Origin of the sequence: Streptomyces sp. NPDC090025 (assembly GCF_044748125.1) — a bacterium.
Taxonomy (GTDB): Bacteria; Actinomycetota; Actinomycetes; order Streptomycetales; family Streptomycetaceae; genus Streptomyces.
Window position 1 is genome coordinate 15,868 of record NZ_JBIVFL010000007.1, and the last position, 57,520, is coordinate 73,387.

Annotated in this window: 50 protein-coding genes and 3 tRNA genes; 39 read left to right on the forward strand and 14 right to left on the reverse strand. The window is 72.2% G+C overall.

Translation table 11 applies throughout. The annotated features are described in order from the left end of the window. The 5 genes from ACIPXM_RS17955 to obgE all read left to right on the forward strand — a co-directional run. On the forward strand, positions 1–3,460 hold a 3,460-nt coding region (locus tag ACIPXM_RS17955; protein ID WP_401656252.1), incomplete at its 5' end, for a ribonuclease E/G. A 96-nt stretch (positions 3,461–3,556) separates the two neighbouring features. Then, positions 3,557–4,462: a UTP--glucose-1-phosphate uridylyltransferase GalU gene (gene galU, locus ACIPXM_RS17960; RefSeq protein WP_401656254.1), complete on the forward strand. Its 906-nt coding sequence runs from the start codon at positions 3,557–3,559 to the stop codon at positions 4,460–4,462. A gap of 276 nt (positions 4,463–4,738) precedes the next feature. Continuing rightward, on the forward strand, positions 4,739–5,059 hold the full coding sequence (gene rplU, locus ACIPXM_RS17965; RefSeq protein WP_365340082.1) for a 50S ribosomal protein L21: 321 nt from the start codon (positions 4,739–4,741) through the stop codon (positions 5,057–5,059). A gap of 14 nt (positions 5,060–5,073) precedes the next feature. After that, positions 5,074–5,328, forward strand: a complete 255-nt coding sequence (gene rpmA / locus ACIPXM_RS17970; RefSeq protein WP_030494090.1) for a 50S ribosomal protein L27 — start codon at positions 5,074–5,076, stop codon at positions 5,326–5,328. 108 nt (positions 5,329–5,436) lie between these two features. After that, on the forward strand, positions 5,437–6,876 hold the full coding sequence (obgE, locus tag ACIPXM_RS17975; protein ID WP_401656257.1) for a GTPase ObgE: 1,440 nt from the start codon (positions 5,437–5,439) through the stop codon (positions 6,874–6,876). 448 nt (positions 6,877–7,324) lie between these two features. On the opposite strand, the gene ACIPXM_RS17980 is transcribed toward obgE, so the two are convergent. The 8 genes from ACIPXM_RS17980 to rfbB form a co-directional block, all read right to left on the reverse strand. Then, entirely contained in the window at positions 7,325–8,866 is a 1,542-nt protein-coding gene (locus ACIPXM_RS17980; RefSeq protein WP_401656259.1) for a hypothetical protein, read from the reverse strand. A 99-nt stretch (positions 8,867–8,965) separates the two neighbouring features. After that, the gene (locus ACIPXM_RS17985; protein ID WP_401656261.1) at positions 8,966–11,236 is read right to left on the reverse strand and encodes a CDP-glycerol glycerophosphotransferase family protein; all 2,271 of its coding nucleotides are present in this window, start codon (positions 11,234–11,236) and stop codon (positions 8,966–8,968) included. A 60-nt stretch (positions 11,237–11,296) separates the two neighbouring features. Next, positions 11,297–12,223 carry a glycosyltransferase family 2 protein gene (locus ACIPXM_RS17990; RefSeq protein WP_401656264.1) on the reverse strand — a complete coding sequence of 309 codons (927 nt, stop codon included), beginning with the start codon at positions 12,221–12,223 and terminating at the stop codon, positions 11,297–11,299. Beyond that, positions 12,220–12,954 (reverse strand): glycosyltransferase family 2 protein, encoded by a 735-nt coding sequence (locus ACIPXM_RS17995; protein WP_401656266.1) that lies wholly within the window; start codon positions 12,952–12,954, stop codon positions 12,220–12,222. Before ACIPXM_RS17995 ends, ACIPXM_RS17990 begins: the two co-directional genes overlap by 4 nt. Beyond that, the gene (locus ACIPXM_RS18000; RefSeq protein WP_401656268.1) at positions 12,951–13,367 is read right to left on the reverse strand and encodes a DUF2304 domain-containing protein; all 417 of its coding nucleotides are present in this window, start codon (positions 13,365–13,367) and stop codon (positions 12,951–12,953) included. The genes ACIPXM_RS17995 and ACIPXM_RS18000 overlap by 4 nt, the downstream gene beginning before the upstream one ends. 142 nt (positions 13,368–13,509) lie before the next feature. Next, positions 13,510–14,784, reverse strand: coding sequence for a lipopolysaccharide biosynthesis protein (locus ACIPXM_RS18005; RefSeq protein ID WP_401656270.1), 1,275 nt, complete (start codon positions 14,782–14,784; stop codon positions 13,510–13,512). Next, positions 14,781–15,692 (reverse strand): dTDP-4-dehydrorhamnose reductase, encoded by a 912-nt coding sequence (gene rfbD / locus ACIPXM_RS18010; RefSeq protein ID WP_401656272.1) that lies wholly within the window; start codon positions 15,690–15,692, stop codon positions 14,781–14,783. The genes ACIPXM_RS18005 and rfbD overlap by 4 nt, the downstream gene beginning before the upstream one ends. Beyond that, a complete protein-coding gene (rfbB, locus tag ACIPXM_RS18015) occupies positions 15,692–16,678 on the reverse strand; it encodes a dTDP-glucose 4,6-dehydratase (protein WP_401656274.1) in 987 nt (328 codons plus the stop codon). Before rfbB ends, rfbD begins: the two co-directional genes overlap by 1 nt. Positions 16,679–16,805: 127 nt before the next feature. Here rfbB and rfbA point away from each other — a divergent pair, with 127 nt between their 5' ends. From rfbA to ACIPXM_RS18055, 8 genes are all read left to right on the forward strand, one after another. Next, positions 16,806–17,696, forward strand: coding sequence for a glucose-1-phosphate thymidylyltransferase RfbA (rfbA, locus tag ACIPXM_RS18020; RefSeq protein WP_401656276.1), 891 nt, complete (start codon positions 16,806–16,808; stop codon positions 17,694–17,696). 43 nt (positions 17,697–17,739) lie between these two features. After that, positions 17,740–18,345 (forward strand): dTDP-4-dehydrorhamnose 3,5-epimerase, encoded by a 606-nt coding sequence (gene rfbC, locus ACIPXM_RS18025; RefSeq protein WP_401656278.1) that lies wholly within the window; start codon positions 17,740–17,742, stop codon positions 18,343–18,345. Positions 18,346–18,460: 115 nt separating this feature from the next. Further along, the gene (gene galE, locus ACIPXM_RS18030; protein WP_401656280.1) at positions 18,461–19,450 is read left to right on the forward strand and encodes a UDP-glucose 4-epimerase GalE; all 990 of its coding nucleotides are present in this window, start codon (positions 18,461–18,463) and stop codon (positions 19,448–19,450) included. A gap of 75 nt (positions 19,451–19,525) precedes the next feature. Further along, positions 19,526–20,647, forward strand: coding sequence for a glutamate 5-kinase (proB, locus tag ACIPXM_RS18035; protein ID WP_401656282.1), 1,122 nt, complete (start codon positions 19,526–19,528; stop codon positions 20,645–20,647). 161 nt (positions 20,648–20,808) lie between these two features. Then, positions 20,809–21,285, forward strand: coding sequence for a hypothetical protein (locus ACIPXM_RS18040; RefSeq protein ID WP_401656284.1), 477 nt, complete (start codon positions 20,809–20,811; stop codon positions 21,283–21,285). Between the two features lie 112 nt (positions 21,286–21,397). Further along, positions 21,398–22,681, forward strand: a complete 1,284-nt coding sequence (locus ACIPXM_RS18045) for a glutamate-5-semialdehyde dehydrogenase (protein ID WP_401656286.1) — start codon at positions 21,398–21,400, stop codon at positions 22,679–22,681. Between the two features lie 90 nt (positions 22,682–22,771). Then, positions 22,772–23,344, forward strand: coding sequence for a hypothetical protein (locus ACIPXM_RS18050; protein ID WP_401656288.1), 573 nt, complete (start codon positions 22,772–22,774; stop codon positions 23,342–23,344). A gap of 158 nt (positions 23,345–23,502) precedes the next feature. Beyond that, complete coding sequence (locus tag ACIPXM_RS18055; RefSeq protein ID WP_401656291.1) at positions 23,503–24,579, forward strand: hypothetical protein; 1,077 nt, start codon at positions 23,503–23,505, stop codon at positions 24,577–24,579. Here the strand turns inward: ACIPXM_RS18055 and ACIPXM_RS18060 are convergent. Further along, entirely contained in the window at positions 24,564–25,685 is a 1,122-nt protein-coding gene (locus ACIPXM_RS18060; protein WP_401656294.1) for a M48 family metallopeptidase, read from the reverse strand. The two genes, ACIPXM_RS18055 and ACIPXM_RS18060, sit on opposite strands and share 16 nt — an antisense overlap. Positions 25,686–25,813: 128 nt before the next feature. Between ACIPXM_RS18060 and ACIPXM_RS18065 the strand changes: the two genes are divergently transcribed. From ACIPXM_RS18065 to ACIPXM_RS18100, 8 genes are all read left to right on the forward strand, one after another. Continuing rightward, complete coding sequence (locus ACIPXM_RS18065) at positions 25,814–26,044, forward strand: hypothetical protein (RefSeq protein ID WP_401656946.1); 231 nt, start codon at positions 25,814–25,816, stop codon at positions 26,042–26,044. An 83-nt stretch (positions 26,045–26,127) separates the two neighbouring features. Beyond that, on the forward strand, positions 26,128–26,289 hold the full coding sequence (locus ACIPXM_RS18070; RefSeq protein ID WP_401656296.1) for a hypothetical protein: 162 nt from the start codon (positions 26,128–26,130) through the stop codon (positions 26,287–26,289). A gap of 71 nt (positions 26,290–26,360) precedes the next feature. Beyond that, positions 26,361–26,981 carry a nicotinate-nucleotide adenylyltransferase gene (gene nadD / locus ACIPXM_RS18075; RefSeq protein ID WP_401656298.1) on the forward strand — a complete coding sequence of 207 codons (621 nt, stop codon included), beginning with the start codon at positions 26,361–26,363 and terminating at the stop codon, positions 26,979–26,981. Between the two features lie 19 nt (positions 26,982–27,000). Further along, on the forward strand, positions 27,001–28,764 hold the full coding sequence (locus ACIPXM_RS18080; RefSeq protein WP_401656300.1) for an LCP family protein: 1,764 nt from the start codon (positions 27,001–27,003) through the stop codon (positions 28,762–28,764). A gap of 95 nt (positions 28,765–28,859) precedes the next feature. Next, positions 28,860–29,297 (forward strand): ribosome silencing factor, encoded by a 438-nt coding sequence (rsfS, locus tag ACIPXM_RS18085; protein WP_401656302.1) that lies wholly within the window; start codon positions 28,860–28,862, stop codon positions 29,295–29,297. Further along, positions 29,294–29,947 carry a histidine phosphatase family protein gene (locus ACIPXM_RS18090; protein WP_401656912.1) on the forward strand — a complete coding sequence of 218 codons (654 nt, stop codon included), beginning with the start codon at positions 29,294–29,296 and terminating at the stop codon, positions 29,945–29,947. The genes rsfS and ACIPXM_RS18090 overlap by 4 nt, the downstream gene beginning before the upstream one ends. A 137-nt stretch (positions 29,948–30,084) precedes the next feature. Then, positions 30,085–30,157 (forward strand) — tRNA-Ala (locus ACIPXM_RS18095). Positions 30,158–30,401: 244 nt separating this feature from the next. After that, a complete protein-coding gene (locus tag ACIPXM_RS18100; RefSeq protein ID WP_401656304.1) occupies positions 30,402–30,635 on the forward strand; it encodes a hypothetical protein in 234 nt (77 codons plus the stop codon). Here the strand turns inward: ACIPXM_RS18100 and ACIPXM_RS18105 are convergent. Continuing rightward, complete coding sequence (locus ACIPXM_RS18105; protein WP_401656306.1) at positions 30,614–31,954, reverse strand: glycosyltransferase 87 family protein; 1,341 nt, start codon at positions 31,952–31,954, stop codon at positions 30,614–30,616. The genes ACIPXM_RS18100 and ACIPXM_RS18105 overlap by 22 nt on opposite strands. Before the next feature lie 123 nt (positions 31,955–32,077). On the opposite strand from ACIPXM_RS18105, the gene ACIPXM_RS18110 reads away from it, so the two are divergent. From ACIPXM_RS18110 to ACIPXM_RS18155, 10 genes are all read left to right on the forward strand, one after another. Continuing rightward, a tRNA-Ala gene (locus tag ACIPXM_RS18110) sits at positions 32,078–32,150 on the forward strand. 68 nt (positions 32,151–32,218) lie between these two features. Then, positions 32,219–32,291, forward strand: a tRNA-Ala gene (locus ACIPXM_RS18115). A gap of 274 nt (positions 32,292–32,565) precedes the next feature. Beyond that, on the forward strand, positions 32,566–35,439 hold the full coding sequence (gene leuS, locus ACIPXM_RS18120; RefSeq protein WP_401656308.1) for a leucine--tRNA ligase: 2,874 nt from the start codon (positions 32,566–32,568) through the stop codon (positions 35,437–35,439). 129 nt (positions 35,440–35,568) lie between these two features. After that, on the forward strand, positions 35,569–36,312 hold the full coding sequence (locus ACIPXM_RS18125) for a hypothetical protein (RefSeq protein ID WP_401656310.1): 744 nt from the start codon (positions 35,569–35,571) through the stop codon (positions 36,310–36,312). A 112-nt stretch (positions 36,313–36,424) separates the two neighbouring features. Next, a complete protein-coding gene (locus ACIPXM_RS18130; protein WP_401656312.1) occupies positions 36,425–37,270 on the forward strand; it encodes a DegV family protein in 846 nt (281 codons plus the stop codon). A gap of 376 nt (positions 37,271–37,646) precedes the next feature. Next, positions 37,647–38,432 (forward strand): helix-hairpin-helix domain-containing protein, encoded by a 786-nt coding sequence (locus ACIPXM_RS18135; protein WP_401656314.1) that lies wholly within the window; start codon positions 37,647–37,649, stop codon positions 38,430–38,432. Beyond that, the gene (locus ACIPXM_RS18140) at positions 38,429–40,960 is read left to right on the forward strand and encodes a ComEC/Rec2 family competence protein (RefSeq protein WP_401656316.1); all 2,532 of its coding nucleotides are present in this window, start codon (positions 38,429–38,431) and stop codon (positions 40,958–40,960) included. The genes ACIPXM_RS18135 and ACIPXM_RS18140 overlap by 4 nt, the downstream gene beginning before the upstream one ends. 43 nt (positions 40,961–41,003) lie before the next feature. Then, a complete protein-coding gene (locus ACIPXM_RS18145) occupies positions 41,004–41,618 on the forward strand; it encodes a helix-turn-helix domain-containing protein (RefSeq protein WP_401656318.1) in 615 nt (204 codons plus the stop codon). Between the two features lie 3 nt (positions 41,619–41,621). Beyond that, complete coding sequence (locus ACIPXM_RS18150; protein WP_401656320.1) at positions 41,622–42,908, forward strand: MFS transporter; 1,287 nt, start codon at positions 41,622–41,624, stop codon at positions 42,906–42,908. A 133-nt stretch (positions 42,909–43,041) separates the two neighbouring features. After that, positions 43,042–43,938 carry a YceI family protein gene (locus ACIPXM_RS18155; RefSeq protein ID WP_401656322.1) on the forward strand — a complete coding sequence of 299 codons (897 nt, stop codon included), beginning with the start codon at positions 43,042–43,044 and terminating at the stop codon, positions 43,936–43,938. Between the two features lie 22 nt (positions 43,939–43,960). On the opposite strand, the gene ACIPXM_RS18160 is transcribed toward ACIPXM_RS18155, so the two are convergent. Beyond that, the gene (locus ACIPXM_RS18160) at positions 43,961–44,206 is read right to left on the reverse strand and encodes a hypothetical protein (protein WP_401656326.1); all 246 of its coding nucleotides are present in this window, start codon (positions 44,204–44,206) and stop codon (positions 43,961–43,963) included. A 56-nt stretch (positions 44,207–44,262) separates the two neighbouring features. On the opposite strand from ACIPXM_RS18160, the gene holA reads away from it, so the two are divergent. Next, on the forward strand, positions 44,263–45,252 hold the full coding sequence (gene holA / locus ACIPXM_RS18165; protein ID WP_401656328.1) for a DNA polymerase III subunit delta: 990 nt from the start codon (positions 44,263–44,265) through the stop codon (positions 45,250–45,252). Positions 45,253–45,515: 263 nt separating this feature from the next. Here the strand turns inward: holA and rpsT are convergent, their stop codons facing one another. Further along, positions 45,516–45,782 (reverse strand): 30S ribosomal protein S20, encoded by a 267-nt coding sequence (gene rpsT, locus ACIPXM_RS18170; RefSeq protein WP_401656330.1) that lies wholly within the window; start codon positions 45,780–45,782, stop codon positions 45,516–45,518. 186 nt (positions 45,783–45,968) lie between these two features. On the opposite strand from rpsT, the gene lepA reads away from it, so the two are divergent. From lepA to hemW, 3 genes are all read left to right on the forward strand, one after another. After that, positions 45,969–47,834 carry a translation elongation factor 4 gene (gene lepA / locus ACIPXM_RS18175; RefSeq protein ID WP_401656332.1) on the forward strand — a complete coding sequence of 622 codons (1,866 nt, stop codon included), beginning with the start codon at positions 45,969–45,971 and terminating at the stop codon, positions 47,832–47,834. 234 nt (positions 47,835–48,068) lie between these two features. Beyond that, positions 48,069–49,976 (forward strand): AMP-dependent synthetase/ligase, encoded by a 1,908-nt coding sequence (locus ACIPXM_RS18180; RefSeq protein WP_401656334.1) that lies wholly within the window; start codon positions 48,069–48,071, stop codon positions 49,974–49,976. 136 nt (positions 49,977–50,112) lie between these two features. Next, complete coding sequence (gene hemW, locus ACIPXM_RS18185) at positions 50,113–51,345, forward strand: radical SAM family heme chaperone HemW (protein WP_401656336.1); 1,233 nt, start codon at positions 50,113–50,115, stop codon at positions 51,343–51,345. 34 nt (positions 51,346–51,379) lie between these two features. Here hemW and ACIPXM_RS18190 read toward each other — a convergent pair whose 3' ends face one another. Continuing rightward, positions 51,380–52,183 (reverse strand): DUF3097 domain-containing protein, encoded by an 804-nt coding sequence (locus ACIPXM_RS18190; RefSeq protein WP_401656338.1) that lies wholly within the window; start codon positions 52,181–52,183, stop codon positions 51,380–51,382. A gap of 10 nt (positions 52,184–52,193) precedes the next feature. Then, entirely contained in the window at positions 52,194–53,003 is an 810-nt protein-coding gene (locus tag ACIPXM_RS18195) for an MBL fold metallo-hydrolase (RefSeq protein ID WP_401656340.1), read from the reverse strand. A gap of 167 nt (positions 53,004–53,170) precedes the next feature. Here ACIPXM_RS18195 and hrcA point away from each other — a divergent pair, with 167 nt between their 5' ends. From hrcA to ACIPXM_RS18215, 4 genes are all read left to right on the forward strand, one after another. Next, the gene (hrcA, locus tag ACIPXM_RS18200) at positions 53,171–54,190 is read left to right on the forward strand and encodes a heat-inducible transcriptional repressor HrcA (protein ID WP_401656342.1); all 1,020 of its coding nucleotides are present in this window, start codon (positions 53,171–53,173) and stop codon (positions 54,188–54,190) included. Continuing rightward, positions 54,191–55,330, forward strand: a complete 1,140-nt coding sequence (dnaJ, locus tag ACIPXM_RS18205) for a molecular chaperone DnaJ (protein WP_401656344.1) — start codon at positions 54,191–54,193, stop codon at positions 55,328–55,330. 174 nt (positions 55,331–55,504) lie between these two features. Then, positions 55,505–56,668, forward strand: coding sequence for a nitronate monooxygenase (locus ACIPXM_RS18210; protein ID WP_401656346.1), 1,164 nt, complete (start codon positions 55,505–55,507; stop codon positions 56,666–56,668). Then, entirely contained in the window at positions 56,665–57,408 is a 744-nt protein-coding gene (locus ACIPXM_RS18215; RefSeq protein WP_401656349.1) for a 16S rRNA (uracil(1498)-N(3))-methyltransferase, read from the forward strand. Before ACIPXM_RS18210 ends, ACIPXM_RS18215 begins: the two co-directional genes overlap by 4 nt. The last annotated feature ends 112 nt before the right edge of the window (positions 57,409–57,520 follow it).

The following is a 57,520-nucleotide window of genomic DNA, read 5'->3' on the forward strand; positions in this document are numbered from 1 at the left end:
CGCCGAGGCCGTTGCCGAGGCCGCCCCGGTCGAGGAAGCCGCCGCCCCGGTGGCCGAGCCGGTCGCCGAGGCGCCCGCCGAGGCTCCGGCCCCGCGTACCCGCCGTCGCGCCACCCGCAAGGCCACCGCGCCCGCCGCCGAGGCCGTTGCCGAGGCCGCCCCGGTCGAGGAAGCCGCCGCCCCGGTGGCCGAGCCGGTCGCCGAGGCGCCCGCCGAGGCTCCGGCCCCGCGCACCCGCCGCCGTGCCACCCGCAAGGCCACCGCGCCCGCGCCGGTCGCCGAGGCCGTGACGGCCGACGCCGCCGCCGAGATCGCCGCCGCGACCTCCGGCGAGGCGCTGCCCGAGGACACCGTCGAGGAGATCGCCTCGCACGCCGCCGAGGTCGCCGCCGCCGAGCAGGCCGCCACCCGCGGCCGTGGCCGCCGCCGCGCCGTCTCGTCGCAGTTCACCGCCGGTGACAGCGCCACCGACGCGCCGCGCTCGCGCCGCGCCGCCCGCCCGGCCGTCGCCGTCTTCCAGGCCCCGGTCTTCACCGAGCCGATGTTCCAGACCCCGGAGACCGCCGCCTTCCTGGCCGCCACCGAGGTCGTCGACGAGGAGGCCGAGGAGGAGACCACCGAGGTCACCGAGGCCGCCGAGGTCGCCGAGCCCGCCGCCGAGTCCGGTCCGACCGTGTTCGGGACCGTCGAGGACGAGAGCCCCCGCGCGCGCCGTCGCCGCCGCCGTCGTGGCGAGCAGGTCGCCGTCGAGCCGGTGCCCGCCACCGTCGCCGACGAGCCCGAGGTCGAGTCCACCCCCGAGGCCGAGGCCCAGGTCGACGACGCCGACGCCGAGGCCGACGACACCGACGAGTACGGCGACCGCCCGTCGCGCCGCCGCCGTCGCGGTGGCCGTCGCCGTCGCCGCGGCGAGCTCGCCGAGGCCGACGAGACCGAGGAGTCGGAGGAGTCCGACGAGCCGCACGGCGAGGACACCGAGTCCGACGACGAGGACGAGCACGACGACGCCGCCGAGGCGTCCGGCGGCTCCAGCAGCTCCCGTCGCCGCCGTCGCCGTCGCCGCCGCAGCGGTGACACCGCCGGTGACCACGAGGCCGGTGACGAGGACGGCGTCCGCACGGTCGTCAAGGTCCGCGAGCCGCGCGCCAAGGCCGAGCCGAGCGACGAGGTCCAGTCCATCAAGGGCTCGACCCGTCTTGAGGCGAAGAAGCAGCGCCGCCGCGAGGGCCGCGAGCAGGGCCGCCGCCGCGTCCCGATCATCACCGAGGCCGAGTTCCTGGCCCGCCGCGAGGCCGTCGAGCGCGTCATGGTCGTCCGCCAGAACGGCGAGCGCACCCAGATCGGCGTCCTCGAGGACAACGTGCTCGTCGAGCACTACGTCAACAAGGAGCAGGCCACCTCGTACGTCGGCAACGTCTACCTGGGCAAGGTCCAGAACGTGCTGCCGTCGATGGAGGCCGCCTTCGTCGACATCGGCAAGGGCCGCAACGCCGTCCTGTACGCCGGTGAGGTCAACTTCGAGGCGCTCGGCATGGGCCACGGCCCGCGCCGCATCGAGGCCGCCCTCAAGTCCGGCCAGTCGGTCCTGGTGCAGGTCACCAAGGACCCGATCGGCCACAAGGGCGCCCGGCTGACCTCGCAGGTCTCGCTGCCCGGCCGCTACCTGGTGTACGTGCCCGAGGGCTCGATGACCGGCATCAGCCGCAAGCTGCCCGACACCGAGCGCGCGCGTCTGAAGACCATCCTCAAGAAGATCGTCCCCGAGGACGCGGGCGTCATCGTGCGCACCGCCGCCGAGGGCGCGAGCGAGGACGAGCTGCGCCGTGACGTCGAGCGACTGCAGGCGCAGTGGGAGGACATCCAGAAGAAGGCGAAGAGCGGCAACGCGCCGACGCTGCTCTACGGCGAGCCGGACATGACCGTCCGGGTCGTCCGCGACATCTTCAACGAGGACTTCTCCAAGGTCATCGTGAGCGGTGACGACGCCTGGGAGACCATCCACGGCTATGTCTCGCACGTCGCGCCCGACCTGGCCGACCGGCTGTCGCGGTGGACCAGCGAGGTCGACGTGTTCGCCACGTACCGGATCGACGAGCAGCTGATGAAGGCGCTGGACCGGAAGGTCTGGCTGCCGTCCGGCGGTTCGCTGGTGATCGACAAGACCGAGGCGATGATCGTCGTCGACGTCAACACCGGCAAGTTCACCGGTCAGGGCGGCAACCTTGAGGAGACCGTCACCCGGAACAACCTGGAGGCGGCCGAGGAGATCGTGCGCCAGCTGCGGCTGCGCGACCTCGGCGGCATCGTCGTCATCGACTTCATCGACATGGTCCTTGAGTCCAACCGCGACCTGGTGCTGCGCCGCCTCCTGGAGTGCCTGGGCCGGGACCGGACCAAGCACCAGGTGGCCGAGGTCACCTCGCTCGGCCTGGTGCAGATGACCCGCAAGCGGGTCGGCCAGGGCCTCCTGGAGTCCTTCTCGGAGACCTGCGTCCACTGCAACGGCCGCGGTGTCATCGTCCACATGGAGCAGCCGACCGCCCCCGGCGGCGGTGGCGGCGGCAAGCGCGCCAAGAAGCGCGGCCGTGGCGGCGACGCCCACGAGCACGGCGCTCACGAGCACGGCCACGCGCACGACACCGACGCGCACGACGTCCACGGTGACGCCGAGGCGGAGTCCGCGGCCGAGGTCGCGGCGGAGCTGGCGGCCCCGGTCGCCCTGCCCGAGCCGATCGCCGCGGACGAGGAGCTGTACGGCAGCGTCGCCGAGGCCGAGGCCGCCGCGCGCGGCGGCCGTGGCCGCCGTCGGGCGACCCGCCGGGTGTCCGCGCCCGTCGCCTCGCCGGTGGTGACCGAGACGGAGACCTACGAGGTCGTCGTACCGGAGACCGAGGCGGAGCCGACGCCGGAGCCGGCCGTCGAGTCCGCCCCCGAGCCGGTGGCCGAGGCGCCCGCCCCGCGCGGCCGTCGTCGGGCCACCCGCCGGGTGACGGCCCCCGCGACCACGCAGGCCGCGCCCGCGGCCGAGCCGGTCGTCGCGGAGCCCGTGGCCGAGCCGGTCGCGGAGGCGGCCCCGGCCGTCGTCGCCGAGCCCGTCGCGCCGGTCGAGGAGGCCCCCGTGGCCGCCCCGCCGCGGGCGCGCCGCCGGGTGGTCCGGAAGGCCACCGCTCCGGCCGGTTCGCCGACCGGTGCCGAGGAGGCCGCGGTGGTCGTCGTGACCGCCCCGGCCGCCGAGCAGGCCGAGCAGGCCCCGGTGGAGCCGTCCGAGGCCGTGTCCGAGACGGCGGAGGCCGCTGAGGCCCCGGCCGCCCCGGCCGCGAAGAAGACGGCCCGCAAGACCGCCAAGAAGGCCACCGCGAAGAAGGCGGCGACCAAGAAGACGGCGGCCAAGAAGACCGTGGCGAAGAAGGCGACCGCCAAGAAGGCCGTGAAGAAGACGGCCGCCCCCGCGCAGGACTGACCCCCGTCGGTCCCAGCCGCGACCTCGTGTGGACCGTCCTCCCCGGAGGGCGGTCCACACCGCATTGACCCAGGATCGGAACCAGGAATCCCCTCGATGAACAACGCCCCCGCTCCCCGCGTACGCAAGGCCGTCATCCCCGCCGCCGGGCTCGGCACCCGCTTCCTGCCCGCCACCAAGGCGACGCCGAAGGAGATGCTGCCGGTCGTCGACAAGCCGGCCATCCAGTACGTGGTGGAGGAGGCGGTGTCCGCGGGCCTCTCCGACGTCCTCATGATCACCGGGCGGAACAAGCGTCCTCTTGAGGACCACTTCGACCGGAACTACGAGCTGGAGGAGGCGCTGGTCCGCAAGGGCGACGACGAGCGCCTGGCCCGGGTCCAGGAGTCCAGCGAGCTCGCCACCATGCACTACGTGCGCCAGGGCGACCCGCGCGGCCTCGGCCACGCCGTGCTGTGCGCGCAGCCGCACGTCGGCGACGAGCCCTTCGCCGTCCTCCTCGGCGACGACCTGATCGACCCGCGCGACCCGCTGCTCGCCCGGATGCTGGAGGTCCTCGCCGAGCAGGGCGGCAGCGTCGTCGCCCTCATGGAGGTCGACCCGGCGCAGATCCACCTGTACGGCTGCGCCGCCGTCGAGCCGGCCGCCGACGCCGACGTCGTACGGATCACCGGTCTGGTCGAGAAGCCGGACCCGGCCGACGCGCCCAGCAACTACGCCATCATCGGCCGCTATGTGCTCGACCCGGCCGTCTTCGACGTGCTGAACGGCACCGAGCCGGGCCGCGGCGGCGAGATCCAGCTGACCGACGCGCTGCAGAAGATGGCGGCCGACGAGAACCTGGGCGGCCCCGTGCACGGTGTGGTCTTCAAGGGCCGCCGGTACGACACGGGTGACCGCGGCGACTACCTGCGGGCGATCGTGCGCCTGGCGTGCGAGCGGGAGGACCTGGGCCCGGAGTTCCGCGAGTGGCTCAAGGGCTTCGTCGCCGAGAGCGCCTAGTCCGGCCCGCACCGGCACGGGACCGACCCGGCCCGGCCCGGCCCGGCCCGGCCCGGTCCGGCCCCGTGCCGGTGCGGGCCGAATTTGACCCCTTACGGGCCACGCCCGTAACCTAGACCGTCGGCGTGTCGACTGACATGCCACACCTCTGAGCACCCCCCTCCCGGTTCGGCCGGGAGAGGCCGCTCGCCCGATTCCCGGATCGCCGCAGGCCCCTGGCCCGTGCGTGAGCGGCTGGCGTCAGAGGTCCGAGTTCCGAGTGAGAGAGAGATCCGCGTGTACGCCATCGTGCGCAGCGGTGGTCGCCAGCACAAGGTTGCTGTCGGCGACATCGTTGAGGTTGACAAGATTTCCACCGCCAAGGCTGGCGACACGGTCGAGCTCTCGACCCTGCTCGTCGTCGACGGCGACGCCGTGACCAGCGACCCGTGGGTCCTGGCGGGCATCAAGGTGCTGGCCGAGGTCGTGGACCACACCAAGGGCGCCAAGATCGACATCCTGCGCTACAAGAACAAGACGGGCTACCGCCGTCGCCAGGGTCACCGTCAGCAGTACACGGCGATCAAGGTCACGTCCATCCCGACGGCCGCGAAGTAAAGAGGGACTGAGCAATGGCACACAAGAAGGGCGCATCGTCCACCCGGAACGGTCGCGACTCCAATGCCCAGCGGCTCGGCGTGAAGCGCTTCGGCGGTCAGGTCGTCAACGCTGGTGAGATCCTGGTCCGTCAGCGCGGCACCCACTTCCACCCGGGCTCGGGTGTCGGTCGCGGTGGCGACGACACGCTGTTCGCCCTGCAGGCCGGTTCGGTGCAGTTCGGCACCTTCCGTGGCCGCAAGGTCGTGAACATCGTTCCGGTCGCCTGATCGGAATTCTTGGCGGAGGCGGACCTCACTTCCCGGAAGGGAAGCGGGTCCGCCTTTCGCGTGTTACTAGATAGACATTCCCGTACATAGCTTTCTGGAGGCAGAACCATGACCACCTTCGTGGACCGCGTCGAGCTGCACGTCGCCGCGGGTAACGGAGGCCACGGCTGTGCCTCCGTTCACCGGGAGAAGTTCAAGCCGCTCGGCGGCCCGGACGGCGGCAACGGCGGGCGTGGCGGTGACGTCATCCTCACCGTCGACCAGTCCGTGACCACCCTGCTCGAGTACCACCACTCGCCGCACCGCAAGGCGACGAACGGCAAGCCCGGCGAGGGCGGCAACCGCGCGGGCAAGGACGGCCAGGACCTGGTCCTGACCGTGCCGGACGGCACCGTGATCCTCGACAAGCAGGGCAATGTGCTGGCCGACCTGGTCGGCGAGGGCACCACGTACGTGGCGGCCCAGGGCGGCCGCGGCGGCCTCGGCAACGCGGCGCTGTCCTCCGCGCGGCGCAAGGCGCCGGGCTTCGCGCTGCTCGGCGAGCCGGGCGACCTCCAGGACATCGTCCTGGAGCTGAAGACGGTCGCCGACGTGGCCCTGGTGGGCTACCCGAGCGCGGGCAAGTCCTCGCTGATCTCCGTCCTGTCGGCCGCCAAGCCGAAGATCGCGGACTACCCCTTCACCACCCTGGTGCCGAACCTGGGCGTGGTGACGGCCGGCTCGACCGTCTACACCATCGCCGACGTCCCCGGCCTCATCCCGGGCGCCAGCCAGGGCCGCGGCCTGGGCCTCGAGTTCCTCCGGCACGTCGAGCGCTGCTCGGTGCTGGTGCACGTCCTGGACACGGCGACGCTGGAGTCCGAGCGTGACCCGGTCACCGACCTGGACGTCATCGAGGCGGAGCTGAAGCAGTACGGCGGTCTGGAGGACCGGCCGCGCATCGTCGTCCTCAACAAGATCGACATCCCGGACGGCCAGGACCTCGCGGACATGATCCGCCCGGACCTGGAGCAGCGCGGCTACCGCGTCTTCGAGGTCTCGGCGGTCGCCCGTACGGGCCTGAAGGAGCTGTCCTTCGCGCTGGCCGAGATCGTCTCCCAGGCGCGCGCCGCGAAGCCGAAGGAGGAGGCGACCCGGGTCGTCATCCGCCCGAAGGCCGTCGACGACGCGGGCTTCACCGTCGTGTACGACGAGCAGGAGGACGTGTACCGGGTGCGCGGCGAGAAGCCGGAGCGCTGGGTCCGTCAGACCGACTTCAACAACGACGAGGCCGTGGGTTACCTCGCCGACCGTCTCAACCGCCTGGGCGTCGAGGACGCCCTGATGAAGGCGGGCGCCCGCGCGGGCGACGGCGTCGCGATCGGCACCGAGGAGAACGCGGTCGTCTTCGACTGGGAGCCCTCGATGGTCGCGGGCGCCGAAATGCTCGGCCGCCGCGGTGAGGACCACCGCCTGGAGGCCCCGCGCCCGGCGGCGCAGCGCCGTCGTGACCGGGACGCGGAGCGGGACGACGCGCAGCGGGAGTTCGACGAGTTCAACCCGTTCTAGGCTGCGGGTTGGTGTGTGTGGCGGGCCTTCGGCCGGGCGTGGGTGTCCGGTCGGGGGCCCGTTTCGTCGGTGGTGGCACGGGCCACCTCGTGCCCCTCGGCGGACGGAGTCCGGCGCAGCCGTCCGATGCCCAGGAGGCCCGCTGGGGCCGAGTGGTGCGAGGGGGGCGTGGTGAGGGTCAGCCCACCGCCTGGAGGCCCCGCGTCCGGCGGCGCAGCGCCGTCGTGACCGGGACGCGGAGCGGGACGACGCGCAGCGGGAGTTCGACGAGTTCAACCCGTTCTAGGCTGCGGGCTGGTGTGGGTGGCGGGCCTTCGGCCGGGCGTTGGTGTCCGGTCGGGGGCCCGTTTCGTCGGTGGTGGCGCGGGCCTCGGGCCCCGGCCCCGACCGTACGGGAAAGGGCCCCGCCTCCAGATGGAGGCGGGGCCCTTTCCCGTGGTGATGTCGGTCAGGCTGCCGGCGCCGCGCCCGGCTCCTTCACCGGCTCCGGCGTCGGCTCGGGCTTCGGCTCCGGCTCGGGGTCCGGGGTCGGGCCGAAGCGGGGCTTCGCCCAGAGCAGCGGCAGCAGCATGATGCCGATGAAGATCGGGCCGATCATGTAGCGCCACAGCGGCGCCGGGTTCGCCGCCAGGACGGTCAGCTGGAGGCCGAGCGTCACCGAGAGCAGCGCCATCGTGCCCTTGAGCTTGGTGCGGCGGCGGTACAGCAGCACGATCGCGTACGACGCGTAGCACCAGATCGCACCGCGGAACAGCAGCCACTGCAGCTGCGGCACCTTGAACGCGCGCCACGAGAAGTCCGCCGCCTTGTGCAGCGGCTCCGACAGCGGGCGGATCTTCAGCTTCGAGCGGTACTCGCTGTGCTTGATCTGGTCGTTCCACTTGAGGTAGCTGAACAGCGTCTTCGACGTCTGCGGATCGCTCAGCAGCGTGTTCGCCCGCAGCTCCTTCGGGCCCGGGAACACCGCCCACGCGATGTGCGCCCGGCACACCCGCGCCCCGATGACCAGGTCCGGCGTCCGCTTCATGACCCGCTGCCACAGGGCCATCAGCTCGTCGTTGCGCTCGGCCGCCAGCGGCCGGTTCATCGGCGGGGACTCCATCGCCCAGTCCGCGTTGTAGCAGTTCGCGGCCCGGCCCTTCCAGTGGGACAGCGGCGCGATGGAGGACATCAGCGCCTTGTCCTCCTTGGTGAAGAAGCCGGGACGCTGCCCGTACGCGACGGCGATGTCCGCGTAGAAGAACGCGTAGACGGCGTCCTTCGGCGGGCTCTTCACCCCGGCCGCCGGGTAGATCACGCTGGTCAGCAGACCGAAGATGAGCACCGGCACGGCGGTCGCCGCGAGCACCCAGCGCCGCATCGACGGCAGCGCGATCAGCAGGATCGGCGCGGCGATGATGGCGACCAGCATCCCGTTGTTGCGGAACAGCGCGAGCATCAGGAAGCCCAGGAAGAGCAGCCCGACGGTGCGGTAGAAGGCACGGTCGCGGACGGCCTGGCGGCCCCGGGCGCGGCGCGCGGCCAGGCGCCCGGCGGCGCCGAAGGCGAGGATCGCGCCGATGACGAACGGCACGTCCTTCCACACGAAGATGACGAAGACGGCCGTCGGCGGCAGCAGCGCCGGGACCGTGGCGGCGACGGCCGCCCACCGCTTCCGTACACCCCACTTGTGCAGGGTGACGGAGCAGTAGGACAGCACGGCCGACATCGCGACGATCTGTGCCAGCGTCAGGATCCACAGATCACCGGTGGTCTTGAGCGACAGCCACACCAGGGCGTCGTAGACCACGGAGTGGTTCGACATCCAGTTGTCGGTGGTGACGTGCCAGACGTAGGTGATCGAGTCGTAGCTCAGGGCCCCGGGGAAGAACGCTGCCCACCACAGCAGGAACAGGACCTGCGTGGTGGCGTAGACGGCCAGCGGCAGCCGGCGCTTCTCCGGGATGCGCTCCCACTGTGTGCTGAGGAAGGCGTTGCGCGGGAGTTTCAAAGCTCGGCTCCGCTGGGCTTGTCGAGGATGGGCATCAGGACGGTCGAACGGTCGAACGGTCGAGCAGATTAACCCGTTCAGTCGAACAGGTTAATCGGTTCAGACCGTCTCCCGGTCCCGGGGCCTGGTCTCCTCGGGCTCCGGCCGCTGGCCGGGGCGCGGCGGCACGGGCCGCTCGCCGATCGGCAGCACCGGCGGGGTGTCCGCCTGGCCGAGGAACACCTTGCGGACCACACGCTCCGCCGCCCGGCCGTCGTCGAACTCGCAGAACGTCCGGCGGAACGTGGCGCGGGCCGCGTCCGACTCGGGGCCGTTCCAGCGCCCGGAGGTGAACGCCTCGATGAGCTCCGTCTCGTTCGTGAGCGTCAGACCGGGGGAATCGACCGTGATGTCGAAGTAGGTGCCGCGGGTGGTGCGGTACACCTCCCAGTCGTTGGCGAAGACCACGATCGGGCGGTCGAGGTTCGCGTAGTCGAACATCACCGACGAGTAGTCCGTGAGCAGGCAGTCCGCGGCGAGGTACAGCTCCTCGACCGAGGGGTGCTTGCTCACGTCGACGAGCCGGGCGCTGCCGCTCGTACCGGACGACAGCAGGCTCTGGTCGTAGAAGTAGTGCGCGCGCACCAGCAGGGTGAAGTCGGGGCCGACCGTCTCGGCGAACCGCTCCAGGTCCAGCATCTGCTTGGGGGCGTCGTGGTAGTCGCGGTGCGTCGGCGTGTAGAGGATCACCTTGGTGCCCTCGGCGATGCCGAGCTTCTTACGGGCCGCGGCCACGTCCGCCGCCGTCGCGTTCACCAGCTGGTCGTTGCGCGGGTAGCCGTACTCGAGGGGCTCGTAGTACGACGGGTAGGCGCGGTCCCAGGCGGCGGTGGAGAAGCTGTTGGAGGTGAGGCTGTAGTCCCAGCGGTCCACCCGGTCCATCAGCCGGACCAGGTTCATGCCACGACGGCCGACCGGGTACTCGGCCAGGTCGACGCCCATCCGCTTGAGCGGGGTGCCGTGGTGGGTCTGCAGGTGCACCTGGCCGGGGCGCTTGACCAGCGACGGCGCGAAGTTGACGTTGTTGATGAAGTACTTGCCGCGCGCCATCGCCTTCCAGAACTCCAGCGAGCCCGGGTGCACGGTGGCCACGCCCTTGGGCGGGCGGATGGTGGCGTCCTTCTTGAGGACCCACACCGCCTTCATGCCCGGGGCGAGTTCGTTCATCTTCTCGTGGATGGCCGCCGGGTTGCAGGAGTACGAGCCGTTCCAGTACGCCGCGAAGACGGCGACGTCCTGCTGGATCGGCAGCATCCGCTGGGCCCGGTAGTAGCCCTGCAGGACGCGCTTGCGCAGCTTCCGCTTCAGCTTCACCGGGATGGACTTCTTGCGCTTGAGGGCGCGTACGGTCCGGCGGGCGGTGTCACGGTGCTTGGCCGGGACCCGGTCGCCCTTGGCCCGCGGGGTGGGCGCCGCGCCCGCGGGGCGGAGCCGGTTCTCGACCTCGGTCCAGCGGTCGCGGAACTCCTGGCGGGCGTCGTCGGGGAGCCGGCCGGGGGAGACGTCGACCACCCGGAAGTGGTTGACCATCCGCTCGAACAGCACGCCCCGGTACTCGTCGAACTGCGGGTTCTCGGCGAGGAACGCGAAGACCAGCTCGTACTGGTCGAACACGTCGAAGTGCTTGCGGCTGGTGCTGTGCAGGATGCTGCCCTGGCGCCGCTGGCGGTAGTAGACGCAGACGCGGTCGAGCACGGCGATGGTCTCCGCCGCGATCATGACCGGGTAGGTCCAGGGGGTGTCCTCGTAGTAGCCGGACGGGTACTGGAAGCCCCACTGCTCGATGAAGTCCCGGCGGTACGCCTTGTTCCAGGCGACCTGGAGCAGGTTGAGCAGCTCCGGCTCGTCGCGCAGCGGGATGACGCCCTTGGCGGCGGCCTTGGTCAGCACGTCGGCCCGGGCGTTCGGGGTGACCCGGCCGTCCCAGTGGGTGCGCGCGTAGTCGAAGATCACCAGGTCGGGGTCGGCGGACTCCTCGATCCGGCGGGCGATGGCCTGCAGCGAGCCCGGCAGCATGGTGTCGTCGCTGTCGAGGAAGAGCAGGTACTTGCCCTTGGCGCGGGCCATGCCGGCGTTGCGGGCCCGGCCGAGGCCGACGTTCTGCTCCAGGTGCATCGCCACGACCCGCGGGTCGGCCTTGGCGTACTCGTCGATGATCTCGCCGCAACCGTCCGGCGAGCAGTCGTTCACGACGAGGAGCTCGTAGTCGAGGAACGGCTGCTCCAGCACCGAGTCCAGGCAGTCCCGCAGGAACGCCTGCACCTTGTAGGTGGGGACGATGATGCTGAACAGCGGGGCTTCGGAACCAGGCGGGGACTGCGTCTGTGTCATCTCAATACCGTGGAATCTGACGTGGGAGGCAGGACGTGACGACCGGGGGTGACGACCGGGTCAGCGCTGACTCGTGGACAGGGCGTATCCGAGGAGGGTGCGGAGGGTCTTCGACTGACGGTGGCGCAACGCGCCCGGCACCATTGTCAGCGCGTGCAGCCGCATCGACAGGTGCCGACGCGCGGCACGGGCGGCCTTCGGCCAGCCGTGTGCGTCGAGGTCGTCGGCCACTTCGTGGAAGAAGCGGACGGCTTCGCCGAAGCGTGCTCCGGAGACAGCCTCGGAGGAGGAGAGGCTGCCGGAGTGGCGGCGGTAACGGAACGCCGTGGTCGGTTCGACGACCAGTGCTCCGCCGCGCCGGATCAGTTCGATGATCAGGGCCAGGTCCTGGATGACCGACAGGTCCTCCCGGAAGCTGACGTCCTTGACCGCGTCGGCCCGCCACACGATGGACGGGAAGTACAGCCAGTTCCCGCCGAGCAGGTTGGCCGCGAGCGGTTCGCCCCGCAGGACGAGCCGCTGTCCGGTGTCCTTCGGCGCGTACAGGCGCTTCTTGACCTCGTCGCCGAGGGTGGTGGACGGCGCGCCGTGCTCGTCGATGACCTCGACGCCCGGCTGGTAGATCACCGCGTCGGGCACGGCCGAGACGGCGGCGCGCATGGTGGCGACGTAGTCCGGCAGCAGCAGGTCGTCGCTGCCGAGCATGCTGAAGTGGGTCGACTCGACGAGGTCGACGCACTTGCGGAAGTTCTTGGTGATGCCGAGGTTCTGCTCGTTGCGCTGGTAGCGCACCCGGCTGTCGCCGAGCGAGGCGAACCACTCAGGGACGCCGGGCTCCTTGCCGTCGTCCACGACGGTCAGGCGCCAGTCCTTGTCGGTCTGCTCCAGCACGCTGCGCACGGCGGCCTGCATCAGGCCGGTGTCGCCGTAGTGCGGCAGCATGATGTCGAGGGTGCCGAGGCGGTCGGGGTGCTGCGCCTGGCTCACTTGTTCTTCCCCTTGGGGCCGAAGGCCGAGCGGCGGCTGAGCGCGAGCAGCAGGATCATGCCGATCCGGCCCAGGTACATCGTGGCCTTCCACGGCGACTGGCTCGGGGTGCCGGTGGCCCGCGGGCGCATCGCCACGGGCACCTGCTCGACCCGGTAGCCGGCCCGGACCACGGCGATGGTGGACTCCACCGTGTCGCCCAGGTACTCGACCGGGTACCAGTGCGCGAAGACGTCGATCAGATCGCGGTTGGAGGCGCGGAAGCCGGAGGTGACGTCGGTGAGCTTGGTACGGGCCATCCGGGACAGCCAGAACGCGAGCACGACCATGGCCCAGCGGCGCGGGCCGCGGGTCTCGTACTCGCCGGTGCCCGCGAAACGGGCGCCCATGACGAGATCGGCGCCCTTGTCCAGGTGCGCGATCAGCTCGGGCACGTTGCGCGGGTCGTGCTGCCCGTCGGCGTCGACCTGGATCGCGATGTCGTAGTCGCGGTCGTGCGCGTAGCGGTAGCCCGCGCGCATCGCGCCGCCGACGCCCAGGTTGTACGGCAGGGTCATCACGGTCGCGCCGGCGGCGCGCGCGACGGCGCTGGTGCTGTCGGCGGAGCCGTCGTCGACGACGAGGACGTCGACGCCGGGCAGCGTCGCGTGGACCTCCTTGACGACGTCGGCGACGCCCTCGGACTCGTTCCACGCGGGCATGATGATCAGTACCCGCTTGCCGTCGATCACTGGTGGCTCCCCTGTCCGGCCCGGTCGGCCGCCTCGCCCGTGGTCGTGCCGGCCGACGCCCCCGCCGGCGGGTTGTCCGCGAGCTGCTTGCGCAGCTCGGTCACGTCGATGCGCAGCAGCGCGACTTCCTCCGAAAGAGTGCGTCCCTCTTCCTCGAGGTGACCCACCTCCCAGCTGAGCTGGAGGCAGACGATGAAGAGGAAGGCGACGCTGAGGAAGAGCAGCAGGCTGACGCCGGAGCGCACGCCGACGGCGCTGGCGACCGAGTCGAGACCGCTGGGGAAGAAGCCGAGGGGGATGATCACCAGTCCGGTGAGCACCCACAGGAAGGCGTACTTCTCCTTGAGCTTGCGGCGGCGCAGCAGCTCGATGATGCAGGCGACAAGGAAGACTCCGGTGACCGAAGTCAGCATCCACAACTTCACGCGGGGCTCCGGTCTATCGGACGACTCATGAAACGGCCTGTCTACTTTCCGGGGTGTGGGGCGGAAGGACGCCACCAGACGTCGGCACACTTTCCGTCGCCATCGCTTACGGAGAGTGAGGGAATGGTGATCATTCCGATGAGTGCGCCGAACGGTAGCCTACACGAGAGCGAAGAAGCAGTGTCATGCAGGTGACCACCGCGAGCGACCCCACCGCGTAGGCCACTTCGACCCTGGTGCGGAGCTCCAGCGGACACACCGTGACCGCGAGCAGCACGACCGTGCCCACGATCCAGGACAGCAGCTGCTTGCGCGCCCCGCCACTCGTGAGGAGCGCCTGCCCCAGCACCATCGCGAGCATGTAGAACGTCGTGCCGAGCGACAGCCACAGGAAGTCGACGGGCCCCAGCACGTCCGGCGATCCGAACAGCACCGGCAGCAGGAACGGGCCGAGCGCCACCGCGCCGATCCCGAAGATCCCGCCGAGTCCGGCCGTGATCGCGCAGGCCCGCAGCAGCAGCCTGCGGTAACCGTGCTCGTCGCCCGCCGCCTGCGCGGTCGAGAGACCGGCCAGCAGCGACGCCTGGAACGCGCCGAACGCGAACAGCGGCACCCGGGCGAGGACCAGCGCCGACAGCAGGGCCGCGACGAGCGCGTTGTCGTCCGTCGAGATCAGCTTGGTGCTGATCACCGCGATGTTGACGAGCACCTGGGCGAGCAGCGTCGAGCCGACGAGCAGCCCGAGGTGCTCGATCAGCTCGCCCCACCGCGCCGTCGACCCGGCCCGCGCCCCGCGCAGCACCGGCGGCAGCGTCACCAGGACCGAGATCAGCGGCGCCACCGTCATCACGGCCGCGAACGCCACCGTCGAACCGACCCCGGCGAGCGCGAGCGCCACCGAGAACACGATCCGCAGCAGACCGTCGAGCCCGAGCTGCAGCCCGTACGACTCGAAGCGACCGAGGCCCGCGAGCACCCCGCGGGTGACGTGCGCGCAGGCCAGCGCCGCGAAGGCGCCGCCGAGCGCGGCCACCAGGCCCTTGTCGCCGTGGAAGAACAGATCGGCGATCGGCCCGGCGAACACCGCGAGCGGCAGCAGCACCGCCGCGAGCAGCCCGAAGGACAGCGCCGCGCCGCGCCGCAGCACCGGCAGCGCGCCGTCACCGGCGACGACCCGGGCGGCCACCACCCGGGTCACCTCCTGCTCGACCGGGAAGAACAGGCCGAGCCCGATGGAGGCGACCACGGTCCACAGGACCGAGAAGCTCGCCATGTCGTCGACGGACAGCGAGTGGCCCGCCGCCGCGAGATGCACATAGTTGGCCCCGCCGAGCAGCGCCGTGCCGATACCGACGAACGCGGTGCCGCGCGGCAGGGCCGTGGTGATCCGGTCGAGCAGTGTCACGCCTCGGACCGTCCGCCCGGCGCCATGACCTTCAGCGCCTCGGTGAGCTGGTCGCGCCAGTGCGGCTGCACCGCCACGCCCGCCTCGGCCCAGCGCCCGTGGTCGAGCACGCTGAAGGAGGGCCGGCGGGCCGGCCGTACGAACTTCTCCGAGGTGGTCGGCCGCACCCGCTCCGGGTCGAGACCGGTCAGCTCGAAGGCCGCCCGGGCCAGGTCGAACCAGGTCGCCGTCTCGCTCGCGGTGCCGTGGTAGACGCCCGCGGGCGCCCGGCCCGCGACGGCCGCCTCGCCGAGGTCCCGCAGCTGGCGCGCCAGCGCCAGGGTCCAGGTCGGCTGGCCGCGCTGGTCGTCGACGACGTCCAGGGTCTCGCGCTGCTCGGCGAGGGACAGCATGGTGGCCACGAAGTTGCGGCCGTGCGCCCCGTACAGCCACGCCGTGCGCACCACGTAACCGCGCTCGGGCAGCAGCTCCAGGACCGCCTGCTCGCCCGCGAGCTTGCCGCGGCCGTAGGCGTTCACCGGGGAGGTGGGGTCGTCGTGCCGGTACGGCACGGTGGCGTCGCCCGGGAAGACGTAGTCGGTCGACACCTGGAGCAGCACCGCGCCGGACTCGGCGCAGGCCGCGGCGAGCGCACGCGGACCGGCCCCGTTGATCCGGGTGGCCGCGTCCTCGGCGGTCTCGGCACCGTCGACGTCGGTCCAGGCGGCGGCGTTGACGACCACGACGGGACCGTCGTCGGGCAGCGCCGCGAGGGCGGCCCGGACGGCGTCGGCGTCGGTGATGTCGAGCTCGGCACGGGTCAGCGCGGTGACCGGGGCACCGGTCCCGGCCAGCACCTCGGTGAGGTCACGGCCGAGCATCCCGGCCGCGCCCGTGATCAGCCAGTTGACGGGGGCGTCGGCGCGCATCAGGCGAGCGCCGCCTTGGCCTTCAGCGGCTCCCACCAGGAGCGGTTGTCGCGGTACCACTGGACGGTGTCGGCGAGACCCTGCTGGAAGGTGACCTGCGGGGTGTAGCCGAGCTCGTCCTGGATCTTGGCGATCGACAGCGAGTAGCGCAGGTCGTGGCCCTTGCGGTCCTCGACGTGCTCGACCATGTCCCAGCCGGCGCCGCAGGCGTCCAGGAGCAGACCGGTGAGCTCCTTGTTGGTGACCTCGGTGCCGCCGCCGATGTGGTAGACCTCACCGGCGCGGCCGCCGCGCAGCACCATCTCGATGCCCCGGCAGTGGTCCGAGACGTGCAGCCAGTCGCGGATGTTCAGGCCCTCGCCGTACAGCGGCACCTTCTTCCCGTCCAGCAGGTTCGTGGTGAACAGCGGGATCATCTTCTCGGGGAAGTGGTACTGCCCGTAGTTGTTGGAGCAGCGGGTGACGACGACGTCCATGCCGTGGGTGCGGTGGTACGACAGCGCCAGCAGGTCCGAGCCCGCCTTGGAGGCGGAGTACGGGGAGTTCGGGGCCAGCGGCCAGTCCTCGGTCCAGGAGCCCTCGGCGATCGAGCCGTACACCTCGTCGGTGGAGACGTGCACGAAGCGGCCGACGCCGTGCCGCTTGGCCGCGTCGAGCAGCACCTGGGTGCCCAGCACGTTCGTGGTGACGAACGGCGAGGAGTCCAGGATGGAGCGGTCGACGTGCGACTCGGCGGCGAAGTGGACCACCGCGTCCTGGCCGCGCATCACGTCGTCCACCGTCGCGTAGTCACGGATGTCGCCGTGCACGAAGGTGTAGCCGGCCAGCTCCGCCACGGGGGCGAGGTTGGCCTCGTTGCCGGAGTACGTGAGGTTGTCCAGGACCGTGACCTGGGCGCCCTCGCTGGAAGGCAGCTCTCCGGAGAGCATTGCCCGCACGAACTGTGAACCGATGAACCCGGCGCCGCCGGTGACCAGAATCCTCATAAGAACCACCATTCTATGGGCAGGGTCGACGCCACCAGTTCGCCCACCGTTCCGTGGCCGTTCTCACGCTCGGGGTAGGGGCGCTGATGGGCGTCGGGCGCACGCGCCTGCCGTAGGCTGCGTGCCCATGCGTGGAATTTTGCTTGCCGGTGGTACCGGCTCCCGGCTGTGGCCGATCACCCGAGCCGTGTCGAAGCAGCTGATGCCGGTCTTCGACAAGCCGATGATCTACTACCCCCTCTCGACCCTGGTGATGGCAGGGCTCCGGGAGATCCTGATCATCACGGGACCCGACGAGCGGCCCCAGTTCGAGCGGCTGCTCGGCGACGGCTCCGACTGGGGCCTGGACATCCGCTTCGCGACCCAGGACCAGCCCAACGGCATCGCCGAGGCGTTCGTCATCGGTGAGGAGTTCATCGGTGACGAGCCGGTCGCGCTGATCCTCGGCGACAACATCTTCCACGGCGTCGGCCTCGGCCGACAGCTGGCGAAGTACGCCGAGCCCGCCGGCGGTGTGGTCTTCGCCCACGCCGTCTCCGACCCCACCGCCTACGGTGTCGTCGACTTCGACGAGAACGGCGTCGCCCGTTCCATCGAGGAGAAGCCGAAGAACCCGAAGTCCCGCTACGCGGTCCCGGGCCTCTACTTCTACGACAGCCGGGTCGTCGAGATCGCCAAGGGCCTCAAGCCCAGCGGCCGCGGCGAGCTGGAGATCACCGACGTCAACAAGTACTACCTGGACCGCGGCGAGCTCCAGGTCTCGGTCCTCGACCGCGGCACCGTGTGGCTCGACACCGGCACCTTCCAGTCCCTCGTCCAGGCGTCCGAGTACGTGCGCGTGGTCGAGGAGCGCCAGGGCATGAAGATCGGCTGTCTGGAGGAGGCCGCCTGGCGTCAGGGCTTCATCGACGACGACCAGCTGCGCGCCCTCGCCGAGCCGCTGACCAAGAGCGGCTACGGCGACTACCTGCTGGAGCTGCTCGCGCACGAGTCCGCGGCCGCGCCCGGCGACGCGTAGTCACGCACAGTCCCGCAGAAATCAGAGAGGAAACGGCTCTTCCATGAAGGTCAACCCCCTTGGCATCGAGGGCGCCTGGGAGTTCGTCCCGCAGCAGCACGGTGACGCCCGAGGTCTCTTCCTCGAGTGGTACAAGGCCGAGCGGATGGCGGAGGCCGTCGGTCACCCGCTGAACCTGAAGCAGGGCAACCTCTCGGTGTCCGCCGCCGGTGTCGTGCGCGGCATCCACTTCGCCGACGTGCCGCCCGGCCAGGCCAAGTACGTGACCTGCGTGCGCGGCGCGGTGCTCGACATCATCGTGGACGTCCGGGTCGGCTCGCCGACCTTCGGGAAGTGGGAGGCCGTGCGCCTCGACGACCAGGACCGCAAGGCCGTCTACCTCTCCGAGGGCCTCGGCCACGGCTTCTGCGCGCTGACCGACGACGCCACCGTGACGTACCTCTGCTCCGAGGGGTACGCCCCGCAGCGCGAGCGCACCATCCACCCGCTCGACCCGGCCATCGGCATCGAGTGGCCGGTCGAGGGCGAGCCCGAGCTGTCCGCCAAGGACGCCGAGGGCCCGACCCTGGCCGAGGCGCGCGCGCAGGGCATCCTGCCGGTGTACGAGGAGTGCGTGGCGTTCCGCCGCTCGCTGGCGGAGCGCGGCTGACCGTCCGAGTCGTCCCGGGTGCCGCGGTGCGGGGCACCCGGCGGGTACCGGCCGTTCCCTCCTGGGGGCGGCCGGTACCCGTTTTCCCCCGCCCGATTCGCGTTAGGGTGCCCGAATGACGTGGCTCATCACCGGCGGTGCCGGATACATCGGTTCCCATGTCGTCAAGTCCATGACCGAGGCCGGTGAACGGGTGGCCGTCCTCGACGACCTCTCCCACGGCGACCCGGCCCGGCTGCCCGCGGGCGTCGCGCTGGAGGTCGGCACGGTGCTCGACCGGGCGTTTGTCGACCGGGTGCTGCGCGAGCACGCGGTCGAGGGGATCGTGCACCTCGCCGCGAAGAAGGCCGTCGGCGAATCCGTCGAACGGCCGCTCCTCTACTACCGGGAGAACCTCAGCGGGCTGCAGGTGCTGCTCGACGCCGCCGCCGGGGCGGGCGTCAGCTCCTTCCTCTTCTCCTCCTCCGCCTCCGTGTACGGGACGCCCGACACCGACCTGGTCACCGAGGACACCCCGTGCGCGCCGCTCAGCCCGTACGGCGAGACCAAGGTCGCGGGGGAGTGGATGGTCCGCGCGGTGGGCCGGGCCCACGGCATGGCCACCGGCTGCCTGCGCTACTTCAACGTGGCGGGCACCGCCGCCCCCGAGCTCGCCGACACCGGCGTCGCCAACCTCGTCCCGATGGTCTTCGAACGCCTCGACGCCGGCCGCCCGCCGCTGATCTTCGGCGACGACTACCCGACCCCCGACGGCACCTGCGTCCGCGACTACATCCACGTCGCCGACCTCGCCGACGCCCATCTGACCGCCGCGCGCCGGCTCGCCGAGCGGGCCGCCAAGGACGACTTCCGCGATCTCACCCTCAACATCGGCCGCGGCGAGGGCGTTTCGGTACGGGAGATGATCGACCTGGTCCGCGAGGTCACCGGCCGGGACGTGACGCCCGAGGTCGTCGCCCGCCGCCCCGGCGACCCGGCGCAGGTCGTCGCCTCCGCCGAACGGATCTCCACCGAACTGGGCTGGACCGCCCGCCACGACGTCCGTTCCATGATCGCCTCGGCCTGGGCCGCGCACACCGCGCGCTCCGTCCAGCCTGCGGAATAGAGGGGCGGCGGCCACGGCCGCTCGCGTAGATTGCTCGCCGAGCGACAGCACGAGCAGGACGGCGAGGACCCGCAGGTGACAGTGGCCAGGCAGTACGTGACGGAAGCCCGCAGGATCGTCGTGAAGGTCGGCTCGTCCTCGCTGACCACGGCGTCCGGCGGGCTCGACGCCGACCGGGTCGACGCCCTCGTCGACGTCCTCGCCAAGGTCCGCGACGGCGGGGCGAAGGAGGTCGTGCTGGTCTCCTCCGGCGCCATCGCCGCCGGGCTCGCGCCGCTCGGCCTCACCCGCCGCCCCAAGGACCTGGCCCGCCAGCAGGCTGCCGCCAGCGTCGGCCAGGGCCTGCTCGTCGCCCGCTACACCGCCTCCTTCGCCCGCTACGGCGTCCGGGTCGGCCAGGTGCTGCTCACCACCGACGACACCAGCCGCCGCGCCCACTACCGCAACGCCTACCGGACCCTGGACCAGCTCCTCGCCATGGGCGCCCTGCCGGTCGTCAACGAGAACGACACCGTCGCCACGGACGAGATCCGTTTCGGCGACAACGACCGGCTCGCCGCCCTCGTCGCCCACCTGGTCCGTGCCGATCTGCTGGTGCTGCTCTCCGACGTGGACGGCCTCTACGACGGCGACCCGGCCAAGCCCGGCACCGCCAGGATCGAGGAGGTGCGCGGCCCCGAGGACATCGCCCACGTCGAGATCGGCTCGGCCGGCAAGGCGGGCGTCGGCACCGGCGGCATGGTCACCAAGGTCGAGGCCGCCCGGATCGCCGCCGCCGCGGGCATCCCGGTGGTGCTGACCTCCGCCGTCCGCGCCGCCGACGCCCTCGCGGGCCGGGACACCGGCACCTACTTCCACCGCACCGGCCGCCGCTCCGCCGACCGGCTCCTCTGGCTCGCCCACGCCTCCACCCCGCAGGGCGCGCTGATTCTCGACGACGGGGCCGTACGGGCCGTGGTCGAGGGCAAGAAGTCGCTGCTCGCCGCCGGGATCGCCGCCGTCGAGGGCGAGTTCAGCGCGGGCGACCCGGTCGAACTCCGGGACACCGGAGGCCGCGCGGTCGCCCGCGGGCTCGTCAACTTCGACGCCAAGGAACTGCCCCGGCTGCTCGGCCGCTCCACCCACGAGCTGGCCCGCGAACTCGGCCCGGAGTACGAACGCGAGATCGTCCACCGTGACGACCTGGTCGTGATGTGAACCGAAACGGCTGAAAGTCTGGTCATCCGGTAGGGACCTTTACCAAAACCGCCCCACGCACCGCCGTGGGCTGGTCAACTTTGTCTCGGGGGCAACGAGAGGGTGGGGAACACCAGCACGCGCAGCAGTACGCAGCACACGCATCACACAGGAGGCCGCCGGTGAGACGAGCGCGCCCAGGGGCGGCGATGCCCCGAGGGACGGCCGAACGCGCCCTGACGAGCGTCGAGGCCGGAGCCGACTTCGACGACGAACCCGAGGACACGGCCCAGGAGAAGCCGGCGCCCGAGCGGGAGCTGTCCAAGCTCTGGCACATCACCCTCAGCGTCAGCGGAGCCGCGGCCCCGCTGAAGGAGGTGCGCCGGGCCCTGGAACAACTGGCCCACGACCACCCCTTTCTGCTGACCAGCCGCTATGCCGACGACCACGCGGAGATCCGCTACTGGGAGGAGGCCCGCGACCTGCACGACGCGGCGGCGGTCGCCCTGCGGCTGTGGGGCGAGCACCGGCAGAGCGCCAAGCTGCCGCCGTGGGAGATCGTCGGGCTCGAGGTCATCGACCGGGAGACCTACCACCAGCGGATCGCCGAGGGCTACGGCCCGCCGCCGGCCGCCCCCGTGGGGGTCCACCCGTACTGACGTCCGGCCGACGTCAGGCCGGGGCCGCCGGTGGGCGGGACGCCGTCTCGCCCTGCGGGACGACGCCCGAAGCCGTGAGAGATGTCCGCAGCGGTGCCAGTACCCTGCGGGCATGACCTCGCTCACGCCCTTCGACAACATGACCCCGGTCGCCCAGGCGGCCTACCGGGCCCGCGCCGCGGCCGCCGAAATCGCGCCACTCCCGCGCGCGACGAAGGACGACGCCCTGCTCGCCGTCGCGGACGCCCTGGAGGTCCGCACCGCCGAGATCGTCGAGGCCAACGCCGAGGACATCGCCCGCGCCCGCGCGGCGGGCACCAGCGAGTCCGTCATCGACCGGCTCACCCTCACCCCCGAGCGGGTCCGCGCCATCGCCGCCGACGTCCGGCACGTCGCCGCGCTGCCCGACCCGGTCGGCGAGGTGGTCCGCGGCTCCACCCTGCCCAACGGCATCGACCTGCGCCAGGTCCGCGTCCCGCTCGGTGTCGTCGGCATCATCTACGAGGCCCGCCCCAACGTCACCGTCGACGCCGCCGCGCTCTGCCTCAAGTCCGGCAACGCCGTCCTGCTGCGCGGTTCCTCCTCCGCCTACGCCTCCAACAGCGCCCTGGTGAAGGTCGTCCGCGACGCCGTCGGCGGCGCCGGACTGCCCGCCGACGCCGTCCAGCTCGTCCCCGGCGAGTCCCGCGACTCCGTCCGCGAACTGATGCGCGCCCGCGGCCTCGTCGACGTCCTCATCCCGCGCGGCGGCGCCTCCCTGATCCGCACCGTCGTCGAGGAGTCCACCGTCCCGGTCATCGAGACCGGCACCGGCAACTGCCACGTGTACGTCGACGCCCAGGCCGACCTCGACATGGCCGTGGACATCCTCATCAACTCCAAGGCCCAGCGGGTCAGCGTCTGCAACTCCGCCGAGACCCTCCTGGTCCACCAGGACATCGCCGCCGCCTTCCTGCCCCGCGCCCTCGCCGCCCTCGCCGACGCCGGGGTCACCGTCCACGCCGACGAGCGGGTCCTCGCCCACGCCGAGGGCGGCAAGGCCACGGTCGTCCCGGCCACCCCCGAGGACTGGGAGACCGAGTACCTCTCCTACGACATCGCCGCCGCCGTCGTCGACTCCCTCGACGCCGCCGTCGAGCACATCCGGCTCTGGTCCTCCGGCCACACCGAGGCCATCGTCACCACCTCCCAGGCCGCCGCCCGCCGCTTCACCCAGCTGGTCGACTCCACCACCGTCGCCGTCAACGCCTCCACCCGCTTCACGGACGGCGGACAGTTCGGCTTCGGCGCCGAGATCGGCATCTCCACGCAGAAGCTCCACGCCCGCGGCCCCATGGGCCTTCCGGAACTCACCTCCACCAAATACATCGTGACCGGCGACGGTCACATCCGGTAACCGACGGCCACCCGGACGGACGCCGTTCCCGGGCAGGGACAGTTCGCGCTCTCCCTGCCCAAAACCCCCTCCCGGGTCTACTCTGAGTCCGTGCCGGACGACGTGGGGGGCACGCCGTTCCCGGACGGCGCAGACCCTGAGGACTCTGTCGACCGCGGCGGCGCCGAAGAGGAATTCGCCACCGTGGTGTTCGACGAGGACTTCGTCAGGGCCGCCGTCCACCACGAGCCCACCGCCGTCGAACGCCTCCTCGCCGCCGCCCAGGCCCGCGCCGAGGCCGAGGCCGCCAGGGCCCGCGCCGTCGCCGGCCTCGCCGACGACGAGCGCTACGAGGACGACTACGGCCTCGGCCGCCGCTCCGGCGGATACGACCCGGAGACCGCCGACGACGACCTCGGCCCCTACGGCCCGCACGGCGGCGCCCTGCGCCCCTACCGCAACAGCGCCCGCTGGCACCGCCCGGTCGCCTGGGTGCTCGCCCTGGTGATGGGCGTCGGCATGGTCGCCCTCGCCTTCAGCGCCGTCTACCGGGGCGCCTCCGCCAACCGCCAGGACCGCATGCCGCCGCCCGCCACCACCGGCGTCGACAAGCCCCGCGCCGTCCCCTCGGTGGCCTCCGCCCCCTCCGCACCTCCCGTCCCCACCGCACCCGGCGCCCCCTGACCCACCCGCCCGGAGCACCCCGGCACCCGATCGGCGCACCCCCCGCGAGATCTCTCCGCAGGCCCTCCCACCTGCCCGCCCGCGCCCCGTCGGAAATCTTCCGAAGTTGTCGTGTACCTGGGCGTTTACCGAAGCTTCCGCAGACCTACCCTGAAGGTATGGCAGGGCGTGGCGACCCGCCTGAGGGGCCACCCGAGGGACTCCCCGGCGGTGAGGACGAGTACCGAGCCGTCGTCTTCGACGAGGCGTTCGTCCGTGCTGCCCGGCTCCAGGAGTTCTCCGCCGAGGAACGCATGGGAGAGCACTCCCAGGCGGTCCGCTCCCGCTCCTCCTTCGAGGGCCGCGGCGGCTCCCGGCAGGCCCTGCTGCTCGTCCTGCTGATCCTGCTGGCCTTCGGCACCGCGGTCTACCTCGGCGTCCGCAACCCCTACCAGACCCCCGCCGACGTCCGGGCCGAGCCGCTGCGCACCACCCTGGTCCCGCTCGCGCCCCAGGGCCAGGTCGCCGGGGGCACCCCCGCCGCCCTCTTCGCCCACAGCCCCGCCGCCGAGTACCGCACCGGCGCCGCCGGGATCAACCTCCCCATGACCGCCCGCACCACCCACTTCTCCGAGAGCCAGGTGGTCGCCGCCCTCGGCATCGCCAAGGACTACCTGGTCGCCTCCTCCCTCGACCCCGACGTCCTCGCCGGACGCTCCACCCGGCCGCCCCGGCTGCTGCTCGACCCCGACCAGCTGGAGCAGTACGACCGCAGTGTGGAGTCCCCGCAGGACGACGGCCGGCACGCCCTCGCGGGCTGGCTGGTCCGCTTCGACGGCCGGCGGGCCGTCCTGGCCGACCCCGGCGTCCGGGTCCAGGGCACCCTGCGCTTCGCCGAGGTCGACGCCGACCAGATCGACGTCACCTCGGACCACACCTTCACCTACGCGGTCCGGCCCGCGACCTCGGGCGGCGGCCCCGCCCCGCGCGCCTCGCTGTTCACCGTCCACCGCGAGCTGCACTTCCGCTTCGACCGCGAGGACCTGCGGATGCACCGCGCCGAACTGCTCACCAGCACCGCCCAGGCCGGACCCCAGTCCTGCGACGCCGACACCAGCGGCTCGCTGCGCCCGCTGCTGGCGGGCGAGCGCGCCGCCGACCCGCGCCACCAGCCGGGCACCGACCCGTACGCCACCGGCCGGCCGGCCGCCGCGCTCTGCGGAGCACTCGCCCCGAGCGCTCAGCCCTCGCTCTGACCCGTGCCGCCGCCCTGCCCCTGGGCACCGTCCTGGGCCTGGCCGCCGTCCTTGCCCTTCGCGCCGTCCTGCCCCTTCGCGCGGTCCCGGCCGAACAGCTTCCCGCCCAGGTCGCCCGCGAGGTCCCCGGCGCCGCCGGCTATGTCGCTGACCAGCTTCATCAACGGATCCTTGCTGGTGCGCACCGTCTCCGCGTAATGCCGACCCGACTCGCGGAAGGAGTCGGTCACCGAGGTGTCCTTGTCCTCCGTCCGGCGCGGGTAGTGGCCGTCCATGATCCGCTGGTAGTCGCGGGTCTCGGACCACTTCTTCAGCTCGGCCGCCCGCACCGTGGTGAACGGGTGCGAACGGGGCAGCACATTGAGGATCTTCAGGACGGAGTCCCGCAGGTCGCCGCCCTTCTCGTATTCGTCGGCCTGGGCGAGGAACGCGTCCACGTTCATCTCGTGCAGGTGGTTGCCGCCCGCGATCTTCATCAGACCGCGCATCGACGCCTGCAGGTCCTGGCCGACCAGCAGCCCGGCCCGGTCGGCGGACAGCTCCGACTTCCGGAACCACTCGCGCAGCGCCGTCACGATCGCCATGATCGCCACATTGCCCAGCGGGATCCACGCGACCTTCAGGGCGAGACCGGTGAGGAACAGCAGGACCGTCCGGTACACCGAGTGGCCCGACAGGGCGTGCCCCACCTCGTGCCCGACGACCGCCCGCATCTCCTCCTCGTCGAGGAGCTCCACCAGACCGGTGGTGACCACGATGATCGGCTCGTCGAGGCCGATGCACATCGCGTTGGGCACCGGGTCCTGCGTGACGTACATCGGCGGGACCTTCTCCAGGTCCAGGATGTAACAGGCGTCCCGCAGCATGTCGTTGAGGTGGGAGAACTGTGCGTCGCTCACCCGCACGGAGTCGGAGAGGAACAGCAGCCGCAGGCTCCGCTCGGGCAGCAGCCCGCTCAGCGCCTTGAAAACGGTGTCGAAGCCGCTCAGCTTCCGCAGCGCGACCAGCGCGGAGCGGTCGGCCGGGTGTTCATAGGCCCGCGAGGAGATCTCGGGGAAACGCTTGCGCTGCCTGCCCGGCAGATTCTCCTGGTGGTGATCGGACATGGATGCCCCCTGTTCGTACGAGTCGCTGCTCGTCCCCCTGACACGACCCAGCCTAGGCGAGGGGACTACCGTGTGCCGGAGCCTGTGGATAACTCGGGCGCTGTGGACAACCGAGGAGCACGACCGCCATGCCGGACATCGCGACCACCGCCGTCACCCCTCTGCTCGCCGCCGCCGCACAGCAGGGCCCCGGTGACACGCTCCGGATCGTGCTGCTCGGTTCGATGGTCGGTGCCGTGCTGCTCGCCTGGTTCCTGCTGCGCGGCTACCGCAAGGACAGGGACACCGAGCCGGGCGGGCCCGGCGAGGGGGCCGGCACCGGCCGGGCGGAAAACGGCCCCGGTGACGCCAACGCCTGAGTCGGCGTGATCGTGCCGCGACCCGCCGCATACGATGTGCGCGAAGTCTCCGCTCCCATCCCCGATCGAAGGTCCTGTCGAAGATGAGCCTCCACGCCACCGCCGTCAACCTGGTCACGCTCGCCGAGGGTGCCGAGCACGGCGGCAACCACGAGTCCCTCAGCCCGTACATCACGGGTGGCGGCGCCTTCATCGCGCTTCTGCTCCTGCTGTGGGTCACCACCCGCTTCAACCGCGACCGCTGAGCCGCGCCGCCGCTGAGCCGGCCGAGGCCGCCGGACCGGTGCCCGTCGCCGTGCCAGTAGGCTCTGCACGCATGGGAGAGCAGGAAGTGCCTACTGGCGCCCGCGCCAAGCGCCGGCTCGGCGTGATGGGCGGAACGTTTGATCCGATCCACCACGGACACCTGGTGGCCGCCTCCGAGGTGGCCGCCCTGTTCCACCTGGACGAGGTGGTGTTCGTGCCGACCGGACAGCCGTGGCAGAAGAGCGACAAGGCCGTCACACCGGCCGAGGACCGCTACCTGATGACGGTCATCGCCACCGCGTCCAACCCGCAGTTCTCCGTCAGCCGCATCGACATCGACCGGGGCGGCCCGACGTACACCATCGACACCCTGCGGGACCTGCGCTCCCTCAACAGCGACTCGGACCTCTTCTTCATCACCGGGGCCGACGCGCTGTCGCAGATCCTCACCTGGCGCGACGCCGAGGAACTCTTCGGGCTCGCCCACTTCATCGGAGTGACCCGCCCGGGTCACGACCTCACCGACGACGGACTGCCCAAGGGCGGGGTGTCGCTGGTCGAGGTGCCCGCGCTCGCCATCTCCTCCACGGACTGCCGGGCGAGGGTCGCACAGGGCGACCCGGTCTGGTATCTGGTCCCGGACGGTGTGGTGCGCTACATCGACAAGCGCCAGTTGTACCGCGGCGAGTGAGCCTCGGGGAGGGGCACCGGTGAACGATCAGCAGCACCCGTACGACCCGTACTATCCGCAGCCGCAGATCATCGGCTACGACGCGTACGGGCAGCCGGTGTACCAGCAGCAGGTCCCGCAGCAGCACTACGACCCGTACGGCCAGCCCGTCCAGCAGCAACAGCCGCAGCAGCAACAGCAGCCCCAGCAGCAGGACTACGGCTACGACCCGTACGCGCAGCAGCAGGCTCCTCAGCAGCAGGCCCCGCAGGCCCCGCAGTACCCCCAGCAGGACCAGTACCCCCAGGGGACCTCGTACCAGCAGCAGCCGTACGACCCGTACGCCCAGCAGCCCGCGTACGACTATCAGCAGCAGCAGTACGACACGGGTGCCCAGTGGGCCGTCCGCACCGAACCCGCGCCCGCCCCCGCGCAGGCTCCGACGCGGGCCCCGGCCGCCCCGCAGGACCCGGCGCCCCAGGCCGCCGCCGTGCCGGGCGCCGTGCCGGGACAGCGGCCCGCGCCCGACGGCGACGCGCGGGACTACCGCACCGAGCAGTTCTCGTTCATCGAGGAGCCCGACGAGGACTCCGAGGACGTCATCGACTGGCTCAAGTTCACCGAGAGCCGCTCCGAGCGGCGCGAGGAGGCCCGCAGGCGCGGCCGCAACCGCGTCGTCGCCCTCGTCGTGGTCCTGGTGCTCGCCGTCGTCGGTGGCGTCGGCTACCTCTGGTCCGCGGGCAAGCTCCCCGGCCTCGGTGACGACGGGCCCGCGGCGAACACCGCCACCGGACCGCAGCAGCGCGACACCATCGTGGTGCACCTGCACAACACCAAGGGCGGCGGCACCTCCACCGCCCTCCTGGTCGACAACACCACCACCAAGCAGGGCACCACCGTGCTGCTGCCGAACGCGCTCGCCGTCGCCGACGACGAGGGCGCCACCACCACCCTCGCCAAGTCCGTCGACGACGACGGCTCCAGCGGCACCCGTGAGGCCCTGGGCAACCTCCTCGGCACGAAGATCGCCGGTACCTGGCGGCTCGACACCCCGTACCTGGAGAACCTCGTCGAGCTCGTCGGCAACGTCGACATCACCACCGACACCGACGTGCCCGGCGCCAAGGCCGGTGACGAACCGCTGGTCAAGAAGGGCGAGAACCAGACCCTCAACGGCCGCGCCGCCGTCGCCTACGCCACCTACCGGGCCTCCGGCGAGGCCGAGGCCAAGCAGCTCCAGCGCTTCGGCCAGGTCATGTACGGAGTGCTGCGGAAGATCTCCGACGATCCCAAGGCCGCCACCGTCACCATCGAGACGCTGGCCCAGATCCTCGACCCCTCGCTGCCCGAGAAGGACCTCGGCGCCTCGCTCGCCAAGCTCGCCGAGCACGCCAAGATCGGCGACTACAAGACCGCGGTGCTGCCCGTCGAGCCCGACGGCTCGCTCAGCGACGCCACCGGCGACAGCGTCGTCAAGGACATCCTCGGCGGCAAGGTCAGCGCCCCGGAGAAGGACGCCGCCACCCGGGTGGCGGTACGCGACGCCACCGGCAAGGACGCCACCGAGGCCGCCCGCGTCGTGCTGATCAACGGCGGATACGCCGCGGTCGGCGGCACCAAGGCGGCCCCCCAGGAGAAGTCGCAGGTGCTCTACGCCGACGACGCCCAGAAGGCCGCCGCGGCGGAGGTCGCCAAGACGCTCGGCCTGCCGGCCGGATCCGTCACCAAGGGCAAGCCCGCCGGAAACGCCGAGGTCACCGTGGTCCTGGGCGCCGACTACAAGATCCCCGGAGGCAAGCGCTGAGGGAGCGGGCGACGACCCTCCGATAATCGTTTTAGGGGCCGTCGGCGGTACGTGAGACCCTTGAGGTGACTCAGACCGCCGACGAAAGCCTGCTAGTGACCGCCACGGACCGCTCCATCGAGCTCGTCAACCTCGCCGCCCAGGCGGCGGCCGACCGCCTCGCGCACGACATCATCGCGTACGACGTCAGCGACGTGCTGTCGATCACCGACGCCTTCCTGCTCGCCTCCGCGCCCAACGACCGCCAGGTCAAGTCGATCGTCGACGAGATCGAGGAGCGGCTGCAGAAGGAGCTCGGCGCCAAGCCGGTGCGCCGTGAGGGCGACCGCGACGCCCGCTGGATCCTGCTCGACTACGTCGACATCGTGATCCACGTCCAGCACAGCGAGGAGCGCGTCTTCTACGCGCTGGAGCGCCTGTGGAAGGACTGCCCCGAGATCCCGCTGCCCGAGGAGGCCCTCGAGACCCGCGGCAAGGCGGCGGAGCACGCCCGGCTGACGGGCGCCGACGGAGCGGACGGTGAGCTGAGCTGACCAGCGGCAAGGGCGGTTCAGGCCGCCGCATCGTGCTGTGGCGCCACGGTCAGACGTCCTGGAACCTGGAGCGCCGCTTCCAGGGCTCCACGGACATCGAGCTGACCGAGACCGGCGTCGCCCAGGCGCGCCGGGCCGCCCGGCTGCTCGCGGCGCTCCAGCCGGACGCGATCATCGCCTCCGATCTGAAGCGGGCGGCGGCCACGGCCGCCGAGCTCTCCGCGCTGACCGGCCTCACCGTCGCCCATGACGCCGCCCTGCGCGAGACGTACGCGGGCGACTGGCAGGGGCTGACGCACGAGGAGATCACCTCGCGGTACGGCGAGCAGTACGCGGCGTGGAAGCGCGGCGAGCCGGTGCGGCGCGGTGGCGGCGAGCTGGAGACCGAGGTGGCCGACCGGGCCGCTCCGGTCGTCCTCGAGGGCGCCGAGAAGCTCCCCGAGAACGGCACGCTGGTCGTCGTCAGTCACGGCGGCACCATCCGCACCACCATCGGGCGGCTGCTCGAGCTGGAGGCGCGGCACTGGGAGAGCCTGGGCGGCCTGTCGAACTGCTGCTGGTCGGTCCTCGGCGAGGGCGCCCGCGGCTGGCGGCTGCTCGAGCACAACGCCGGGACGCTGCCCGAGCCCGTCCTCGGCGACGACGACTAGGACCCCGGCCAGGGCACCGGCCGGGGCCCCGGCCAGGGCAACGTCACGGGTGCCGGCCGGAGCGACCGGATTTCACTTTCCGGCAGGTCACAGGCTAAAGTTCTTCTTGTTCGCAGCGCACGGCGCGGAGAACGCGAGGGGCTATAGCTCAGTTGGTAGAGCGCCTGCATGGCATGCAGGAGGTCAGGAGTTCAATTCTCCTTAGCTCCACAGTCACCGAATCCCGTCCCCAACAGGGGGCGGGATTCGTCGTTCCGTCACTTCCCGGCTCGCCGAAGCCCGCTGACCCCCTTGCGGGGCCATGGCAGAATCGGACCGCCGGAGGGGAAGAGGGTCCGGGCGGGAGGGAGCGCGCATGGCCGTGGACGGTGCCGAGGCGATCGATGCCGTCGCCGTCGCGAGTCCAGCTCCTGGAACCGCGTCCACGTCCCGCGCTCACACCTGGAGCTGAGTGATGGGTGCACACAGGCGGAAGTGCGACTGGTGCGGCAGCGGTACGCCCATCGTCCGGGACATGGACCCGGTCAACTCCTCGTTCCAGTACTGGTGCGAGGAGTGCGCGCGGGCGCTGATCATAAAAGGCGACCCCATCGAGACGTACCGCGAGCTCGAAGGGGAGCCGATCTACGGCCGGCTCCTCGACGAACACTGCACCCTGAAGCGGTTCTACTCCTTCGCGACGGCCTGAGGCCGCCGCTCGCCCGTGGCCGGCCGGGGCAGTTCCGGCCCGCCGGTCACGCCCGTCACGCCGGTCGCGCCCGTTCCGTCGGCCTTCCGGGCCCGGAGCAGCGTCCACGCGTACCCGGCGAACACCGCGGTCGCCGTCAGCGGGTAGACCGCCGACAGCAGCATCTGCCCGGCGTTCTGGTCGAGTTCGGGGCGGCCCGGGTCGTGCGGCACCCACCACAGCGCGAACGAGGCGAAGGCCAGCGCCACGGCCCCGGTCACCAGCCACGCGCGCGTGGCGCGGTCGTACAGCAGGATCAGCAGCGGCACGCACCACACCCAGTGGTGCGACCAGGAGATCGGGCTGACCATCAGGGCCGTGAACGCGGTGACGAGCACCGCCACCGCCCTGTCGCCGCGCACCGCGGCCCGGACCGCGAGGGCCATCGCCGCGCCGCCCAGCAGCACGGCCGCGGCCAGCCACCAGATCCCCGGCGCGTCCGTGTGCAGCAGACGTGCCACCACGCCGCTGATCGACTGGTTGGCCGTCTCCTCGGCGTGACCGACCCGGCCGGTCTCGAACAGCGTCCTGGTCCAGAACGTCTTCGAGGCGTCGGGCAGCGCCAGCACCATCGCCAGGGTGGTCACCAGGAACACCCCGGTCGCCGTCAGGCCGGTGCGGAGCCAGGGGTTGAGCGCGCGCACGCCGAGCGCCCGGTCCCGGCGCCAGATCAGCAGTCCGGCCGCGAACAGCAGCACCACGAAGAGGCCGGGGGTGAGCTTCACCGCGGTGGCGAGCCCGATGCCGAGGCCGGCCCACCGGCTGCCCTCGCGCCGGGTCAGGTCCCACAGCACGGCCACCGCGATCAGCAGATTGATCTGGCCGTACCGCAGGGTCGTCCACACCGGCTCGCACCAGACGGCGATCGCCGCGATCCACAGTGTGGAACGCCACAGATCGACGCGGGCCGCCGGGCGGGCCAGGGCCGGCCGGATCAGCTGCAGCGACAGCTGCACCATGGCCACCACGAGCAGCAGATTCCCCGCGGTGGTCAGGGTGCGCATCAGCGGCACGCCGACCACCGTCAGCGGCAGGAACAGCACGGCGGCGAACGGCGGATAGGTCATCGCGAGGTTCGCCGAGGTGGCCCGCATCGCGTACAGGTCGTCCCCGGCCCGCAGGGTCTCGGCCTCGGCCCGGTAGACCATCACGTCGAGCATGTTCACGTGGGCGAGCCGCTGGGCCACCCAGAACGCCGTGAAGGAGAGCAGGCAGACGGCCGCGGCGGCGGCCAGGGGCCTCAGCCGGGTGCGGTGGGACGGGAGCGGGGATACGGACACAAAGGGCGACCCTACCCGCAGCCTCGGACAGTCCCGCCGAAACGGATTTGGAGATCTGCCCGGCCGCCGGTTAATGTTCTCTTCGTCGTCGCGCCGGAGACCGGGGCGGAGACAGCGGAACAAGGGGCTATAGCTCAGTTGGTAGAGCGCCTGCATGGCATGCAGGAGGTCAGGAGTTCAATTCTCCTTAGCTCCACAGAATGGTGGCGGGCCGTCCGGACCGGATGGCCCGCGTCATTTCTGCGGTAGCCTGAATCCGCACGAGGGGCTATAGCTCAGTTGGTAGAGCGCCTGCATGGCATGCAGGAGGTCAGGAGTTCAATTCTCCTTAGCTCCACAGAAGCTTCACCGAAAGAAGCGGGTCATCCGGATCGGATGGCCCGCTTCTTCGCGTACCGCCCCCTGGAACACCGATGCGGCCCGCGCGGGCCCTGCGGTACCCTGACGCCATGCGTGCCGTACGCCTTCTGCTTAGCCGGCCGCGCTGATCAGTCCCGACGGATGAAAGATCCGGTCGGCATCGGCGCGGCGTCCCCTCCTGTGCGAGGGGATTTTTCGTTTCGTGACAGTGCTGGCAGTGGGCAGAGACGATCGATGGAGCTTCAAGGATCATGACCGAGATCAACACGGCTGCCGAGACGGCGGCCCCGCATCGCTACACGGCGACCCTGGCCGCCGACATCGAGGCACGCTGGCAGGACGCCTGGGACGCCGAGGGGACCTACGAGGCCCCGAACCCCAGCGGCGACCTGGCCGGGGACGCGGCCGTCGCGGCCCGCCCCAAGAAGTTCATCATGGACATGTTCCCGTACCCGTCCGGTGCGGGCCTGCACGTCGGCCACCCCCTGGGCTACATCGCCACCGACGTTTTCGCCCGCCACGCGCGCATGACGGGCCACAACGTCCTGCACACCCTGGGCTTCGACGCCTTCGGCCTGCCGGCCGAGCAGTACGCCGTGCAGACCGGCACGCACCCGCGCGTGTCCACCGAGGCCAACATGGAGAACATGAAGGTCCAGCTGCGCCGGCTGGGCCTGGGCCACGACAAGCGCCGGTCGTTCGCCACGATCGACCCGGAGTACTACAAGTGGACGCAGTGGATCTTCCTGCAGATCTTCAACTCCTGGTACGACCCGGAGGCCGACCGGGCACGCCCGATCGCCGAGCTGGTCGAGCGCTTCGAGAACGGCACCCGTGAGGTCCCCGGCGGCCGCGCCTGGAGCGAGCTGAGCGCCGTCGAGCGCGCCGACGTCCTGGGCGAGTACCGCCTGGCGTACGCCTCCGACGCCCCCGTCAACTGGTGCCCCGGCCTGGGCACCGTGCTGGCCAACGAGGAGGTCACCGCCGACGGACGCTCCGAGCGCGGCAACTTCCCCGTCTTCAAGGCCAAGCTGCGCCAGTGGAACATGCGCATCACCGCCTACGCGGACCGCCTGCTGGACGACCTGGACGGCCTGGACTGGCCCGAGGCGATCAAGCTGCAGCAGCGCAACTGGATCGGCCGCTCCGAGGGCGCCCGCGTCGACTTCCAGGTCGGCGACTCCGGTGCCATCACCGTCTTCACCACCCGCCAGGACACCCTGTTCGGCGCCACCTACATGGTCCTGGCCCCCGAGCACGAGCTGGTCGAGAAGATCGTCCCGGCCGCCTGGCCCGAGGGCACCCACGACGTGTGGACCGGCGGCCACGCCACCCCCGCCGAGGCCGTCGACGCCTACCGCAAGCAGGCCGCCGCCAAGTCCGACGTCGAGCGCCAGGCCGAGGCCAAGGACAAGACCGGCGTCTTCACCGGCGCGTACGCGACCAACCCGGTCAGCGGCGAGCGGGTCCCGGTCTTCATCGCCGACTACGTCCTGATGGGCTACGGCACCGGCGCCATCATGGCCGTCCCGGCGCACGACACCCGCGACTTCGCCTTCGCGCGCGCCTTCGAGCTGCCGATGCGCTGCGTCGTCGAGCCGAACGACGGCCGCGGCACCGACCCGGCCGAGTGGGACGACGCCTTCGCCTCCTACGAGGCCAAGCTGGTCAACTCCGCCAACGACGAGATCGCCGTCTCCCTGGACGGCCTGGGCGTCGTCGAGGCCAAGGCGAAGATCACCGCCTGGCTGGCCGACCGCGGCATCGGCGAGGGCACCGTCAACTTCCGGCTGCGCGACTGGCTGTTCAGCCGCCAGCGCTACTGGGGCGAGCCCTTCCCGATCGTCTACGACGAGGACGGCGTCGCGCACCCGCTGCCCGAGTCGATGCTGCCCCTGGAGCTGCCGGAGGTCGAGGACTACTCGCCGCGCACCTTCGACCCGGACGACGCGGACACCCAGCCGGAGACCCCGCTGTCCCGCAACGAGGACTGGGTCAACGTCACCCTGGACCTGGGCGACGGCCCCCGCGCGTACCGCCGCGAGACCAACACCATGCCCAACTGGGCCGGTTCCTGCTGGTACGAGCTGCGCTACCTGGACCCGCACAACGACCAGAAGCTGGTCGACCCGGCCATCGAGCAGTACTGGATGGGCCCGCGCGAGGGCATGCCCACCGGCGGTGTCGACCTGTACGTCGGCGGCGCCGAGCACGCCGTGCTGCACCTGCTGTACGCCCGCTTCTGGTCGAAGGTCCTGTTCGACCTGGGCCACGTGTCCTCGGCCGAGCCGTTCCACAAGCTGTACAACCAGGGCATGATCCAGGCGTTCGTCTACCGCGACGCCCGGGGCATCGCCGTCCCGGCCACCGAGGTCGAGGAGCGCGACGGCGCCTACTTCCACCAGGGCGAGCAGGTCAGCCGCGTCCTGGGCAAGATGGGCAAGTCCCTGAAGAACGCCGTCACCCCGGACGAGATCTGCACCGAGTACGGCGCCGACACGCTGCGCCTGTACGAGATGGCGATGGGCCCGCTGGACGTCTCGCGCCCGTGGGACACCCGAGCCGTCGTCGGCCAGTACCGGCTGCTGCAGCGCCTGTGGCGCAACATCGTCGACGAGGCCACCGGCGAGGTCACCGTCGTCGACGAGCCGGCCGACGACGACACCCTGCGGGCCCTGCACAAGGCCATCGACGGGGTCGGCCAGGACATGGCCGCGATGCGTTTCAACACCGCCATCGCGAAGATCACCGAGCTGAACAACCACCTGACCAAGACCGGTGGAGCGGTGTCCCGGCCGGTCGCCGAGCAGCTGGTGCTGCTGGTCGCCCCGCTGGCCCCGCACATCGCCGAGGAGCTGTGGCGCCGCCTGGGCCACCCCGGATCGGTCGTCCACCAGGACTTCCCGGTCGCCGACCCGGCCTACGTGGTGGACGAGACCGTGACCTGCGTCGTGCAGATCAAGGGCAAGGTCAAGGCCCGCCTGGAGGTCGCCCCGTCGATCACCGACGCCGAGCTGGAGACGCTGGCCCTGGCCGACCCGGCCGTGGTGGCGGCGCTGGGCGGCGCGGAGATCCGCAAGGTGATCGTCCGCGCGCCGAAGCTGGTCAACATCGTCGCGGGCTGACGGACCACCGCTCAAAGGGCCGTCCCCTAGGGGGCGGCTCGGGGCAGGTTGGGGGTTCCGATGGAACCACCGGCCTGCCCCTTCCGTTTACCGTGGGAGAACCACAACCGAGGCCGGAGGGCGAGGCACATGGAAGCCGCGATCACGATCATGGCGCTGCTGTTCGTCGCCTTCGTCGCACTCGGGGTCTACGTCACCGTGAAGGTCGCCAAGGCGGCCAAGCGCGGCGTCGACCGCACCATCGACCAGGCCCGCCGCACGGTCGAGGACACCACCCTGCGGGCCAAGAGCTTCGGCCCCGGCGGAATCACCGCCGAGCTGGCCCAGCTGCGGCTTTCGCTGCGCACCTCGATGCGCGCCACCCAGGACGCCCTGCAGGCCGCCGTCGCCGAGGACGCCTCCCTCCAGGAGTCCCTGGAGCTCTTCCGGCGCCTCAGCGCCCACGGGCACGAGCTCGACGACGACCTCAAGCGCCTGGAGCGCGAGCCCGACAAGGCCCATGTCGCCGCCCAGCTGCCCGAGCTGCGCCGCCGCGTCGGCCAGGTCACCGAGTCCGCCGACGCGCTGCGCTTCGCCGCCCGCGACCGGGCCCGCAAGTTCGCCGAGGACGACCTGTCCGCGCTCAGCGCCCAGATCGACGTCGAGGCGGGCGCCCTGCGCCACTGGACCGAGACGGACACCACGGCCGGCGCCGCCGGCGCCACTGGTGCCGCGAGCCCGGGGCAGGGGTGGCCCGCGGCCGGAGCTCCCGCACCGGGCGCGGAGCGGGCGCCGGCGTACGGGCAGGGCCGGCCGCAGGCGATCAACGCTCCGGATCCGCGCGCCACGTCCTACCCGTGGGAGAAGTCGGCCCGCCCGGAGACCACCACCTGAGCCCGCACCGGAGCGGTTCCGGTACGGCCCGCCGCCCCCGGCGGGCGGCGCCGGAAGCGCTGGTGGGGGCCCGGGCTGCCGCGCGGGGGGCCTGACGGGTAACCTCCCGCTCATGTCCCGGCATGTCGCGATCGTCACCGATTCCACGGCCTACCTGCCACCCCAGACGATGGAGCGGCACGCCATCACCGCCGTTCCGCTCACGGTCGTCATCGGCGACCAGGCACTTGAGGAAGGGACCGAGATCTCGGCCCGCTCCCTCGCGGAGGCCCTGCAAAGACGCCGCTCGGTGACCACCTCCCGGCCCGCGCCCGAGGTCTTCGCCGAGACCTACCGCGCGTTGGCCGACGCGGGCGCGGACGGCATCGTCTCGCTCCATCTGTCCGGCGAGTTCTCCGGCACCTACGACGCGGCCGTGCTCGCCGCCAAGGGCGCCCCGGTGCCGGTACGTGTCGTCGACACCCGCATGGTCGGGATGGCCCTCGGCTTCTGCGCCCTCGCGGCGGCGGAGGTCGTCGAGGCGGGCGGCTCGCTCGACGAGGCCGTCGCAGCCGCCGAGAAACGGGCCGCGAGCACCTCCGCCTTCTTCTACGTCGACACCCTCGACTATCTGCGCCGCGGCGGGCGGATCGGCGCCGCCCAGGCACTCCTCGGCTCGGCGCTCGCGGTGAAGCCGCTGCTCGAACTCGACGGCGGGCGGATCGAGCTGCGCGAGAAGGTGCGCACCGCGTCCAAGGCGATCGCACGGCTCGAGGAGATCGCCGTCGAACGCGCCGGGGCCGGGCCCGTCGACGTCGCGGTCCACCACCTCGCCGCACCCGAGCGGGCCGCCGTGCTCGCCGAGCGGCTGCGTGACCGGCTGCCGGGCGTCGAGGACCTCCAGGTCACCGAGGTCGGCGCGGTCATCGGGGCGCACACGGGACCGGGGCTGCTCGCGGTGGTGGTCTCGCCGCGCTGAGGTGGCGGGAGGGGCGGCGGCTTCCCTCGTGTGAGTGACGGAGTTTTCCCCAACGGGGCGGTTGTCCACAGAAGTCCGAGGGCTCCGGCCGGGCGGTCCGCGAGCGCCCTACCGTCGGATCATGACTCTTCGCACTCATGTCACAACACGTCGTAGTGGTGCTGGTGCCGGTCCGGGTGCCCGCAGCGGTCCGGGGCGTCCGCCCGGTTCGGACGGGCGGAGCCGGTCGGGGGCCCGGGGTGCCCGGATCCGTCGGCGGGCCGGTGGCCCGGCCCCTGCCTCGGCGGTACGGCGCCGGGGCGAGGCACTGTTCCCGCCTCGGGCGCCCGAGCCCGAGCCCGGGCCTGTGCTCGGGCCTGCGGCTGCCCCTCCGCTCTTGCCCGAGCCCGAGCCGGAGCCGGAACAGGAGATGGAACGGGAGCGGGGGCGGGCCGGGCCCGAACCGCCGTCGGCGCACCGGGAGATGTGGCGGCTCGCGCTGAAGGAGCGGCTGCCGTTGTGGGTGCAGTCACGGTACGGGCTTGAGCGGCGCTCGCTGGCCGCGCTCACCGTGGTCCTGGTGGTCGCCGCCGGTGGTGCCGGGGCCTACTTCTGGGCCGGGCGGCCCGAGCGGATCAGCGCGCCCGAAGTGGTCGCGGCGGCCCGGCCGCTGCCCGGACCCGCTCCGGCGGAGGCGGATGCACGGCCGACGCCGACAGCCGCCGCCGGACCGGCGGGCGCCGTCGTGGTGGTGGACATCGGCGGGAAGGTCCGCAGCCCGGGGGTGTTCACGCTGCCCGCCGGGTCCCGGGTCACCGACGCGTTGCGGGCGGCGGGCGGCGCCCGGCCGGGCGCGGACCTGACCGGGCTCAACCGGGCCCGGGTGCTGCTGGACGGTGAGCAGGTCGTCGTGGGGCTGCCGGCCCCGGTCGGCGCGGCCGGTGCGTTCGGCGGTGCGGGACCGGCCGGTGGCGGACCGCCGGGCCAGGCCGCGCCGTTGAGTCTGAGCACGGCGACGGCCGAGCAGTTGGACGGGCTGCCGGGCGTCGGGCCGGTGCTCGCCCGGCACATCGTGGAACACCGGATCGAGCACGGCGGCTTCCGGTCGGTCGCCGAGCTGCGGGACGTCAACGGGATCGGCGAGCGCCGGTTCGCCGACCTCGAACGGCTGGTGCGGCCATGAGCGGGGACCTCGGCCACACGGACCGGACCGCCGGGCCGCTCGCCCAGAGGGCCGAAGCCCCGGCGGACCTGCGGCTGGTGCCTCCGGCCCTCGCCGCCTGGGGAGGCGCGGCGCTCGCCGTCGGCGCCACCGGATGGTGGACGGGCGTCGGAGTGCTGCTCTGTGTGGCCGGGGCGGCGCTGCTCCTGCTCCCGGCGGCGCGGCGCGGACTGAGCGCGACGGCCTGCGCCGGGGTGCTGCTCTGCGCGGCGGCCGGAGCGGCGTCCGCCGGGTTGCAGACGGCGGACCTGCGCAGGGGCCCGGTGCCCGAACTGGCCCGGGTGGACGGGCGGGTGACGGCGGAGCTGACGCTCACCGGCGATCCCCGGCTCACCGCGCCGAAGGTGCGGGGAAGCTGGGCCGCGCCGATGACCGTGGTCGTACCGGCGGAGGTGTCCCGGCTGGAGCGGCCAGGGGGTCCGGCCGACCGGACGAGAGCGCCGGTGCTGGTCCTGGTGACGGCGGGGGAGGGGCGCGCGGCGTGGCTGCGGCTGCTGCCGTCGACCCGGCTGCGGGTGTCGGGCAGGCTCGCGGTCCCGGCCAGGTCCGGTGATCCCTACGCGGCGGCGCTACGCGCGGACGGGACCGGGCCGCCCCTGGTCATCGGGCCGCCGAGCGGGCTCCAGCGCACGGCGGGGGCGCTGCGGGCCGGGCTGCGGCGGGCCACCGAGGACTTGGCGCCGGACGCCAGGGCCCTGCTGCCGGGCCTTGTGGTCGGGGACACGGCACGGATCGGGCCCGAGCTGGAGGAGGCGTTCGAGGCGACGGATCTGACCCATCTGCTCGCCGTCAGCGGTTCCAACCTCACCCTGGTCCTGTTGTTGCTGATCGGCCGCCCCGGCACCGCGCAGCTGGCCGAGCGGGGCGGGCTCGCGCCGCGCCTCGGGATCCCGCTGCGGGCCACGGCGTTCGCCGGGGGCGGGCTGACGCTCGCGTTCGTGGTGGTGTGCCGGCCCGATCCGAGTGTGCTGCGGGCGGCGGCCTGCGGTCTGGTCACGCTGCTCGCCGTCGCGACCGGGCGGCGCCGGTCGCTGATCCCGGCGCTCGCCGCGGTGGTGCTGCTCCTGGTGCTCTACGACCCCTGGCTGGCGCGGAGTTACGGCTTCACGCTCTCGGTCCTGGCGACCGGGGCGCTGCTGACGGTGGCCCCGGGGTGGAGCGAGCGGCTGCGGCGGCGCGGGGTGCCGGGGCGGCTCGCGGAGGCGTTGGCCGCGACCCTGGCGGCGCAGGCGGTGTGCGCACCCGTGGTGGTCGTCTTCGCGGCCCGGGTGAGCCTGGTGGCGGTGCCCGCCAATCTGCTCGCCGAGCCCGCGGTGGCCCCGGCGACGGTGCTGGGCTTCCTCACCCTGGCGCTCGCCGCCTGGTGGCCGTGGGCGGCGGAGCTGGTGGCCCGGGCGGCCGGGGTGCCCGCCGGGTGGATCGCGCAGGTGGCCCGCACGGGGGCCGAACTGCCCGGGGCGGAGCTGGCCTGGCCGGACGGCTGGTGGGGCGGGCTGCTGCTCGCGCTGCTCACCGGACTCGTGCTGCTCGCCGTGCGGCGGCTGCCCCGGCGGCGGTGGATCGGCGCGGGGTGCGCGGCGCTGCTGCTCCTGGCGGTGGTGCGGCCGCCGCCGCTGGTCCGGCTGGTGACCGGGTGGCCGCCGCCCGGCTGGGTGTTCGCGATGTGCCAGGTCGGCCAGGGGGACGCGACGGTGCTCGCGGCCGGTGGCGACACGGCCGTCGTGGTGGACGCCGGGCCCGATCCGGCGCCGGTCGACCGGTGCCTGCGGGAGCTCGGGGTGCGCCGGATCCCGCTCCTGGTGCTGACCCACTTCCACGCCGACCATGTGGCGGGTCTGCCCGGGGTGCTGCGCGGCCGGGCGGTGGGCGCGATCCAGACGACGGGGCTCGAAGAGCCGCCGGAGCAGGCCGCGTTCGTGCGGCGGACGGCCCGGGCGGCGGGCGTGCCGGTGGTGCGGGCGGTGGTGGGAGAGCGGCGGGGGATCGGTCCGCTGGCGTGGACGGTGCTGTGGCCGGGGCAGGGGCCGGGGCCGGGGCCGGGGTCAGGGCCTGGCGGGGTGCGGGGTGCCTCGGTGGCTGGGCCGAACGACGCGAGCGTGGTCCTGTTCGTGCGGGCGGCGGGCGGGGTCAGCCTGTTGCTGCTCGGGGATCTGGAGCCGCCGGCCCAGCGGGGGCTGGCCCGGAGGTACCCGGTGCTTGGGCCGGTGGATGTGCTGAAGGTCGCGCACCATGGCTCGGCGCACCAGGACCCGGGGCTGATACGGGCGGTGCGGCCGAGGCTGGCGCTGGTGTCGGCGGGCCGGGACAACCCGTACGGGCATCCCTCGCCGGTGACGGTCGGGGCGTTGCGGGCCGGTGGGGCGCGGGTGCTGAGCACCGACCGGGACGGCGCGATCGCGGTGAGCGGCGCGGGGGCGGGGCTTGTGGCGCACTGGCGGGGTGTTCCGGAGCCGATGTCGCGGAGCCGACCGGTCCGGAACTCCATCTAAAGAAGTCGTTGTAAAGGAGTCTTTCTAAAGATATGTTTCCATCATGACGGAGCAAGAGCGGCAGCCACGGCACAGTGTCCGGCTCACCGACCCCCGCGCCCTGCGCGCCTACGCCCATCCCACCCGGATGGCCCTCGTCGGCCTGCTGCGCCGGGACGGACCCTTCACCGCCACCAGGGCGGCCGAACTGACCGGCGAGTCCGTCGCCAGCTGCTCGTACCACCTGCGGATACTCGCCAAGTACGGCCTGGTCGAGCAGGCCCCGGGCGGCAAGGGCCGGGAGAAGCCCTGGCAGGCCACCGCCCGGTACACCGAGTGGGCCGACGACAGCGACGACCTGGCGGTGGCGCAGGCCACCGACGCGCTCAACGTGGCCGTCGCCGAGCAGCACATGGTGCGGCTCCGCAAGGCCATGGAGCTCCGCCACACCCTGCCCAAGGAGTGGCGCCAGGCCGAACAGCTCGGCGACACCCTGCTGCACCTGACCGCGGCCGAACTGGCCGAACTCGGCGAGCGGTTCGCGGAGCTGGTGCGCCCCTACGAGGAGCGCGACACCGACCCCGCGCGGCGGCCCGAGGGCACCCTGCCCGTGGCGGTCCTGCGGTTCGCCTTCGTGGACCGCGATCTTCCCGATGACAGAGACGACGGAGGCGAGTGACCGATGGCGCTGTTCACCACCCGCATCACCGCCCGCATACCCGCGCTGATGCGCGAACGGACCTTCCGGCGCTACTGGACCGGACAGACGGTCTCCTTCGTCGGTGACCAGATCTCCCTGATGGCGCTGCCGCTCGCCGCCGTGCTCGTGCTCGGCGCGGACGCCGCCCAGATGGGCTGGCTGAAGACCGCCGAACTGCTGCCCGCGCTGCTGCTCAACCTGCCCTTCGGGGCCTGGGCCGACCGGCAGGCCCGGCGCCGCCGGGCGATGATCGCCGCCGACCTGGGGCGGGCCGTGCTGCTGCTCACCCTCCCGGTCGCCTACCTCCTGGACGCGCTGAGCCTCGGCCAGCTGTACGCGGTGGCGTTCGGGGTCGGCGCGCTCACCGTGCTGTTCGAAGCGTGCAACACCACCCTGTTCGTGGCGCTCGTGCCCACCGAGCGCTATGTGCAGGCGAACTCGCTCGTCAACGGCAGCCGTTCGATGGCCTGGCTGGCCGGACCCGGCATCGGCGGGATCCTGGTGCAGGTGCTGACCGCCCCGTTCGCGTTGCTCGCGGACGCCCTCACCTACCTGGTGTCGGCGGGGTTCCTGGCGAAGATCAAGCCGGTTGAACCCGCCCCCGCGCCGGTCGAGAAGGGGCACTTCGTCGAGGGGCTGCGCTGGGTGCTGCGCGACGCGTCGATGCGGGCGCTGTTCGCGTCCTCCGGAACGGTCCAGTTCTTCAACTACATGTTCCACACCCTCTTCGTGCTCTACGCGACGACCGAACTCGGCCTGAGCGCGGGCGTGCTGGGCGCGGTGCTCGCGGCGGGCGCGGTCGGCGGGCTGATCGGGGCGGCGGTCGGCGGCGCCGTGGTCCGGAGCCTCGGCATCGGCCGCTCCATCATCCTCGGCTTCCTCGGCTTCACTCTCCCGCTGGTCCTGATTCCCGTGGCCGGCGGACCGCTGCCGCTCGTCATCGGCGTGCTGTTCATCGCCGAATTCCTGTCCTGCGTGGGCGTGATGGTGGTCGACATCGCCGCAGGGTCCTTCCAGATGGCACTCATACCCGACGCCGTCCGGGCCCGGGTGATGGGCGCCTACCGCACCCTCAACCACGGCTTCCGCCCGCTCGGCGCGCTCGTCGGAGGGCTGCTCGGCTCGGCCATCGGGCTCCACCCGACCCTCTGGATCGCGACCGGCGGCGCGGTGTTCTCGGTGCTGTGGCTGCTGCCCTCCCCGCTGGCGAAGCTCCGCGAGCTGCCCGGACAGACGCCCGCCGCCGCCCCGGTCGAGAGCCTCACCTGACCGGGCGTTCAGCAGGGCGCCAAAACGGACCTCCGGTAACACTCACCCCGTTTGCCTCGAACATCGCAAGGATGATCGAATGCCTCTTCGTTGAAACAGGAACGGCAGCGGTCGGGGTCCGGGGGTACGGGAAGTGTTCGGTCTGTTCGGTAGGCGTGGTGCGGCGGCCGGTCGGGGAGGTCCGCTCGCGGGGATCACGGTCCCCGCGAGCGCGGGGGTGCTGACCTGCCGGGTGCTCGACCTGATCGACGAGCCGGTCCGCCAGGCCGAGTTCACGCTCACCGACCCGGCCGGACGCAAGGTGCTCGCGGGCGAGACCGACCCGTACGGCAGCGTGCTGGCGACCGTGCCCGCCGGGGAGTACCGGCTCGCGGTCACCGCCGAGGGCTACACCCCGCACCACGCCAACGCGGTCGTCGAGGAGAGCGGACACCTGGGCCTCGGCGACGTACGGCTGCAGATCGCGGCGCAGCCGCCGCTGCCCGAGGCGGGCGACTGGGAGATCGACCCCGCCCACTCGCAGATCGGGTTCACCGCCCGGCACATCGGACTGGCCCGGATCCACGGCCGGTTCAACAGCTTCGCGGGCGCCGTCCGGATCGGCGAGCGGATGGAGCAGTCGGCCATGCACGTGGTGATCGACGCCGCCTCCATCGACACCGGCGTCCGGATGCGCGACGACCACCTGCGCTCCGGCGACTTCCTCGACGTCGGCGCCTACCCCACCGTGGAGTTCTTCGGGGACCGCTTCGTGCACCGCGGCGGCAGCCGCTGGGCCGTCAGCGGCGCGCTCACCCTGCACGGCGTCAGCCGCACCGTCACTCTCGACACCCAGTACCTGGGCCTCGGCAGCGGCCTCCAGGGCGAGACCCGGTGCGCCTGCCGGGCCACCACCGAACTGCACCGCGAGGACTTCACCCTGACCTGGCAGACGCTCCTCGCCCGCGGCATCGCCGCGGTCGGCTCCAGCATCTCCATCGACCTCGACGTCCAGATCGTCCCCAAGACCGGCGGCCCCCAGGAGCCCTAGCGACTCCAGGGGACACCTCGGCCTACGGCGCCTCCAGCCAGCCCTCGTGCTCGGCGGCCAGTTCGTCCAGGGCCGCCGGGTCGAGCCGGCCGTCCGGGTCCTCGACCACCACCAGCCACTGCGCGTCCTCCGCGTCGTCCTCGCCCGCCAGGGCGTCCCGGACCAGCTGCGGTTCCTCGCCGAGGCCGAACCGGCCCGGCAGCTCCTCGGCGACCTCCTCGGCCGCGTCGCGGTCGGGCAGCACCAGTACGTGTCTCACATCGCTCACGCGCACATTCTCGACGATGGCGGCACTGTCGGTGGCCCGTGGGATGCTGGACGGCGATGGCCACCAGAAAGACTTCCTCCGAAGACCTCCTCGCCCCCGTCACGCTCGCCGTGGGCCAGGAGGACCTGTTGCTCGACCGCGCCGTCCGCGAGGTGGTGACGGCCGCCCGGGCCGCCGACGCCGACACCGACGTGCGCGACCTCACCCCCGACCAGCTCCAGCCCGGCTCGCTCGCCGAGCTGACCAGCCCCTCGCTCTTCTCCGAGCGCAAGGTCCTGGTGGTGCGGAACGCGCAGGACCTCACGGCGGACACCGTCAAGGAGATCAAGGCGTACCTCGACGCCCCCGCCGAGGAGATCTGCCTGGTGCTGCTCCACGCGGGCGGTGCCAAGGGCAAGGGCCTGCTCGACGCGGCGCGCAAGGTCGGCGCCCGCGAGGTGGCCTGCCCCAAGACCACGAAGCCCGCGGAGCGGCTGACCTTCGTCCGTCAGGAGTTCCGCACGCTCGGCCGCTCGGCCACCCCCGAGGCGTGCCAGGCCCTGGTCGACTCCATCGGCAGCGACCTGCGGGAGCTGGCCTCCGCCGTCGCCCAGCTGACCTCCGACGTCGACGGCGCCATCGACGAGGCCGTCGTCGGCCGCTACTACACGGGCCGCGCCGAGGCGTCCTCGTTCACGGTCGCCGACCGGGCCGTCGAGGGCCGCGCCGCCGAAGCCCTGGAGGCGCTGCGCTGGTCCCTGTCGACCGGTGTGGCCCCGGTCCTGATCACCAGCGCGCTCGCCCAGGGCGTGCGGGCCATCGGCAAGCTGTCCTCGGCGCGCGGCGGCCGCCCCGCCGACCTCGCCCGCGAGCTCGGCATGCCGCCGTGGAAGATCGACCGGGTCCGCCAGCAGATGCGCGGCTGGACCCCCGACGGCGTCTCGGTCGCCCTGCGCGCGGTCGCCGAGGCCGACGCGGGCGTGAAGGGCGGCGGCGACGACCCGGAGTACGCGCTGGAGAAGGCCGTCGTCACCATCGCCCGCGCCGCCCGGATGCGCCGCGCCTGATCACAGCGGCCCGCCTCCGCGACCCGCGCTCGGGCCCGTACCGCCGCGCCCCGGCCCGTACCCGGAGCCCGGGGCCGGCCCGTACAACGGCACAGGCCCCGTCCGTCTCCTGGGGAAGGAGAGGGACGGGGCCTGCGACGTCAAGCTCAAGGGTGGCCCGTACACGCGTGGCGAACGCGTCTCGCGTACGTGGCCGGGGTGGCCGTCCGGGAGCGGTTAGAGGGCCCGCTGGATCCCATGGCGGCCGGTAGTCACTTCAGAGCTCAGCCCTGGAGGGAGGCAACCTTCTGAGCCAGCGCCGACTTCTTGTTGGCGGCCGAGTTCTTGTGGATGACACCCTTCGAGACAGCCTTGTCGAGCTGACGCGCGGCGGCACGAGCGGCCACGGTGGCCTTCTCGAGGTCACCGGCGGTGACGGCCTCGCGGGCCTTGCGGATCGCGGTCTTGAGCGACGACTTGACGGCCTTGTTGCGCAGGCGCGCCTTCTCGTTGGTCTTGTTCCGCTTGATCTGGGACTTGATGTTCGCCACGAAAAGAGCCTTTACAGGTTCGATGTTCCTTCAGGATGTGCCTTGACGGCTGAGAGGGCACACAAGACACAGCTGTCCACGGTATCAGCCGCCCCCCGGCCCGCCCAAACCGGCCGCCGTCCCGCGGTCATGGGACCATGGAGCCTACGTATCCGTTCTGAACATCGCCCGAGACGAGAACCCTGCGTGCCCGCGACTCCTACCAACGTGCCCGAGCCGAGCCGAACCGACCCGGCTCTGATCCGCAACTTCTGCATCATCGCGCACATCGACCACGGCAAGTCGACCCTTGCCGACCGGATGCTCCAGCTGACCGGAGTGGTCGACCAGCGGCAGATGCGCGCCCAGTACCTCGACCGGATGGACATCGAGCGTGAGCGCGGCATCACGATCAAGTCCCAGGCGGTCCGTCTGCCGTGGGCGCCCACCGAGGGCCCCGCGCAGGGCACGACGCACATCCTGAACATGATCGACACCCCCGGGCACGTCGACTTCACCTATGAGGTCTCGCGCTCGCTCGCGGCCTGCGAGGGCACCATCCTCCTGGTGGACGCCGCCCAGGGCATCGAGGCGCAGACCCTGGCCAACCTCTACCTGGCCATGGAGAACGAGCTCACCATCGTCCCGGTGCTCAACAAGATCGACCTCCCGGCCGCCCAGCCGGAGAAGTTCGCCGAGGAGCTGGCCAACCTCATCGGCTGCCAGCCCGAGGACGTCCTGAAGGTCTCCGCGAAGACCGGCATGGGCGTCGACGCCCTGCTGGACCGCGTGGTCCGCGAGGTGCCGGCGCCGGTCGGCGTCGCCGACGCGCCCGCCCGCGCGATGATCTTCGACTCGGTCTACGACTCGTACCGCGGTGTCGTCACCTACGTCCGTGTCATCGACGGCCAGCTCAACAAGCGCGAGCGCATCCGCATGATGTCGACCGGCGCCACCCACGAGCTGCTGGAGATCGGCACCAACTCGCCCGAGATGCTGCCGGCCGACGGCCTCGGCGTCGGCGAGGTGGGCTACCTCATCACCGGCGTGAAGGACGTCCGCCAGTCCAAGGTCGGTGACACGATCACCTCCCTGCACAACGGCGCCACCGAGGCCCTCGGCGGCTACAAGGACCCGAAGCCGATGGTCTTCTCGGGCCTGTACCCGCTGGACGGCTCGGAGTACCCGGACCTGCGCGAGGCCCTGGACAAGCTCCAGCTCAACGACGCCGCGCTGGTCTACGAGCCGGAGACCTCGGCCGCCCTCGGCTTCGGCTTCCGCGTCGGCTTCCTCGGCCTGCTGCACCTCGACGTGATCCGCGAGCGCCTGGAGCGCGAGTTCGGGCTCGACCTCATCGCCACCGCCCCCAACGTGGTCTACCGCGTGGTCATGGAGGACGGCAGCGAGCACACGGTCACCAACCCGAGCGAGTTCCCCGAAGGCAAGATCGACAAGGTCTTCGAGCCGGTCGTCCGGGCCACGATCCTCGCCCCCAGCGAGTTCATCGGCTCGATCATGGAGCTGTGCCAGACCCGGCGCGGCACGCTGCTCGGCATGGACTACCTCTCCGAGGACCGCGTCGAGATCCGCTACACGCTGCCCCTCGCGGAGATCGTCTTCGACTTCTTCGACCAGCTGAAGTCCAAGACCCGCGGCTACGCGTCGCTCGACTACGAGCCCACCGGCGAGCAGGCGTCCAGCCTGGTCAAGGTCGACATCCTGCTGCACGGCGACAAGGTCGACGCCTTCTCCGCGGTCACGCACAAGGACGCCGCCTACGCCTACGGCGTGCGGCTCGTCGCCAAGCTGCGCGAGCTCATCCCGCGGCAGGCGTTCGAGGTGCCCATCCAGGCGGCCATCGGCTCCCGGGTCATCGCCCGCGAGACCATCCGCGCCATCCGCAAGGACGTCCTCGCCAAGTGCTACGGCGGTGACATCTCCCGTAAGCGGAAGCTGCTCGAGAAGCAGAAGGAAGGCAAGAAGCGGATGAAGATGGTCGGCTCCGTCGAGGTTCCGCAGGAGGCGTTCATCGCCGTCCTGTCGAGCGACGACTCCGCGGCCAAGAAGAAGTAACCGGTCCGTGCCTTCGCGAACGGGTCCGTGTGCCACCGGCACGCGGACCCGTTCGTTATATGCAAGCCCTTACGTGCCGGACTCCGGCGCTCTACTCTGAAGCCGCTCGAAGGTTACTCGCCAGTTAGCCAGACCCCTTAGCCAGGCGCCTTGGCCAGATCCCCAACGCTGGAGCCGTCAACGAGGCCCCTTGGCCAGCCCGCCTGACCGCACCGCCGCCGCCCGGAGGATGTCGTGAGCGACACACAGACCCTGATCGAGAACCGGCCGCCGTCCGTCGCGGCGCTCTTCCTTGAGCGCGTGGAGCGGACGCCCGACGCGGAGGCGTACCGCTACCCGGTGCCGGCCGCCTCGGGACAGGGACCGGACGACTGGAAGTCGCTCAGCTGGAGCCAGGCCGCCGAACGCGTCCACGCCATCGCCGCCGGGCTCGTCGACCTCGGCGTACGGCCCGAGGAGCGCGTCGCGCTGGCCTCCGCCACCCGGGTCGAGTGGATCCTCGCCGACCTCGGCGTGATGTGCGCGGGCGCCGCCGTCACCACCGTCTACCCGCAGACCAACGCCGAGGAGTCGGCGTTCATCCTCTCCGACTCCGACTCGCGCGTCCTCATCGCCGAGAACGCCGAGCAGCTGGCCAAGGCCGTCGAGCGGCGCGCCGACCTGCCCAAGCTGCACCACGTCGTCGTCATCGACGCGGCGGGCGTCGAGGACGTCACGTCCGCCGAGGGCGCCGCGGCCGTCGAGGACGGCTGGGTGCTCACCCTCGCCGACCTGGAGGCGCGCGGCCGGGCCTACCTGGAGAAGCACCCCGAGGCGGTCAAGGAGCGGGTCGCCGCCATCACCGCCGACCAGCTCGCCACCCTCATCTACACCTCCGGCACCACCGGCCGCCCCAAGGGCGTACGGCTGCGCCACGACAGCTGGTCGTACATGGCCAAGGCGATCGCCGCCACCGGCCTGATCACCCGGGACGACGTCCAGTACCTGTGGCTGCCGCTCGCCCACGTCTTCGGCAAGGTGCTCACCTCGGGCCAGATCGAGGTCGGCCACGTCACCGCCGTCGACGGCCGCATCGACAAGATCATCGTCAATCTGCCGGTCGTCCAGCCCACCTACATGGCGGCCGTCCCGCGCATCTTCGAGAAGGTCTACAACGGCGTGGCCGCCAAGGCCCGCGAGGGCGGCGGCGCCAAGTACAAGATCTTCCAGTGGGCGGCGGAGGTCTCCCGCGAGTACGCCAAGGCCAGCCAGGACAGCTTCCGCCGCACCGGCACCGCCGGCGCGCCCTTCGGCCTCACGGCCAAACACAAGGTCGCCGACGCGCTCGTCTACAAGAAGCTCCGCGAGGCGTTCGGCGGCCGGCTGCGCGCCGCCGTCTCCGGCTCCGTCGCCCTCGCCCCCGAGATCGGCTACTTCTTCGCCGGCGCCGGCATCCACATCCTGGAGGGCTACGGCCTGACCGAGTCCTCCGCCGCCTCCTTCGTCAACCCCGGCGAGGCGTACCGCACCGGAACCGTCGGCAAGCCGCTGCCCGGCACCGAGGTCCGCATCGCCGACGACGGCGAGATCCTGCTGCGCAGCCCCGGCATCATGGAGGGCTACCACGGCCTGCCGGAGAAGACCGCCGAGGTCCTGGAGAGCGACGGCTGGTTCCACACCGGCGACATCGGCGAGCTGTCCGCCGACGGCTACCTGCGGATCACCGACCGCAAGAAGGACCTCTTCAAGACCTCCGGCGGCAAGTACATCGCGCCGACCGAGATCGAGGGCCAGTTCAAGGCGGTCTGCCCGTTCGTCTCGAACATCGTGGTGCTCGGCGCCGACCGCAACTACTGCGGCGCGCTCATCGCGCTCGACGAGCCCGCCATCCTCGGCTGGGCCGCCGAGCACGGCCTCGGCGGCAGGTCGTACGCCGACGTCGTCGCGTCCCCGCAGGTCACCGAGCTGATCGAGGGGTACGTCGGGCGCCTGAACGAGGGCCTCCAGCGCTGGCAGACGATCAAGAAGTTCCGCCTGCTGCCGCGCGACCTCGACGTCGAGCACGGCGAGCTCACGCCCAGCCTGAAGATGAAGCGCCCGGTGGTCGAGCGGACCTACCAGCACCTCATCGACGAGATGTACGCGGGCGCCCGCGAGGCGTGACGACGGGGGACCGATCCGCACGGGCCCGAGCTGCGGCTCTGACCTGCGGCCCGGTCCTGACCTGCGGGTTCGAGCCGGGCGGGCGGGTTATCCACAGGGAAGACGCCGATGCCGGGCGGTACGGGACAATGGCTCCATGCCTTCCGTACTGCCCGATGGTGAGCCCATGCCCGAGGACGGGGCGCTGCCCGCCCACGCCCTCCAGGGCGCCGCACAGCGCCCCCTCGGGTTCTATCTGCACGTGCCGTACTGCGCGACCCGCTGCGGCTACTGCGACTTCAACACCTACACCGCGAGCGAGCTGCGCGGTGCCGGGGGCGTGCTCGCCTCCCGGGACAACTACGCGGGCCAGGTCACCGAGGAGATCCGGCTCGCCTGCAAGGTCCTCGGCGACGACCCGCGCCCCGTGCGGACCGTCTTCGTCGGCGGCGGCACCCCCACGCTGCTCGCCGCGGGCGACCTGGTGGCCATGCTCGCCGCGATCCGCGACGAGTTCGGGCTCGCCGACGACGCCGAGATCACGACGGAGGCCAACCCCGAGTCCGTCGACCCCGCCTATCTGGCCGAGCTGCGCGAGGGCGGCTTCAACCGGATCTCCTTCGGCATGCAGAGCGCCCGGCAGCACGTGCTGCGGATCCTCGACCGCAGCCACACCCCCGGACGGCCCGAGGCGTGCGTCGCCGAGGCGCGGGCGGCCGGCTTCGACCACGTCAACCTCGACCTCATCTACGGCACCCCCGGTGAGTCCGACGACGACTGGCGGGCCTCCCTCGACGCGGCGATCGGCGCCGGACCCGACCACGTCAGCGCCTACGCGCTGATCGTCGAGGAAGGCACCCAGCTCGCCCGGCGGATCCGGCGCGGCGAGATACCCATGACCGACGACGACGTCCACGCCGACCGCTACCTGATGGCCGAGGAAGCGCTCTCGGCGGCCGGGTTCGACTGGTACGAGGTCTCCAACTGGGCCACCTCGGACGCCGGACGCTGCCTCCACAACGAGCTCTACTGGCGCGGCGCCGACTGGTGGGGCGCGGGTCCCGGCGCCCACAGCCACGTCGGCGGCGTCCGCTGGTGGAACGTGAAGCACCCCGGCGCCTATGCGGCGGCCCTCGGCGCGGGCCGTTCCCCGGGCGCGGGCCGCGAGATCCTGGCCGACGAGGACCGCCGGGTCGAGCGGGTCCTCCTCGAACTGCGGCTGAGCGAGGGCTGCCCCCTCGACCTGCTGCGCCCGGCGGGCCTGGCGGCGGCGGAGCGGGCCCTCGCGGACGGACTCCTCAAGCCGGAGCCGTACGCGGCGGGGCGGGCCGTCCTGACCCTGCGCGGACGGCTCCTCGCGGACGCGGTGGTGCGGGACCTGGTCGACTAGACACGGTCCGGGCCCGCCCGGCGGCGGGCGGGCCCTACGGCGCCGTGACGAAGTCGATCAGTTCCTCCACCCGGCCGAGGAGGGCCGGTTCGAGGTCCTTGTACGAGGTCACCCTCGAAAGGATGTGCTGCCAGGCGGCGCCCGTGTTCGCGGGCCAGCCCAGCGCCTGGCACACGCCCGTCTTCCAGTCCTGGCCGCGCGGCACGGCGGGCCAGGCCCGGATGCCGACCGAGGAGGGCTTCACGGCCTCCCAGACGTCGATGTACGGGTGGCCGACCACGAGCACGTCGGGCGAGGTGACCCGGGCCGCGATCCGGGACTCCTTCGAGCCCGGCACCAGATGGTCCACCAGGACGCCGAGCCGGGCGTCCGGGGCCGGGGCGAACTCGGCCACGATCGCGGGCAGGTCGTCGACGCCCGCCAGGTATTCGACGACGACGCCCTCGATCCGCAGGTCGTCGCCCCACACGCGTTCCACCAGCTCCGCGTCGTGCCGCCCCTCGACGTAGATCCGGCCGGCCCGGGCCACCCGGGCCCGCGCCCCGGGCACGGCGACCGAGCCCGACGCGGTACGGGTGGGGCGCGCCGGGGCCGCGGCCGCCGGGCGGACCAGGGTGACCACCCGGCCTTCGAGCAGGAAGCCCCGCGGCTCCAGCGGGAAGACCCGGTGCTTGCCGAACCGGTCCTCCAGGGTCACGGTGCCCGCCTCGCAGCGGATCACCGCCCCGCAGAAGCCCGTCGCCACCTCCTCGACCACCAGGTCGCGGTCGGCGGCCACCTCGGGCACGGGCGCGGAGCGCTTCCAAGAGGGCGTCAGGTCCGGGTCGTAGCTGCGCATTTGGGGGACGCTACGACACCTCGAAGCGCCGTGCCAGTTCACCGCGCTGGCGCCGTACGAACGTGGCGTCCACCACGGCGCCGTGCCCCGGCACGTACACCGCGTCCTCGCCGCCCAGCCGGAGCAGCCGGTCCACGGCGTCGGGCCAGCGGGCGGGGACGGCGTCCGGGCCCGCCTGGGGTTCGCCGGACTCCTCGACCAGGTCGCCGCAGAACACCACCTCGGGCCCGGCCGCCCCGTCCGGCACGCACAGCACCAGGTCGTGACCGGTGTGCCCCGGGCCCACGTTGGCCAGCAGCACCTGCCGGCCGCCCAGGTCGAGCGTCCACTCGCCGGTGACCGTGTGCCGCGGCGCGACCAGCGCCTCGGCCGCCCGCGCCGCCGCCCGCTCGTCGACCCCCTGCCGTACCGCGTCGAGCCGCAGCTCGTCGGCCTCCCGGCGCAGCAGCGCGTCCACGCCCACCGCGCCGAACACCTCGGCCCCGGGGAACGCCGCCGTGCCCAGCACGTGGTCGAAGTGCGGGTGGCTCAGTGCGATGTGCGTCACCTCGCGCCCGCCGGTGAGGGCGGTCGCCTGGGCCCGGATCTCGGCGCCCTCGTCGAGCGTCGAGCCCGTGTCGTACAGGAGCACCGCGTCCCGCCCGACGACCAGGCCCACGGTGGCGTCCCAGCCCGGCAACCGGCGCCGTCCCACGCCGTGGCCGAGCCGTTCCCAGCCGTGCGCCGCCCAGTCGATGCCGTCGCCGTCACCCGGACCCGGGCCGTGGTCCCCGCCGTGGTCCCCGCCGTGCTCCCTGTCGTGATCCCTGTCGTGATCCATGGCGCGACGCTAACCGTTCCGACGCGACCCCGACGCGACCCCGACACCGCCTCCTTGCCAGGAGCGATGTCCGCCGCCGTACACTGGCCGGGGGATCGCTGGCACTCGAACAGGGTGAGTGCCAAAAGCGGAGCAACCGGAACCGGAACGACAGCTGGAGGTGCGCGATGCTCAGCGAACGCAGGCTCGAGGTGTTGCGCGCCATCGTCCAGGACTACGTCGGCACCGAGGAGCCGGTCGGCTCCAAGGCGCTGACCGAGCGGCACAAGCTCGGCGTGTCGCCCGCGACCGTCCGCAACGACATGGCGGTCCTGGAGGAGGAGGGCTACATCGCCCAGCCTCACACCAGCGCCGGGCGCATCCCGACCGACAAGGGCTACCGCCTCTTCGTGGACCGGCTGGCGGGCGTCAAGCCGCTGTCGACCCCGGAGCGGCGGGCGATCCACAACTTCCTCGACGGGGCCGTGGACCTCGACGACGTCGTCGGCCGCACGGTCCGGCTGCTCGCGCAGCTGACCCGCCAGGTCGCCGTCGTGCAGTACCCCTCGCTGACCCGCTCGACGGTCCGGCACGTGGAACTGCTGTCGCTCGCGCCCGCCCGGCTGATGCTGGTGCTCATCACCGACACCGGCCGGGTCGAGCAGCGGGTCGTCGATTGCCTCGCGCCGTTCGGCGAGACCTCCCTCGCCGATCTGCGGGCCCGGCTCAACAGCCGGGTCGTGGGCCGCCGGTTCGCCGACGTCCCGCAGCTGGTGCAGGACCTCCCCGAGTCCTTCGAGGACATCGAGGACCGCGGTACGGTCTCGACCGTGCTCGCGACCCTGCTCGAAACCCTGGTGGAGGAGCAGGAGGAGCGGCTCATGATCGGCGGCACCGCCAATCTGACCCGCTTCGGACATGACTTCCCCCTGATGATCAGGCCCGTCCTGGAGGCCCTTGAGGAGCAGGTCGTGCTCCTCAAGCTGCTCGGCGAGGCCAAGGAACCCGGCATGACCGTGCGGATCGGGCACGAGAACCCCCATCAGGGGCTCACGTCCACGTCCGTCGTCTCGGTCGGCTACGGTTCCGGCGGCGAGGCAGTCGCCAAACTCGGCGTGGTCGGACCGACCCGCATGGATTACCCCGGAACGATGGGAGCGGTACGCGCAGTGGCACGTTACGTCGGACAGATCCTGGCGGAGTCGTAAGTGGCCACGGACTACTACGCCGTACTGGGCGTACGCCGCGACGCGTCGCAGGACGAGATCAAGAAGGCTTTCCGCCGACTCGCCCGCGAGCTTCACCCGGACGTGAATCCGGACCCGAAGACGCAGGAGCGGTTCAAGGAGATCAACGCCGCCTACGAGGTGTTGTCGGACCCGCAGAAGAAGCAGGTCTACGACCTCGGCGGTGACCCGCTGTCCGCCTCCGGCGGAGGCGGCGGGGCCGGTGGCTTCGGCGCGGGCGGTTTCGGGAACTTCTCGGACATCATGGACGCGTTCTTCGGTACGGCGTCCCAGCGCGGCCCGCGCTCGCGCACCCGGCGCGGCCAGGACGCGATGATCCGCCTGGAGGTGACCCTGGAGGAGGCCGCGTTCGGCACCACCAAGGACATCCAGGTCGACACCGCCGTCGTCTGCGGCACCTGCTCCGGCGAGGGCGCCGCGCCCGGCACCTCGGCGCAGACCTGTGACATGTGCCGCGGCCGCGGTGAGGTCTCGCAGGTCACCCGGTCCTTCCTGGGCCAGGTCATGACCTCGCGGCCGTGCCCGCAGTGCCAGGGCTTCGGCACCGTCGTCCCGACCCCGTGCCCCGAGTGCGCGGGCGACGGCCGGGTCCGGTCCCGCCGCACCCTCACGGTCAAGATCCCGGCCGGTGTCGACAACGGCACCCGGATCCAGCTGGCCGGCGAGGGCGAGGTCGGCCCCGGCGGCGGCCCCGCCGGTGACCTGTACGTCGAGATCCACGAGACCCCGCACGAGGTCTTCCAGCGCCGCGGCGACGACCTGCACTGCACGGTCACCCTGCCGATGACGGCGGCGGCCCTCGGCACCAAGGTGCAGCTGCAGACCCTCGACGGTCCTGAGGACGTCGACATCCGCCCGGGCACCCAGTCCGGCCAGTCGATCCCGCTGCACGGCCGCGGCGTCACCCACCTGCGCGGCAACGGCCGTGGCGACCTGATCGTCCACGTCGAGGTCCAGACCCCGGGCAAGCTCGACCCGGAGCAGGAGCGGCTGCTGCGCGAACTGGCGAAGCTGCGCGGCGAGGAGCGGCCCCTGGGGCAGTTCCAGCCCGGGCAGCAGGGGCTGTTCTCGCGGTTGAAGGACGCGTTCAACGGGCGTTAGGCGCGCTGCCGGGTGCGTCCGTGAGGGCGCTGAGTCCGGTTGACGTTCATCGAGGGGCGGCCCGCACACAGTGCGCGGGCCGCCCCTCGTGCGTGCCCGGGTCCGGGCGGGGGACGGGCCGCGGTGGGCCGCGGCCGATTCGGCGGCGTTCGGGAGGCATGAAACGATGCCCGTATGTCCACCGCACTGAACGATCTCTCGCGTCTTCCGATCGTGCAGGCCCCCATGGCGGGTGGCGCCTCCTGTCCCGAACTCGTCGGAGCCGTGGCCGAGGCCGGGGCGCTCGGCTTCCTCGCCGGTGGCTACAAGACCGCCGGCGGGCTCTACCAGGAGATCAAGCGGGTCCGCGGCCTGACCGCGCGCCCCTTCGGGGTCAACCTCCTCATGCCGCCCGGCGGCCAGCCCGTCGACCCGGCCGCCGTCGAGGTGTACCGCCACCAGCTCGCGGGCGAGGAGGGCTGGTACGAGACCCCGCTCGGCGACCCGGACCAGGGCCGCGACGACGCGTACGACGCCAAGCTGGCGATCCTCCTCGACGACCCGGTGCCGGTCGTCTCCTTCACCTTCGGCTGCCCCGACCGGGACGCCCTCGACGCCTTCCACCGGGTCGGTACGTTCACCGTCGTCACCGTCACCTCCGTCGAGGAGGCCAGGACCGCCGAGCGGGCCGGGGCGGGTGCGCTCTGCGTGCAGGGCACCGAGGCGGGCGGCCACCAGGGCACCCACCGCGACGACCCGGCCGTCGGACTCGACGCGGGTGCGGGCCGCGGCCTGCTGACCCTGCTCACCGAGGTACGGGAGGGTGTCCGGCTGCCGCTCATCGCGACCGGCGGGATCATGCGGGGCCGCCAGATCGCCGCCGTGCTCGCCGCGGGCGCCGACGCCGCCCAGCTCGGCACCGCCTTCCTGGTCTGCCCCGAATCCGGCGCGCACCCGCTGCACAAGCGGGCCATGACGAACCCGCTGTTCACGCACACAGAGCTGACCAGGGCGTTCTCCGGGCGCCCGGCCCGCGGCCTGGTGAACCGCTTCATGCGTGAGCACGGCCCGTACGCCCCCGCCGGGTATCCCGAGGTGCACCACCTCACCGCCCCGCTGCGCAAGGCGGCGGCCACCGCCGGAGACCCGCAGGGCATGTCGCTGTGGGCCGGTCAGGGACACCGGCTGGCCCGTGAGCTGCCCGCCGCCGCCCTGGTGGACCTGCTCGCCGCCGAGCTCGCCGCGGCCGCCCCGTACGGCGACGACCCCGGTGATTCCCACGGTCCTCACAGTCCCCACGATCCCCGTGATCCCCACGATCCCAACGAACCGTCCAGCACCATCAGGAGCGTCCCGTGACCGCACCCGTCTTCGTCGTCGACGCCGTGCCCGCCGTCGGCGGCTTCCTCCTCGACGGACCCGAGGGCCGCCACGCCGTCTCCGTGAAGCGGCTGCGCGCGGGCGAGGAACTGGTGCTCACCGACGGGCGGGGCGCCTGGGCCGAGTGCGTGGTCGCCGCCGCCGAGGGCAAGGACCAGCTGACCGTCGACGTCACCGCCGTCCACGAGGACGCCGAACCCGCGCCCCGGATCACCGTCGTCCAGGCGCTGCCCAAGGGCGACCGCGGCGAACTCGCCGTCGAGACCATGACGGAGACCGGCGTCGACGCGATCGTGCCGTGGGCGGCGTCGCGGTGCATCACCCAGTGGAAGGGCGACCGGGGCCTGAAGGCGCTCGCCAAGTGGCGGGCGACCGCGCGCGAGGCGGGCAAGCAGTCCCGGCGCACCCGGTTCCCCGAGGTCGCCGAGCTGATGTCCGGCAAGCAGGTCGCCGCGCTGCTCGCGGAGGCCGACTTCGCGGCCGTGCTGCACGAGGACCGGGAGCACCCGAGCGGCGCGCTCGCGACTGCCGAACTCCCGGCGAGCGGTTCGGTCGTGCTGGTGGTGGGACCTGAGGGCGGGGTGTCGCCGGAGGAGCTGGCGCTGTTCGCGGCGGCGGGCGCGAAGCCGTACCGGCTCGGGCCGAGCGTGCTGCGCACGTCGACGGCGGGGACGGCGGCGGTGGCGCTGGTGCTCGGGCGGACCGGGCGCTGGTCCTGACCGGCGGTACGTGGCGGCGGTACGTGGCGGCGGTCCTGAGCGACGGTCCTGCGCCGGGAGCGGTGAACCCGGGCGCAACGGCGTTGTCGGCGGGGGCGGATAGCATGCGGCT

Bases quoted from the DNA above. Each gene is read 5' to 3' on its own strand.
- galU (WP_401656254.1), top strand. From the start codon at position 3,557: ATGAACAACGCCCCCGCTCCCCGCGTACGCAAGGCCGTCATCCCCGCC.
- rpmA (WP_030494090.1), top strand. From the start codon at position 5,074: ATGGCACACAAGAAGGGCGCATCGTCCACCCGGAACGGTCGCGACTCC.
- obgE (WP_401656257.1), top strand. From the start codon at position 5,437: ATGACCACCTTCGTGGACCGCGTCGAGCTGCACGTCGCCGCGGGTAAC.
- ACIPXM_RS17985 (WP_401656261.1), bottom strand. From the start codon at position 11,236: ATGACACAGACGCAGTCCCCGCCTGGTTCCGAAGCCCCGCTGTTCAGC.
- ACIPXM_RS18000 (WP_401656268.1), bottom strand. From the start codon at position 13,367: ATGCTGACTTCGGTCACCGGAGTCTTCCTTGTCGCCTGCATCATCGAG.
- rfbD (WP_401656272.1), bottom strand. From the start codon at position 15,692: ATGCGCGCCGACGCCCCCGTCAACTGGCTGATCACGGGCGCGGCCGGG.
- rfbB (WP_401656274.1), bottom strand. From the start codon at position 16,678: ATGAGGATTCTGGTCACCGGCGGCGCCGGGTTCATCGGTTCACAGTTC.
- rfbA (WP_401656276.1), top strand. From the start codon at position 16,806: ATGCGTGGAATTTTGCTTGCCGGTGGTACCGGCTCCCGGCTGTGGCCG.
- rfbC (WP_401656278.1), top strand. From the start codon at position 17,740: ATGAAGGTCAACCCCCTTGGCATCGAGGGCGCCTGGGAGTTCGTCCCG.
- galE (WP_401656280.1), top strand. From the start codon at position 18,461: ATGACGTGGCTCATCACCGGCGGTGCCGGATACATCGGTTCCCATGTC.
- ACIPXM_RS18045 (WP_401656286.1), top strand. From the start codon at position 21,398: ATGACCTCGCTCACGCCCTTCGACAACATGACCCCGGTCGCCCAGGCG.
- ACIPXM_RS18055 (WP_401656291.1), top strand. From the start codon at position 23,503: ATGGCAGGGCGTGGCGACCCGCCTGAGGGGCCACCCGAGGGACTCCCC.
- ACIPXM_RS18060 (WP_401656294.1), bottom strand. From the start codon at position 25,685: ATGTCCGATCACCACCAGGAGAATCTGCCGGGCAGGCAGCGCAAGCGT.
- ACIPXM_RS18065 (WP_401656946.1), top strand. From the start codon at position 25,814: ATGCCGGACATCGCGACCACCGCCGTCACCCCTCTGCTCGCCGCCGCC.
- ACIPXM_RS18070 (WP_401656296.1), top strand. From the start codon at position 26,128: ATGAGCCTCCACGCCACCGCCGTCAACCTGGTCACGCTCGCCGAGGGT.
- nadD (WP_401656298.1), top strand. From the start codon at position 26,361: ATGGGAGAGCAGGAAGTGCCTACTGGCGCCCGCGCCAAGCGCCGGCTC.
- ACIPXM_RS18100 (WP_401656304.1), top strand. From the start codon at position 30,402: ATGGGTGCACACAGGCGGAAGTGCGACTGGTGCGGCAGCGGTACGCCC.
- leuS (WP_401656308.1), top strand. From the start codon at position 32,566: ATGACCGAGATCAACACGGCTGCCGAGACGGCGGCCCCGCATCGCTAC.
- ACIPXM_RS18125 (WP_401656310.1), top strand. From the start codon at position 35,569: ATGGAAGCCGCGATCACGATCATGGCGCTGCTGTTCGTCGCCTTCGTC.
- ACIPXM_RS18130 (WP_401656312.1), top strand. From the start codon at position 36,425: ATGTCCCGGCATGTCGCGATCGTCACCGATTCCACGGCCTACCTGCCA.
- ACIPXM_RS18140 (WP_401656316.1), top strand. From the start codon at position 38,429: ATGAGCGGGGACCTCGGCCACACGGACCGGACCGCCGGGCCGCTCGCC.
- ACIPXM_RS18145 (WP_401656318.1), top strand. From the start codon at position 41,004: ATGACGGAGCAAGAGCGGCAGCCACGGCACAGTGTCCGGCTCACCGAC.
- ACIPXM_RS18150 (WP_401656320.1), top strand. From the start codon at position 41,622: ATGGCGCTGTTCACCACCCGCATCACCGCCCGCATACCCGCGCTGATG.
- holA (WP_401656328.1), top strand. From the start codon at position 44,263: ATGGCCACCAGAAAGACTTCCTCCGAAGACCTCCTCGCCCCCGTCACG.
- hemW (WP_401656336.1), top strand. From the start codon at position 50,113: ATGCCTTCCGTACTGCCCGATGGTGAGCCCATGCCCGAGGACGGGGCG.
- ACIPXM_RS18190 (WP_401656338.1), bottom strand. From the start codon at position 52,183: ATGCGCAGCTACGACCCGGACCTGACGCCCTCTTGGAAGCGCTCCGCG.
- ACIPXM_RS18195 (WP_401656340.1), bottom strand. From the start codon at position 53,003: ATGGATCACGACAGGGATCACGACAGGGAGCACGGCGGGGACCACGGC.
- hrcA (WP_401656342.1), top strand. From the start codon at position 53,171: ATGCTCAGCGAACGCAGGCTCGAGGTGTTGCGCGCCATCGTCCAGGAC.
- ACIPXM_RS18210 (WP_401656346.1), top strand. From the start codon at position 55,505: ATGTCCACCGCACTGAACGATCTCTCGCGTCTTCCGATCGTGCAGGCC.